Here is a 55,624-nt window from a genome sequence, read left to right as displayed (position 1 = left end):
ATGCCGAGGTCGGACAGGCTCCCGCTCAGCGCGTCGCCGATGCCGCTGAGCTCCAGCACCCCGCCGAACATGCCGCCCGCACCGGTGATCAGGATGATGGCGCACACCGGGCCGAGGGCCTGGTCGACGACCCGGCTGACGGTGGCCATCGGCGCGTTGGGCCGGCCGAGCAGCAGGATCGCGGCGATGACCGTGACCAGCAGGGCCACCGGGGTGATGCCGATCAGGCTCAGGTAGCCGACCCAGGCCTGCCCCTCGGCGAGCACGCCGGTGTCGACGAGCGTCGTGAGCACCGTGTTGAACGAGATCAGCACCAGCGGGATGAGCAGCAGGAGCAGGACCGTGCCGAAGGACGGCGCCCGCCAGTCGGCGTCCTCCGCCTTCTTCCCGTCCCGCACCTCGCCGAAGACGACGTCCGACACCGACACGTTCACCCTCGCCGCGAGGAAGCGGGAGACCAGCATCACGCCGACGTACCAGGCCACCACCGCGATCGGGAGGCCGATGAGCAGCGTGAGCCCGACGTTGGCGCCGATCAGGTTCGACGCCGCGACGGGGCCGGGGTGGGGCGGGACGGTCGCGTGCATCACGGCGAACGCGCCCGCCGCGGGCAGCGCGTAGTAGAGCACGGACCCGCCGAAGCGCCGCGCCACCGTGAGGATGATCGGGACGAAGACGACGAGCCCCGCGTCGAAGAAGATCGGGAACCCGAACAGCAGCGACGCGACGCCCAGCGCCATCGGCGCCCGTTTCTCGCCGAACCGGCCGATGAGCGTGTCCGCGAGCGTCTGCGCGCCGCCGGTCACCTCCAGCAGCCGGCCGAGCATGACGCCGAACGCCACCAGCAGCGCCACGCCGCCGATCGTGTCGGCGAACCCGAACATCAGGACGTCCGGGATGTCGCCCGGCTCGAACCCGACGGCGATGGCCGTCAGCACGCTCACCAGGACGAGGGACACGAAGGCGTGCAGCTTCACCTTCATGATCAGGAACAGCAGCACCGCCACGGCGGCGGCCGCTATCAGCAACAGCGTGACGGTCCCGTACTGGGGCTCGATCGCTTCCACGGCGCCTCCGCTAGGTTTCGCCCGGCCGGTCGCGGGCGCGTACGCACACCTTGCCGCAAAGGTACTACCTTTACAAGGCCGTCAGGTACGTCCGTTTTCGACCAGATCAAGCAGCAGTTTCGCGGCCGTCTCGGCCCCGTCGGCACGCACCGTCCCGGCCACGGCCTCCGCCCTCGCCCGGGTGCCGGGGTCCAGCGCCTTGCCGAGCGCCGCCGACAGGGACGCCGAGTCCGGCACCGGACCGTCGTGGGCCGCGCCGATGCCCAGCGCGTCCACCCGGCGCGCCCAGTACGGCTGGTCGCCGATCTGGGGCACCACCACCTGCGGCGCGCCCGCCCGCGCGGCCGCGGTCGTGGTGCCCGCACCGCCGTGGTGCACGACCGCCGCCACCCGGCCGAACAGCGCCTGCTGGTTGACCTCCCCGACGGTGAGGCAGTCGTCGCGGTCGTCGATCGCCGCGAGGCCGGCCCATCCGCGCCCGACGACGACGCGGCGGCCGTGCGCCCGGATCGCCCCGATGGCGGTGCGGGCCGCGTCCGCCGGGGCGGGCAGGCTGCCGAACCCCACGAACACCGGCGGCGCACCGGCCCCCAGGAACGCCTCGAGGTCGTCCGGCAGCGGGCGTTCGTCCGGCAGGATCCACGCGCCGGTCTGCACGACGTCCAGGCCCGCGTGCTCCCGCCACGGTGCCAGGACCGGGTCCGCCGCCAGGAACGGCCGGTCGCCGAACATGTAGTCGCGGACATTGCCCACCGGCGGCAGCCCGGCGGCCGCGCGGTTGACGTTGAGCGCCTCGCCGAACACCGCGTTGTGGTTCCGCACGGACAGCTCGTCCAGCTCCCGCGCGCCGGTCACCTCCGGCGGGATCGGACGGCCCGGCAGCGGCGCCGGCCGCTGGTGCGGCGACGGAAGGAACATCGGGCAGTGACTCACGTGCACGGCGGCGGCCCCCAGCTTCTCGGCCACCGAGCGCGCACCGACCGCCGCGGGCACCAGGCCGGACACCACCATCGCGTCGCACCCCGCGTCCGCCGCGGCGGCCAGCCCGTCCAGTTGCGCCGCGACCAGGTCGCGCGCGAACCGGGGCACGTCCGCCGCCGACGGCCGTTCCCCCTGCGCCAGCCGGCGGGCGGGCGGCCCCACCGGCACCAGCGGCACCCCGGCCTCGGCCAGCCGGTCCGCGCAGTCGGGCGGCGCGCACACCACCGCCTCGGCGCCGAGACCGCGCAGCCGCACCGCCAGCGCCGCCAGCGGCTCGACGCCCCCGCGCGAGTCGTACGTCGACAACAGCACCCGCATGCCGCATCCCCCGTTTTCGCAGGTTCCGGTTTCGGGCGACGATTCTGCGGCACCACCGGGGCCTTGCCGCAAGCCCCCAGGTGCGCTATAGATTGAAAATGGCGGGAGGTCATCTCCCCGCCCCGGACGGCCGCCGAGCAGCGCGAACATCATGTTCGCCCAGGCGGCGATGACCGCCCATATGGCTCCGGAATTTCCCGACGAGCGGGTTCCGTGACGGCGCGAAGAACGCTTTCCCCGAACACGAGCCGTCCCCGGACAAGGCCCGGCAGGATGGGAACGTGGGCGAGGTCGCGGTGCTGATCGGATTGCAGGCGTCCGGGAAGACGACGTTCTACCGGGCGCGGCTCGCCGCGACGCACGTCCACGTGAGCAAGGACCACTTCCCCAAGGCGCGCCGGAAGCAGGCCCGGCAGATGCGGCTCGTCGCGGAGGCGCTGGCGGACGGCCGGGACGTCGCCGTCGACAACACGAACCCGTCACCGGACGAGTGGGCGCCGCTGATCGAGGCCGGGCACCGGTGCGGGGCGCGCGTCGTCGGCTACTGGTTCCCGCCGGACGTCGCCCTGTCGATGCGGCGCAACGCGCTGCGGCCGCCGGAGATCCGGGTGCCGGACGTCGGCGTCTATGCGACGCTCAAGCGGCTGCGCCGCCCCGAACCCGGGGACGGGTTCGACGAGCTGTGGTCGGTGCGGCCGGACGGGCGCGGCGGGTTCGCCGTCGCGCCGCTGGAGGACGGTGCCGACGAGACTCGACGACCTTGAGACGCGGATGCGGGCGCGGCGCGGTGCGCGGTACGGACGGGCCCGGCCGTGCGGCGTCACGCGGGGGACGCGGACTCGGCGCGCTCGGCCGGACGGGGGCCCGCCGGCGTCACCGGCCCGGGGCACGGCGGACGGGACGCCTGCGTCGGGCGTCCCGTCCTGGGCGGCGTGCGGTCAGCGGCGTGCGGTCAGCGGCGTGCGCCGGGCTTGTCGACGACGCGCATCTCGAGCTGGGCGGTCAGCTCCAGGACCGCGCCCTTCCGGACCGTCCCGCCGCCGTCCACCGCGTGGTCGCGGACGGCCTGCGAGCGGGTGCCGAGGTAACGGTAGGTGTCCGGATCGAGGATGATCACCTGGCGGGCCCAGCCGTCGAAGGTGTGCGCGAACGCCACGCCGTGCCGTCCGGCGGCGTCCGTCTCGTCGGCACGCATCGACACGCCGGGGATGCGCGGCAGCGTCCGGTACAGCGCGGCCCGCAGTTCCGGCGGCAGGGGCCGCCGGAGCAGTTCGGCGATGGCGTCGAAGACCCCTCTGCCGTTCAGCGGCGGGCCCGGCGTGCCATCGGGGTCGGGGTATCCCAGGGTCGCCGGGTCGCGGAGGGCCCGCAGCAGGGCGTCCGGCTCGGTCGGCAGCCCGTCGACCACGCGCTGCATGTCGGGCCCGGGGTCCTTGTAGGTGGTGCGCTTGCCCGTCTCGTCCGTGCGCCAGCCGGCAGTGTGGACTTCCAGCTCGTCGCCCACGTACATGGCCGACGCCTGTCCGTCGACGCGTTCCCAGCTCTCGGCCATGTTCGTCTTCCCGGTGTCCATGCCGTGCCACCAGGTGTTCATGTCGCCCTTGAAATCCGCGGCCCGCTCCTTGACGTAGATCCACTGGTCCGGGCGCGGCGCCGTGTACGGGGCCTCCTCCGCGGCGCGGGCCGCCCGCTCCCCGAGCACGGCCGCCGCCGCGACGGACGTGCCGGGGCCGTCCCCCGGGTCGCCGACGTTCTGCGCGATGCCGATCCCGGCGGTGAGCGCGATTCCCAGCGCCCCGGCGACGGCCGCGCGGGAAACGAGCCGCCGCGTCGCCCGTCCGCGCCGTCCGGGACGGGCGCGGTGTTCGGGACGGGCGCGGTGTTCGGGCGCGGGAGGGGGCGTCCATTCGGCGCGCAGCCGGTCGCGTGCCGCGTCGGCGGCGGCGGCGGTGATCTTGGGGGTGTCGCGGCGCAGGTCCTTGAGCAGGTCGAGGTCGTTCATCGGTGGCCTCTCTTCCGTCGTGCTCATTCGTCGTGCTCGTCCGTCGCGGGGGCGTCGAGGGCGCGGCGGACCGTGCGCCGCGCCCGGTGGAGGCGGGACCGCACGGTGCCGACGGGCACCTCCAGGGCCCGGGCGACCTCCTCGTAGGTGAGGTCGCCCCAGGCGACCAGCAGCAGCACGTCGCGGTCGCCGCTCGACAGCCCGGCCAGCGCCCCCGCCAGCCGGCGCTGCTCGCTCTCGGCCGCGACCCGGGCGGTGACGGCGTCCGCCAGCGGCTCGGGCAGCGGGTCGGTCCCGGTGCGCCGCAGCGCCCGGTAATGCCGCTCCTCGGCCCGCCGGTGCCGGGCCACCAGGGTGGTCGCGATCCCGTACAGCCAGGGACGCGCCAGCGGCTGCGACAGGTCGTAGGTCGCGCGGCGGCGGAACGCCACCAGGAACGTCTCGCCCACGATGTCGTCGGCGGCGTGCACGCCCAGGCGCCGCGCGGCGTAGTGGTGGATCCGGCGGTGATGCCGGTCGAACAGCTCGGCGAACCGTTCGGGATCGTCCAGGGACAGCCGGATCACGTCGGCGTCCGCGAGCGCGCCCGCCCCGGGCGGTGTCGCGGGCGGTGTCGCGGACGGGGCGGCCGGGCCGGCCTTCACGAGGCGCCCGATCGTCGGTGCACCATGCGCTCCTCCAGCTCGAATCGGGATGAACACCCCTTGTCTCCCGGAACGCCGCAGGAGGTTCTCACCGCGCACGCCCGCCGCTCCGGCGCCCGGCGGCGGCGCCGGCCAGGGCGCGGGTCTGGCGGGGCGGGCGCGCGTCCTTCAGGATGATCCACCATGGTGCGTCTTCGGCATGATGTCCGGCTCGCCGCGTTGCCCGGGTCGCTGCCGGACGAGGTCGTGCGGCCGATCCTGGACGCCGTCGAAGGCCTCGCGATCGGGGGCGACGGCCTCCATGCCGGCGGCGGCGTGATCGCGGCGGCGCGGCTCGTCCAGGGGCGGCACCTCGCGGCCGGGTCCCGGTACGCGATCGAGCTTCCCGGCGGCGGCACCGCGGAGATCGTCGTCGGCTCGTGGGACCGGGCGCGGCGGATCCGGCTGGACGGGACGTTCGAGCGGGACGGCCACGCCGTGACGGCGACGCTCGACGTCGACACGACCGGCCGCCGGATCCGGGCGGTGCGGGTCACGGGCGGATACCGGGCGACGCGGGGGCGGCTGCGTTCCCTGCGGCGCGCGACCTGGGAGGGCGAGGCCCGGCTCGGGGACCGGACGGCGGTACCGGAGGCCGAGATCCGGGTCGCGCACCGGCTCGGCGTCGCGAACGCGCGGGTCGGGCCGGGCGGGCGGCGGGCCCGGATCACCGTGGGCGGGCGCGGGCGGGGCGTCCTGCGCCCGCTCGCCGCGCTGGGCCTGCTCGTCGCCCGGCGGCGGATCCGGGCCGGGTTCGCCGAGGCCGCGGACGGGTTCGCGGCCCGGTGGAACGAGGTCGTGCCGGGCCTCGCGAAACGCGACCTGCACGCGCCGGTCGTCCTCCGCCACACGGTGACCGCGCGGGCGCTGCCCCGGGACCGGGCGGAGGCGTTCGTCGCGGGCCTGCGCGAGGCGGCCGAGGGGCTGGAGTTCCAACGCGGACGGCTGGTGCGCGACGGCGGCACGACGGCGGACGTCCGGCTCGCGCACGGGAGGCACCTCGCGCGCGGCGCCCGCTACCGCCTGGCGGCCGTCCGCCCGGGCCCGGCCGAGGCGACCGTCGCCGCGTGGGACGCCGGCCGGGTCCGCGTCGAGTTCCGGACGGAGGACGGCGAGACGACCGGCGCGTTCGAGTTCCGGGCCGCCGGCCGCCTGGGCGCCTTCCGGGCCGAGTGGCGCAGCGCGCGGCCGGGTCCCTGGGCGGAGCTCGCCGCGGTCGCGTGCGAGGTCGACGCGGACCTGCACGGCTGGTGGACGTCCGGGGCGCCGATCGTCCGCGCGAACGTCCATGCGCTCGGCAGGGAGACGCTGTCGGTGAGCTGCGCCCCGGCGGGGGACGAGTGGGCGGTCACCTTCACCGAGACGCACGCGCTGCAGGACTGGGCCCGCCCGCTGTACTCCGTCGCCGCCGCGTTCAACCCCCTGCAGGACACCCTCCGCGTCCTGGCCGCGGGCGCCGCCGCCCACTGGGACGGCGCCGTCGCCGGAGCGGCCGACGACCCGCGCGCGGCCGCGGCCGCGCTCCTGGACGCCGTCCTGACCGGCGGGCTACTTGAGGACCTCCAGCTTCTCCGACTCGCCGGGGTAGACGACCAGGAGGTGCCGCTGGGCGGGACGTCCCCATGACGGGTCGGGCCTGCCGCGGCCGGTCACGTGCAGGCGGAGCCGGTACCGTCCGGGGCCGGCGACGGTGACGGCGGGGAACCCGGCCGAAGTTCCCATCTGGGTGATCTCGGTCTTCCCGTCCGGGCTGTCGAAGCCGACCTCGACGACCCGCTCCCAGCCGTCCAGGTCAGGCGGGGGCTCGTGGCGGTAGGCGCGTACGGTCAGGCAGAAACGGTCCTCGGTGCCGGTCGTGACCGTCGCCATTCCGCCTTCCGAGACGACCAGGTCGTCGGGCATCTCGCCGTCGTGGGTCCCTTCGGCGGCTTCGCCGACGTGGTACGCGCGCATCAGGTCGCCCATGAGCACGTCGGTGTACTGACGGACCGGCCGGACCACCGCTTCAGGCACTTGACGTTCGCAGAACGCCCGGACCTTCGCCCTTTCCCGCTTGTACTCTTCGGCGGCCCTCGCCCGCGTGCGCTTCTGTTCCTGTAGCCGAACTGCGGCGACGTCCGGGCATAGGTACACGTAATGCTGCAATGTCGGTTGCCGGGCACTCCGGGGCGCGGTTCGCCGCTCGTCGTCGCAGGCGCGGCGGCCCTCGTGGAGGAGGATCGTGTCCGATCGTTCCTCGGCGGAGCCCGGCAGGGGCTCCGACCCGGGGAACCGTGTGTTGTAGTCGCGCATGGCGCACAGGTACGCGAGCCTCCGTTCGTGCTCCGGCATGCCCGCGACCGCCTGCACCTGGACGTCTTCGGACCTCAGGGCGGGACGGGCGGCGTTCCTGCACGCTTCGGGGCTCGAAAGGGGCACGGGGCGGTCGCGGTCCCCCGCGGTGGCCAGGAGCGGCCCGAGGAGGGCGAGCGCGGCGGCCGTCCGGACGACGTTCCGCCCGGGCCGGTACGTCGCCGCCAGGACGAGCGCGAGCGGCAGCAGATCGTAGATCTGCCAGAAAGCCTGGCGGGTGCCGAACGGGTACCACAGTTCCACGCACGTCCGCCCCCATCGGGCGACGTCGTACCCGAACAGAGCGGGCTCGGCGAGGAGCAGCGGCGTGAGCAGCGCGATGGTCGTCCAGCCGACCGCACGCCGCCGGACGATCGACCACAGGACGAACGCGGGCAGGACGATCGCCCACGGGCGGTAGTGGAGCAAGTTGTACCCGGGCACCGACCACAGGTCGTGATGGTGCATCCACCCCTGGCACTGGCCGGTGCCGAGAATGTGCAGCCCCACTGCCAGCTTGGACGACCCGCCGAACAGTGCAGAGGCCAGACCCCAAGTCAGGGGCGCCGCGCTCACCGCGGCCGCGGCGATCCACAAATTCCTTTGTGCACGAGGGCTCCACTGCGACATGTTCGCAGGAGCGTAGAGGAGGTGTACGACATGCCGCACATGGGGCTCTAGTCCTCGCGAGGCCCGTAGAGGGCGGCGATCGAGCGTTCGACGCGGTCGCGGGCGGTGTCCGGGGCGGTGATGCCGATCAGCACGTAGTAGGCGAGGCCCTCGGCGTGCGCGATCAGGTCGACGGCGGCGGCGTCGGGGTCGGTCCCGGCGGGGAGGGCGCGGTCGCGGCGCAGGAGGGCGGCGACCTCCCCGTGGAACCGGGCGTACTCGTCGCGCATGCGGGCGGCGATGGCCTCGTCGGCGAGGGCGAGCGCGGTGAACGACTGGCGGACGCGCATGTGCGCGCGCGTCTCGGCGTCGCGGGCGATCAGTTCGGTGAGGACGGCCGTGAGGACGTCCCGGGGTGCGGCGTCGGCGAGGTCGCGGCCGACCTTCGCGCGGATGCGGGCGGTGCTCAGCGCGTTGCCCCGGTCGAACGCCGCCTCGATCAGCCGCTGCTTGGCGGGGAAGTAGTGCTGGACGCGTCCGGGCGAGACGCCCGCGCGCGCCGCGACCTCGGTCAGCGAGACCGCCGAGAGGCCGCGCTCGGCGACGATCGCGAGCACCGCGTCCGCGATCTCGTTCCGCCGCTCCTCGTGCCGGGCCCCGGGCCCGCGCGTCCGCCGTTCCATGTCCCTGCGCTTTCCAATGTGGTCGCATCGGATTGACCTGTCCAGTCTAGCCGCATACCCTGCCGGGCAAAACAATGTGGCCACATCGATATGGGGGTGCCGGTGGTACGGGTCGTCCTCGCGCTCGCGTGCGCGGCGCAGTTCATGGTGGTCCTGGACGTCTCGGTGGTGAACGTCGCGCTGCCCGCCGTGCAGGACGACCTCGGCTTCACCGACGCCGGGCTGCCGTGGGTCGCGGGCGCCTACACCCTCGCGTTCGCCGGGTTCCTGCTGCTCGGCGGGCGGCTCGCCGACCTCGCCGGTGCCCGGCGGACCTTCCTCGCGGGCCTCCTGCTGTTCTGCCTGCCCAGCCTCGTCGGCGGTCTCGCCGCGGCGCCCGGCGTGCTCGTCGCCGCCCGCGCCGCGCAGGGGATCGGCGCGGCCGTCCTCGCCCCCGCCACCCTCACGATCATCACCACGACGATCCCGGAGGGGCCCCGCCGGACCCGTGCCCTCGCCGTCTGGACGGCCGTCGGGCTGGTGGGCGGGGCGTCGGGCAACCTCGTCGGCGGGCTGCTCACCGAGACGCTGTCGTGGCGGTGGATCCTGCTGGTCAACGTGCCGGTCGGCCTCGCCGCCGCCGTCCTCGCCCGGCGCGTCCCGGCCGGGCGCCGCGCCCGCGCCCGCCGCCTGGACGTCCCCGGCGCGGTCGCCGCGACCGCCGGGCTGACGCTCCTCGCGTTCGGCGTCCTGCAGGCCGAGTCCCGGGGGTGGGCGGACGTCCGCACGGCCGGGGCGCTCGGCGGCGCGGTCGCCCTGCTGGGCGCGCTCGCCCGCATCGAGACGCGCGCCGCGGACCCGCTCCTCCCGCCGCGCCTGCTCCGGTCCCGCGGGGTCGGGCTCGGCAACGTCCTGATGCTGCTCGCCGGGGGCTGCTTCCAGGTGCCGATGTGGTACTTCCTCACCCTCTACATGCAGGACGTCCTGGGCCTCTCGGCGCTCGAGACCGGGCTCGGCTTCCTCCCGCACACCCTGGTGACGATGCTCGTGGGCCTCCAGGTGACGCCCCGGCTGATGCGGCGCGTGGACGATCGGGCGCTCGTCGCCGCCGGGGCCGCCGTCGCCGCGGCGGGTTTCCTGTGGCAGGGCGCCGCGGCGGGCCTTCTCACGCAGGGCGGCGGCTCGTACGTGCGCGACGTCCTCGGCCCGGCCGTCCTCGTCTCGGTCGGCGGCGGGCTGCTGAACACGCCGCTGACCGCCACGGTCACGGCGGGCGTCGCCGGGGCCGACGCGGGCGCCGCGTCCGGCCTGATGAACACCGCGAAGCAGGTCGGCGGGGCGGTCGGCCTCGCCGCGCTCGCCGCCGCGACCGGCACGTACGGCGCGGCCTTCCTGGCCATGTCGGTCATGCTGGGCGTCATGGCGGTCGCGTCCCTCGCCCTCCCCGCCCGCCGCGACGCACCGGACGTCCCGCGCCGCTCCGGGCAACCGAACGAGGGGTCTCGGCGGTAGTAGTCGGCAGGAGACCACCGGGAGGACGGATGCGGGACCGGCCGGACTATTCGGCATATGTGACAGAGCGGTCGCCGCGGCTGCTCAGGACCGCCTACCTGCTGTGCCGCGACTGGGGCCAGGCGGAGGATCTGCTCCAGACCGCGCTGGTCAAGGCGTGGCGGGCCTGGCGCCGCATCGGCGGCGACCCCGACCCGTACGTGTACCGGATCCTCGTCAACACGCACGCGTCGTGGGCGCGCCGCCGCTGGCGCGGGGAGCGCCCGACGGAGACGCCGCCGGACGGGCCCGACCCGGCCGACGCGTTCGACGCGGCCGACGACAAGGCCGTCCTGTGGGCGGCGCTCGGCCGGCTTCCGCGCGGGCAACGCGCCGTGCTCGTCCTGCGGTACTTCGAGGACCTGCCCGAGCAGCAGGTGGCGGAGATCCTCGGCTGCTCGGTGGGGACCGTCAAGAGCCAGGCCGGCAAGGCGCTCGCCAAGCTCCGCATCGACCCGGAGATCGTCGCGGCGGCGCCGCGGGGAGGGACTGACCGATGAGCCACGACCTGAAGGACCTGCGCGAGGTCATGGAAAGCCACAGTGCGGCCGGGAGCGTCGCCCCGGACCTGCACGAACGGCTCCGGCGCCGGATCAGGCGCGGGCGCCGCGCCCGGCTCGCCGCCGGGGCGGCGGGCGCCGCCGTGGCGGCCGGGGCCGTCGTCCCGGTCGTCTGGAGCCCCGGCGCGGAACCGGCGGAGGAGCGCGCCCCGGTCCTCGCGGGCGCGCCGAACGACGCGTTCACGTCCTCGCCGCCCAAGTACGGGATGAAGCCGCTCAAGGAGGTGCAGTTCTCCGCGATCGGCCGGAAGGCGCAGGTCTCGTACACGCCGACCGGGACGCACACGATGATCGAGTACCGGTGCTCGACGCCGTCCAAGGTGTACGCGGTGTCGTCGGACGGGGCGCTGTCGGGCGGCGGCTGCGACGAGAACGGCAGCGTGGAGAGCTACCGCCGGAACGACAAGGGCGCGGCCACGGTGCGGTACCAGGCCGTCGTGGTCCCTCCGGACGTCGAACTGCGGTCGGCGGCCGAACTCGACCGCTACGTCGAGTCGCACTCGTCGGCGCCCGGACGGTGGAGCGTCCGGGTCTACGGCGGGACGTGCGAGCTCGACTCCTGCTACGGCCCGCCCAAGGCAGGCAAGCGCCTGCCCGTGAAGGGCATGGATCGGCTGGCGCAGGGGACGGGCCCGGCGGACGGGCGCCCCCGCATGGTCAGGTTCCGCCCGACGGGCGAGTCGGTGCGGGTGCGCGTGACGTGCGTGGACGGCGCGGCGGTCGCGGTCGTGTCGTCGGGCGGGCGGCCCACGATGGCCCGGTGCGAGGCGGACGAGAACCTCGGCCTCGTCTGGGACCACCCGGTCACGCCCGGCGAATCGGCCAAGCTGAAGATCGCCGTGCTCCCCGCCGGAGCGGGCGTCCCGGCGTCCACCGACGAGGCGGACATCGAGAAGGCGATGGCGGAGGCCGACCCGGCCGGCACGTGGAAGGTGGAGATCTTCTCCGGCTGACCGCTCGCCGCACCCGCCGGCGGCGCGGACGGCGGGTGCGGTCCGCCCTCCGAGAGAACGCGAACGGGCCCCGGGCGGTATGCCCGGGGCCCGTCACGAGGACGTGCGTCAGCCGATGGTGATGTTCTCGGCCTGCAGGCCCTTCTGGCCCTGGGTGACGTCGAAGGTCACCTTCTGGCCCTCCTGCAGCTCGCGGAAGCCCTGCGCCGCGATGTTGCTGTAGTGCGCGAACACGTCGGCGCCGCCGTCGTCCTGCGCGATGAAGCCGAAGCCCTTTTCGGCGTTGAACCACTTCACGGTACCGGTAGCCATGAACGTCTCCTTCTCGGTTCTCTCCCGGTCCGCACCTTGCAGACTCGGGGTCGCTGCGTCGAACCCATCCGGAGAATCCAGATCAACAAAAAATGCGCCCGAGGTGGAAACCCTCAGGCGCATGCAAGAGTCTATGGGAACCGCAACTTTGACCCAGCCTACCACACCTTCGCGGGCGCGTCACCCTCGCCTCGCGTGACCCTGGCCGGGCGCCCCGCCGGGAGGCGCCCGGTTCCCGGTCACGCGTGGACGGCGAGTGCCGCGGCGTCCTCGGAGTCGTCCTCGCGCGGGGGGCGCGGCGCGTTCATCAGCAGTCCGACGATCAGCGCGCCGGCCAGGATGATCCCCGCGGCCCAAGCACCGGCCGCCTGGAACCCCTCGACCACGGCCTGCTGGGCGGCGGCGGGACCGTGCGCCGCCAGGTAGTCCGCGGTCGCGCCGGTGGCGATCGTGTTGAGCACCGCCGTCCCGATCGACGCGCCGATCTGCTGCGCGGTGTTGACACCGGCCGACGCCACGCCGGAGTCGTCCGGGTGCACCCCGCGGGTGGCGTAGTTGAGGGCCGTCGGCAGGATCATCCCCGCCCCGAAGCCGAACAGAAGCTGCGCCACCAGCACCCCGCTCGCGTACCCGCCGTCGACCTCCAGGGTGAGCATCCACAGCATTCCGCAGGCGCCGATGAGCATGCCCGGCACGATCAGCGCCCGCGGCGGGACCCTCGGCAGCAGCCGGGTGGTCAGCCCGCCGGCCGACACCAGCACCGCCGTGACCATCGGAAGGAACGCCACGCCCGTCCTGACCGGCGAGTACCCCATGACGACCTGCATGTAGTAGGTCAGGAACAGGAACGCCGCGAACATCCCGATGACGCTCAGGCCCACGGCCAGGTAGGCGGCGCCGCGCGTGCGGTCGGCGACGACCCGCAACGGCAGCAACGGATGCGGCACCCGCCGCTCCACCAGCGCGAACACGGCCAGCATCACCGCCCCGCCCGCCAGCAGGCCGACGACCGTCGCCGAACCCCAGCCGCTGGACTCGGCGCGTCCCGCCGCGTACACGATCGCGACCAGGCCCCCGGTGACCAGCACCACGCCCGGGACGTCGAACCGGGCCCCGCCCTCGCGCCGGGACTCCGCCAGCACGACGTACCCGCCGACCGCCGCGACCACCGCGAGCGGGACGTTGACGTACAGGCACCAGCGCCAGTCCAGGTACTCGGTCAGCGCCCCGCCCGCCAGAAGCCCCACCGCGCCGCCCGCGGCGGAGATCGCCCCCCAGATCCCGAACGCCTTGGCGCGCTCGTCCGGCCGGGTGAACGTCACCGTCAGCAGCGACAGCGCGGACGGTCCGAGCAGCGCGCCGAACACCCCCTGCAGGGCGCGCGTGGCCAGCAGCGTCTCGAATCCGGACGCCGCCCCTCCCAGCATCGACGCCCCGGCGAACCCGACGAGCGCGACCAGGAACGTCCGCCTGCGTCCGAAGTGATCGGCGATCCGCCCGCCGAGCAGCAGCAGCCCGCCGAACGCCAGCGTGTACGCGGTGACGATCCACTGCCGGTCCCCGTCGGAGACCTCCAGGTCCCGCTGGATGGACGGCAGCGCGATGTTCACGACCGTGGCGTCCAGAACGATCATGAGTTGGGCCAGTCCGATACAGAACAGCGCGGCTCGGCGGCGGGTGTCGCCCGCCGCCGCCTGCGCCTTCGTGGTTGCCATGACCTCGTCCTCGTCCGTGCTCCCGTGCGCCGGCCCCCGCCCGGCGCCATGACGAACACGAGACGCCGCCGCCCCGGCTCCTGTGACGCCTCCTCGATGTGACCTGCACCACCCCGCAGGAGGGCCGCGCGGGGTCAGCGGCGGCGGGCGCGGGTCAGCGCCAGCCCGCCGAGGGCCGTGCCGATCAGGCCCATCAGGAGCGCCACGTAGGCGCCGCCGAGGCCGTTGCCGGTGCCGAGGCCGCCGTCGGCGGTCGCGGCGACCACCGCCCCGAGGGCCGTGCCGGCCCCGCCCGCGACCAGGGCCGCGCCGGCGCCGGGCCGGGCGTTCCAGGTGCCGAGCAGGCGGGTGGAGCGGGCGAGGGCGCGCCTGCCGACGAGCGCGGCGACGAGGCCGGCCAGCGCGGCGACGACGGCCCCGAGCCGTCCGGCGCTCACGGCGTAGACGTCGGCGGCGGCGGGCCCGGCCAGGACGTGCGCGGCGGGCGGTGCGGCGGGCGGTGCGGCGAGGACGGTTCGGATCAGCATGGGGTTCCCTTCCCGGTGACGGATGTGGGCCGATCATGTCCGCCGGGCCCGGCGCCGGTCGTCCGGCGAACGCGGACAATCCCGGCTACCGCGGGGGCTGTGGAAGCGGTCCGGGTACCGCGTGCGCGGTAGCCGGGCGATCGTCCCGGCGCAGGAGTCGCCCGCGCGGGGCGTCCGGCTAGGGTTCGGCGCATGAGCGGGCCGCGGATCGGGGTCACCGACTGGGCGATCGCCCTGGGAACGGCCGCGATCCTGCTGGTCACCGGGCTGGCGGAGCCGCGCTCCGGCGCGGGTCCCGACCTGCTCGGCGGCGCGCTCCTGGTGGCCGGCGGCGTGTCGCTCGCCGCGTGACGGCTCGCGCCGCTGCCCGTCCTGGCCGGCACGGGGGCGTGCGCGGTGGGGTACCAGGCGGCCGGGTTCGACGTGCCCGCCGTCGCGTTCCTCGTCGCGGTGTACGCGGCCGTGCGGGCCGGGCACCGCACCGCCACGGTGGCGGCGAGCCTGGCCATGATGGCGGCCCTGCCCCTCGCCGCCCTGGCCTTCGGACCGGGCGACACGGGCGAGGCGTTCGCGCGGGCGCGCGGCGCGCTCGAACTGGCCTGGCTGATCGCCGCGGCCGCCGCGGGGGAGGCGCTGCGGCAGGCCGAGCGGCGGGCCGACGAGGCGGAACGCACCCGGGAGGAGACCGCGCGGCACCGCGCCGCCGAGGAGCGGCTGTACATCGCCCGCGAGCTGCACGATTCGCTCACCCACCAGATCTCGATCATCAAGGTGCAGGCCGAGGTCGCCGTCCATGTGGCGCGCCGGCGCGGCGAGCCGGTGCCGGAGGCCCTGCTGGCGATCCGGGAGGCCGGACGGGAGGCCACCCGGGAGCTGCGCGCGACGCTGGAGGCGCTGCGCGACGACGACACCGCCCCGCCGCGCGGCATCGACGACGTCCCCGACCTGGTCGAACGAGCCCGCGCCGGCGGGCTCGACGCGACCCTGACGATCGAGGGGCGGCGGGACGCCCTGCCCGCCGCGGTGGAACGCACCGTCTACCGGATCGTCCAGGAATCGCTCACGAACATCGTCCGCCACGCGGGCGGCGCCGCGGCGTCCGTCCGGATCGACTGCCGCGCGGACGGGGTCGCGGTGCGCGTCGACGACGACGGCGGGGCGTCGCCCGGGACCGCCGCGGCCCCCGGCATCGGGCTGCTCGGCATGCGCGAGCGGGTCGGCGCCCTCGGCGGCCGGCTGCACGCCGGACCGCGCGGCGAGGGCGGCTTCGCCGTCCGGGCGGAACTGCCGGTGGAGCCGTCGTGATCCGTGTCCTGCTGGTCGACGACCAGCCCCTGATCCGCAGCGGGTTCCGCGCGCTCCTCGACCTCGAGGACGACATCACCGTGGTGGCCGAGGGCGCCGACGGCGCGGAGGGCCTGGCCCTGGCCCGGGAGCACCGGCCGGACGTCGCCCTGATCGACGTCCGGATGCCGGTCGCCGACGGCATCGAGGCGACCCGGCGCATCGTCGCCGACCCGTCCCTCACCGGGGTGCACGTCGTCATACTGACCAACTACGGGATGGACGAGTACGTCTTCGACGCGCTGCGCGCCGGGGCCGCCGGTTTCCTCGTCAAGGACATCGTGCCGGAAGACCTCCTGCACGCCGTGCGCGTCGCCGCGCGCGGCGACGCCCTGCTCGCCCCCTCGATCACCCGCAAGCTCATCGACCGGTACGTCGCCCACCCGCCCGACGGCGGGACCGGGGCGGGACTGGAGGAGCTGACGGCCCGCGAGCGCGAAGCCGTCGTGCTGGTCGCGCGCGGCCTGTCCAACGACCAGATCGCCGAACGCATGGTCATCACCCCGATGACGGCGAAGACGCACGTCAACCGGGCCATGAGCAAGCTCCGCGCCCGCGACCGCGCCCAGCTCGTCATCCTCGCCTACGAATCCGGCCTGGTGACTCCCCGCAACAACTCCTGACCCCGCCGGGGAACGGGACGTACTGTGTGGCGGCAACCGATTTACGGCTCGGCGACGCGCAAGCGAATAAACGGTTAAGCCTGTGAGTAATTCGAGCGACGCGGGCGCGAAACGCGGGCGAATTTCGGGTGACGTTCGGGCGGCTCGCGGGAGAAAGCCGCGCGGACGCTCGTTGCCGGGGCCTGCGTGCCGGGACGGCCGGCGCCGGATGTGCGTCGAACATGCAGGTCACAGGACGTTCCGGAGTGCGACCCGCGATCGCCGCGTTCGGGCCCGTAGGTGATGGAATAGGTCCAGGGTCGCGAATTCCTCATGTGTCCGTACACACTGGGTTCGAGTACGGCAACGACGTTTTGAAGAACGTGCTGCACGCTCGCGGCTTTAGCTACAATCCGACCGATAAGCGAGACTTTCGCGGTCCGCGACGCCGCCGTCGCGCGCCCTTTTGAGAGGGCCCCCGGCGCGGCCACCGCAATTAGGAGATTGCCCATGCCCGTGGAATCCGGGGACCCCGTCCCCGCGGCGAGACCGGTGATCGGCGACGCGGAGATCGACGCCGCGGTGCGGGTGCTGCGCAGCGGGCGGGTCGTGCAGGGGCCGGAGGTCGCCGCGTTCGAGGAGGAGTTCTCCGCGCTCGTGGCCGGACGGCACTGCGTCGCGGTCAACTCGGGGACGTCGGCGCTGCACCTGGCGTTGCTGGCGCTGGGGATCGGGCCCGGCGACGAGGTGATCGTGCCGTCGTTCACGTTCGCGGCGACGGCGAACGCGGTGCGGCTGACCGGGGCGGAACCGGTGTTCGCCGACATCGAGCCGGGCTCCTTCTGCCTCGACCCGGACGCGGCGGCGGCGGCGATCACACCGCGCACCGCGGCGATCATGCCCGTGCACCTGTACGGGCATCCGGCGGCGATGGACCGGTTCGCGGCGCTCGCCGAACGGCACGGCCTGGCGCTCGTCGAGGACGCGGCGCAGGCGCACGCGGCGAGCCTGCACGGGGTCCCGGCGGGCGCTCTCGGCACGGTGGGCTGCTTCAGCTTCTACCCGACGAAGAACATGCACGCGCTCGAGGGCGGCATGGTCACGACGGCGGACGCCGAGGCGGCCCGGACGCTGCGGCTGCTGCGGAACCAGGGCATGGAGGAGCGGTACGCGAACGAGATCGTCGGGGCGAACCTGCGGCTGACGGACGTCGCGGCGGCCGTCGGACGGGTGCAGCTCGGGCGGCTCGGGGAGTGGACGGAGCGGCGGCGCGCCAACGCCGCCTTCCTCGACGCGAAGATCACCGGGGCGGTGCCGCCGCCGGTCGCCGCGGGGGCGCGGCACGTCTACCACCAGTACACGGTCCGGGTCCCCGGGAGGCGCGAGGCGATGCGGCGGCATCTGGACGAGCGCCGCATCGGCAACGCCGTCTACTACCCGACGCCCGTCCACCGGCTGCGGCCGTTCCTCCGGGACGGCGGGCCCGATCCCCGCTGGGACCTGCCGGAGACCGAGCGCGCGGCGGCCGAGGCGGTGTCGCTGCCGGTGCATCCGACCCTCACCGAGGCGGAGCTGGCGCGCGTCGCCGACGCCGTGAACGAGGGAGGTGCGGCATGAGCGACCTGCGGGCTGGCCTCGTGGGGCTCGGCGTGATGGGGCGCAACCACGCGCGGGTGCTGGCGTCGATGGGCGGCGTCGAGCTCGTGGGGGTCGTCGACCCGCGCGGCGGGGCCGTCCCGAACGGGGTGCCGCTGCTGGAGTCGCTGGACGAGCTGCAGGCGCTCGGCGTCGACTACGCGGTGGTGGCGTGCCCGACGGCGCTGCACGAGGAGATCGGGCTGCGGCTCGCGGACGCGGGCGTCGCCGCGCTGATCGAGAAGCCGCTCGCGGACTCGGTGGAGGCGGCCGGACGGCTGGTCGCGGCGTTCGAGTCGCGGGGGCTCGTCGCGGGCGTCGGGCACATCGAGCGGTACAACCCGGCGCTGCAGAGCATGCGGGCGCGGCTGGAGGCGGGCGAGCTGGGCGAGGTGTTCCAGGTGGTGACGCGCCGGCAGGGGCCGTTCCCGCACCGGATCTCCGACGTCGGCGTGGTGAAGGACCTCGCGACCCACGACATCGACCTGACCGCGTGGGTGACCGGCCAGGACTACGTGTCGATCTCCGCGCACACGGTGGCGCGCAGCGGCCGCCCGCACGAGGACATGGTGGCCGCGGTGGGGCGGCTCGCGGACGGCTCGATGGTGAACCACCTCGTGAACTGGCTGAGCCCGCTGAAGGAGCGGACGACGGTGGTGACGGGCGAGCGCGGCTGCTTCGTCGCCGACACGCTCACCGCCGACCTGACGTTCCACGCGAACGGCGAGGTCAGCAACGAATGGGAGGCGCTGCGGAACTTCCGCGGCGTCTCGCAGGGCGACACGATCCGCTACGCGATCCCGAAGCCGGAGCCGCTGCGGGTCGAGCACGAGCGGTTCCGGGACGCCGTCCGCGCGGGGGACGGGACGGGCGGGATCGTCACGCTGCGGCAGGCGCTCCGGACGGTCGAGGTGTCGGCGGCGGTGCTGGAGTCGGCCGAGACGGGCGAGACGGTGTCGCTGAAGGCGGCGTCGGAGGTGCTGGGTGTCGGCTGAGACGGGGAGGCGGAGCATGCGGATCTGCGTGGTCGCGCTCGGGAAGATCGGGCTGCCGCTGGCGGTGCAGTTCGCCCGCAAGGGGCACCGGGTGGTCGGCGCCGACGTGAACGAGCGGGTGGTGGCCGACGTGAACGCCGGCCGGGAGCCGTTCCCCGGCGAGGCCGGCCTGGGCCGGTACCTCGCCGAGACGGTCGCGGACGGGCGGCTGACCGCGACGACGGACACGGCGGCGGCCGTCGCCGGGTCCGAGGCGGTCGTGGTGGTGGTGCCGCTGTTCGTCGACGAGGACGGCACGCCCGACTTCGGCTGGATGGACGACGCGACGCGGGCCGTCGCGGCGGGACTGCGGCCGGGGACGCTCGTCAGCTACGAGACGACGCTCCCGGTCGGGACGACGCGGACCCGGTGGGCGCCGATGCTCGCCGAGGGGTCCGGCCTGCGGGCGGGCGCGGACTTCCACCTGGTGTTCAGCCCCGAGCGGGTGCTGACCGGCCGGGTGTTCGCGGACCTGCGGCGCTACCCGAAGCTCGTCGGCGGCATCGACGACGCGTCCGCGCGGCACGGGGCGGAGTTCTACGAGCGGGTGCTGGACTTCGACGAGCGGCCCGACCTCGACCGTCCGAACGGGGTGTGGGACCTCGGGTCGGCGGAGGCGGCCGAGCTGGCGAAGCTGGCGGAGACGACGTACCGGGACGTCAACATCGGGCTCGCGAACCAGTTCGCCCGGTACGCGGGCGCGATCGGCGTGGACGTCATGAAGGTGATCGACGCCTGCAACACCCAGCCGTACAGCCACATCCACCGGCCGGGCATCGCGGTCGGCGGGCACTGCATCCCGGTCTATCCGCGCATGTACCTGTGGAACGACCCCGGCGCGACGGTCGTCCGGGCGGCCCGGGACGCCAACGTCGCGATGCCCGAGTACGCGACGGGCCTGCTCGCGGACGCCTACGGGGACCTGACGGGCGCGCCGGTGCTCGTCCTCGGCGCCGCGTACCGGGGCGGCGTCAAGGAGACGGCGTTCTCCGGCGTCTTCCCGACGGTCGAGGCGCTGCGCGCGCGCGGAGCCGTCCCGTACGTGTCCGACCCGATGTACACGGCGGAGGAACTGGACGGCCTCGGCCTGCCGCCGCACCGGGGCGAACCGGTGACGGCCGCGATCGTCCAGGCCGACCACGCCGAGTACCGCACGCTCGGGTCGTCCGACATCCCCGGGGTGAAGGTGCTGGTGGACGGCCGCCGCGTCACCGACCCGGCCCGCTGGGCGGGCGTGGCCCGCGTCGTCATCGGCGCCCCGGCCGAAGGGGCCGGTCCCGGGACGCCGCACTAGGCGTTCAGAACGTACGGCGGCCCGCCCATCCCGGACATCGACGGACCACTGGAGAACCGAATGCCACCCGAAGACGAGACGGCTCCCGCCGCGCCCCCCAGCGCGTCCCCCACAGCGTCCCCCACAGCGTCCCCCGCAGCGACTTCCGCAGCGCCTTCCACAGCGCCTTCCAGCGGGACGCGCGGCCGCATCGTCATGCTCGTCGACAACGACGTCGTGCGCGACTCGCGGGTGCAGAAGGCGGCGACGTCCGCCGCCGCCGCGGGCTGGGAGGTGCACCTCCTCGGCTGCACGGGCGGGCGGAAGCGGAGCTGGGAGCTGGGCGGCGCGCACGTGCGCCTCGTGCGGCTCAACCACACGCTGGTGCCGGGCAAGAAGCACACCGTGCTGCGGGCGACGCTGCGCCGCCCGCTCGCCTACGGGCACCCGAACGTGGCCGACTACCGGCGCCGGCTCGTCCGGTCCCGGCGGGCCGACCTGGCCGCGAGCCGGCTCGAGCCCGGGACGGGCCCGGCGCGCAAGGGCTGGCTGCTGGCGCGGGGGGCCGCGGCGAAGGCCCAGGCCCGGTGGGTCGCGGTGCGGGCCCGGCAGACGGACGCGCTCGCGGCGGCCCGCCAGAACCGCGACTCGCCGCTGGAGCGGCTGGCGATCCGGTTCTGGCAGGCGCTCCTCGGCGACCGGGCCTGGCGCGTCCTCGACCGGAACCTGTGGGACTGGGACAGCGCGTACAAGAACGTCATCGACGAGCTCGAACCGGACATCATCCACGCGAACGACTTCCGGATGCTCGGGGTCGGCGCGCGGGCCGCGCGGCGGGCGCGCGCGAAGGGGCGGACGGTGAAGCTCGTCTGGGACGCGCACGAATTCCTGCCGGGCATCCGGCCGTGGGGGACCGGGCCGCGCTGGATCCCCGCGATGTGCGCGCACGAGCGCGAGTACGCGGGCGACGCCGACGCGGTGCTGACGGTGTCGGAGGCCCTCGCCGACCGGCTCGTCCAGGGGCACGGCCTGCGGGAGAAGCCCACCGTCGTGCTGAACGCCCCGGTCACCGAGGGGGAGCCGGGAGGGGACGAGCCGGTCCCGGACATGCGGGAGCTGTGCGGCGTCGGCCCGGACGTCCCGATCGCCGTCTACAGCGGCAGCGCGTCCCGGCAGCGCGGCCTCGACATCATGATCGACGCGCTGCCGCGGCTGCCGGAGCTGCACGTCGCGCTGGTCGTCGCGACGGCCCGCTCGGAGTACGTCCGGAGCCTGGTCGCGCGCGCCGCCGAACTCGGCGTGGACGACCGGGTCCACCTGCTGCCGTACGTCCCGTTCGACCAGGTCGTCCCGTTCCTGGCGGCGGCCGACCTCGGCGTCATCCCGATCCACCACTGGCCCAACCACGAGATCGCGCTGATCACGAAGTTCTTCGAGTACTCGCACGCGCGGCTGCCGATCGTCGTGAGCGACGTCCAGGCGATGGGCGACATGGTGAAGAACACCGGGCAGGGCGAGGTGTTCCGCGCCGAGGACCTGGACGACTACGTGCGGGCGGTCGAGGCGGTGCTCGGCGACCCGGGCCGGTACCGGACCGTGTACGACGACCGTCCCGACCTGCTCCGCGAGTGGACGTGGGAGGCGCAGGCCGAGGTGCTCGACGGCGTCTACACCCGCCTGCTGCCCGCCGCCGCCCGGACGCCCGCGCCGGTCGCCGACGCGTCCGCCGCGCCCCTCGTCGGCGCCCGGGACCGGGCGTGACGGTACCCGGAGACCGCGACACGGCCGCCCGGGACGCGGCCGCCCGGGACGCGGCCGCCCGGGACGCGGCCGCCCGGGACGCGACCGCCCGGGGCGCGACCGCCCGGGGCGCGACCGGCCGGGACGTGGCGGTCGTCACCCCCTGGTACCCCAACCCCCAGCAGGAGTGGGCCGGGGCGTTCGTCGAGGCGATGGTCGACGCGACCGCGCCGGGCTGCGGCGACGTCACCGTCTACCACACCGAGGCGTGGCTGATGCGGCAGCCGCCGGAGGAGGTCGAGGCGGCGCGCGCGGCGCACCGCCGCCTGCTGCCCGTCGCGCTGCACCCCCAGCCGGCCGTCGCGGGCGCCCGGCTGCTGCGCGTCCCCGTCCCGACCGTGCCCGAGTACACGTTCGCGGACCTCGCCCGCGAGCACGCGTCGTGGCTGCGGGAGGCGCTCGGCGGCGAGCCGATCCCGGCGCCGGTCGTGCACGCCCACGTGGGGCTGCGCGGCGGCTGGACCGCGCTGCAGAACGCCCGCCCGGACGCGCGCGTGTTCGTCACCGAGCACGCGTCCTTCCTCGACAAGGTGCTGGCGCAGCCCGACTCGCGGGAGCTGTACGAGCAGGTCCTCGACCGCTGCGACGGGTTCTTCGTCGTGACGGACGTCCTGCGGGACAGGCTCGCCGAGACGTTCCCCGGGCTCGCGGACAAGATCCGGCCGATCGCGAACCCGATCTCGTTCGCGACGCCGCGGCCCCGTCCCGTCACCGAGCTGCGCCGCTGGCTGTACGTCGGCTCGCTCGTCGAGCGCAAGGGCGTCGGCCCGCTGCTGGAGGCATTCGCCGAATGCCGCGCCGACGACCCCGGGCTGACCCTGACCATGGCGGGGGCGGGCCCGCTGGCCGGGGCGCTCGCGGACCGCGCCGCCGAACTCGGCGTCGGCGGCGCGGTGACGTTCCCCGGCGCCGTCCCCCCGGACCGGGCGGCGCGGCTCATGCGGGAACACGACCTCCTCGTGCACGCGGCCCGGTACGAGACGTTCGGCGTGACGGTCGTCGAGGCGGTCGCGGCGGGGACGCCGGTGCTCGTCACCCGCTGCGGCGGCCCCGAACGCACCCTCGCGGGTGTGGCGGACGCGGCCGGGGAAATGATCGACGTCGCGGACACCCCGGCGCCGATCGTCGCGGGCTACCGCCGGCTCCGCGACCGCTTCCCGGACGGGCTCGACCTGCCGAGGGCCCGGGCCGTCCTGGACGAGCGCTTCGGCTACCGCACGGTCGCGGAGGCGCACCACCGCCACTGGTTTCCCGGCGCCGCGGAGGCGGACGCGCCGGACGAGAGGGAGGTAGCGTGAACGTCCTGTTCGTCGCCCTCGGCGGCACCCGCAGGCCCGCCGTCGTACGGGAGTCCGCGCGGGTCGTCGCGGACGGCGGCGAGGCCGCGGTGCTCGTCGGCGCGTCGTCGGCGTGGGCGCGGGAACCGCTGCCGGACGGCGTCGACACCGTCGAGCTGCCCGCGCTCGAACGCCGCTACCGTCCCGCCGCCGTCCGGATCCCGCTGTACCGGATCCCGCGGCTGCTGGTCCGCGCCTGCCTGCCCGGACCGCTCCGCGGGCTCGGCGACCGGATCGACGGCGCGTACCGGCGGCGCGTCGCCCGTCCCGTCGACCGGATGCTGGCCCGCCTCTACCGGCGCGACCCGGCCGCCGTCCGGCGCCGGGTGGTCGACCGGGAGGTGCTGCGCCGCCGGTCCGTCGACCTCGTCGTCGTCGGCGACCCGCAGTCGCTGGCGACCGCGTCCGAACTCGCGGGCGTCATCGCGGGGGCGGGCGCGCGGCTCGCCTACTCCATCGCCCACGAGCGGCCCCGGGCCGGTTACGCCGGAGGATGACCCCCACATGACCGAACGCCGTCCCCGGCTGCTCTACCTCGCGTTCTACTTCCCGCCGTCCCGCGCCAGCGGCGTCTACCGGCCCCGCGCGACCGCGAACCGGCTGGCCGAGCTGGGCTGGGACGTCACGGTCTTCGCGGCGCCGCTGCCGTTCCTGTACGACACGATCGGCTCGGTCGACGACGGGCTGCTCGCCACGATCGACCCGCGCGTCACGATCGTCCGCCCCGACCTGAACCGGTTCCTGTGGCAGACGAACGTGCGCGACTACAGCCGGTTCCGCGCGACGTTCCCGCACCTCGCGCAGTCGATGTACACGTGGGGGCAGGACCACGTGTTCCCCGAGCGCTACGCGTCCTGGGCGCGCGACGCCGTCCGGAAGGCGCTGCGGATCCACGTGCGCCGCAGGTTCGACGTCGTCCTCGCGACCGGGAACCCGTTCGCGTCGTTCGGTGCCGCGTGGGCGTTCCACAAGCTGACCCGGACGCCGTACGTCGTCGACTACCGCGACTCCTGGACGCTCGACCAGTTCACCGAGACGCCGAGGTACGGCGACGGCCATCCCGCGTGGCGCTGGGAGCGCCGGGTGCTGAGGTCGGCGGCGAACTCGCTGTACGTCAACGACGCGCAGCGCGAATGGCACGCCGGGCGCTACCCGGAGGCCGCCGGCAGGATGATGACCGTCCTGAACGGCTGGGACGCCGACACGCTCCCGGCGGCCGCCGAGCCGCCGCCCGCCGCGCGGACGGCGCCGGGCGGGCACGCGCCCCGGTTCACGTTCGTCGGCACCGTCACCGGCGAGCAGCCGATCGAGGCGCTGGCCGAGGGGTTCGCGCGGGCCCGCGAGCACGCCGACATGGGCCGCGCCGTCCTCGACCTGTACGGGTACTTCGGGTTCTTCAAGGACTCCGACAACGCGCTGCGCCGCCGGTTCGGCGGCGAACCCGGCGGCGACGCCCTCGCCCCCGGCGTCCGCCACCGGGGACCCGTGTCGAAGACGGCGCTCGCCGGCGTCTACCGGGACTCCGACGTCCTCGTGTTCCTGAACGGCGGCGGACGATACGTGACCTCGGGGAAGATCTTCGAGTACATGGCGGCCGGACGGCCCATCGTGTCGGTCCACACGCCGGGCTCGGCGGCCGAGGAGCTCCTGCGGGGCTATCCGCTGTGGTTCAACCCCGGCGGGCTCGACCCGGCGGCCGTCGCCGCGTCGATGGTGGAGGCCGCGAAGGCGGCGGCCGGGCTGGACGAGCGGCAGGTCGCCGACGCCCGCGCCTACGCGGACCGCTTCGAACGGACCGTGGCCCTCGAACCGCTCGTGCGGCGGCTCGGCGAACTGGCCCGGTGAGAGGAGACGCCGACGTGACCGAGACGCCCCGGGTGATCGTCCTCGCGATGGATCCCGCGCTGAGGACGGACGCGGCGCCGAGCGTGGAGCCCCGGCGCCAGTACCGGCGGATCATCGGGCTCGCGGCCCACTTCGCCGAGGAGGGCGCCGAGGTCGACGTGGTGACGGCCGAACCCGGCGGCTGGGACGCCCTGGACGGCCGGGTGCGCCTGCACCGGCTCGACGAGGCCGAGGCCCGGCACCCCCTCCCGTGGCTGGAGCACACGCTCGTCGTGCGGGTGCCGCGGCTCCTCGCGCGGCCGGTGAAGCGGCTCGGCCGTCCGGGCGCCCGGCTGGACCGCGCGCGGAGCACCGCGTCCACGACCGTCCACCGGCGCGTCTTCCTGCCGTTCTACCGGCACGCCCGCCCGCTCGTCCTGGCCCGCGTCGCCCGCCGCCTCCCCCGCGACGTCCGGACGGCCCCGCTCGCCCGCGTCATCGTGATGGACCGGACGTCCGTGCCGCTCGCCCGCCGGCTGGCCCGCCTGCACCCGGACGCCGTCGTGACGACCCGGCAGGACCGGAGCCTGCGGGCCGCGCCGTGACCGTTCAGCGCTTCTCGGCCAGCTCGCCGGACGCCTCCGCGTAGACCTCGCCCGTGCGGGGGCACTCCCACGTGCCCGGCTCGCCCGGCCGCTCGGCCAGCCGGACCCCGGCGCGCCCGACCCACCCGATCCGGCGCGCCGGGACGCCCGCGACGAGCGCGAAGGCGGGGACGTCGCGGGTCACGACCGCGCCGGCCGCGACCATCGCCCACCGCCCCACCCGCACCGGCGCGACGCACACGCTCCGCGCGCCCAGCGAGGCGCCCTCGGCCACGTGGACTCCGACGGCCTCCCAGTCCGCGGCCCGCTTCAGCCTGCCGTCCGGGTCCACCGCGCGCGGGGCCCGGTCGTTGGTGAGGACGACCGCGGGCCCGACGAACACGCCGTCCTCGAGCACGGCCGGTTCGTAGACGAGCGCGTGGTTCTGCAGTTTCACGTTGTCGCCGATCCGCACGCCCGACCCGACGTACGCGCCCCGCCCCACGATGCACCCCGCGCCGAGCCGGGCGCCCTCGCGGACCTGGGCGAGTTCCCACACGGTCGTCCCGTCCCCGATCTCCGCGGACGGATCGACCTGCGCGCTCGGCAGGATCCGGTGGTTCATGCGGTGCCCTCCATGTTCTCCGTGCCATGTTCTGCGTGCCGGACGTCGGTCGGTTCACAGCACGCTCTCCAGTTCGTCGTCCGTGCCGTCGATCAGGCGGTCGGCGATGGCGCGGTGCGAGGGGGCCAGCAGCGCCAGCAGGCCGGGGGTGGCCCAGGCGTCCAGCAGCTCGCGGCACCCGGCGAGCATGACCTTGCGGTCGTCGGCGGAGGCGCCCGGGTAGCTTCGCTGGAGCCGCCCGCAGACCTCCAGCCGCAGGTAGCGGTGGTGCAGCGCCTCCCGGACGGCGCCCGGCGCGGTGTGGTCGGCGACCAGCCGCATCGCGGCGGCGACGATCGCGTAGACGTCGGCGTGGGCGGCGCCGCCCGACTGGGTCGCGCTCGTCCCGTCCGCACGGGCCGCCCAGTAGTAGCAGTCGTGGTCGGCGAGGACGGACACGCCCCGCGCCCGCAGGTACGCGCCCGCGGTGAACAGCTGGTCCTCGTGCGACGGGACGCCCTCGACGAAGCGCAGCCCGGCGTCCTCGAGGAGCGAGCGGCGGAGCAGTTGCAGCGCCGCCATCGACATCCGGCCGAACAGGTCGCAGCCGGGGTCGAGCACGTGCGTGCGCTCGATCGTCGCGTCGAACAGCCCCCGCGCGATCCTCCGCCCCCCGACCCCGACCTGCTTGCCGAGGACGACGTCGGTCCCGTTGCGTTCGGCCATCGCGACCGTCCGCTCGAGGGCTTCGGGGGCGAGCCGGTCGTCGGCGTCCAGGAAGAACACGAACCGCCCGGTCGCCAGCTCCAGTCCCCGGTTGCGCGGCGCACCGGGCCCGCCGGAGTTCGCCTGGTGCACGACCGTCACCCGGTCGCCCGCGAGCACGTCGCCCGCGAGGGCGTCGAGCAGTTCGCCCCCGCCGTCGGTGGAGCCGTCGTCGACGGCGATGACCTCGATCCGGTCGGCGGGGAGAGACTGCGCGGCAACGGACGCCAACGCGCCGCGCAGGGTGCTCCGGCAGTTGTAAACCGGAACGACGACACTGACCAGAGGGCTCGCCATGCGGCTAATTTAGCGGCCCTCGATCACCGTCGTATCCGCAGGCCACGGCGTCGCCCCGCATTTCTCGCCCGTCATCGACGGGCAAGGGAACAAAGCATGTCCACGTCGTTAACCGCGCATTTCCACAAGGATTCTCCTTGTTGGGCGGTCGCATTTCCCGGGCGTGCCCCCGTCCGCGCGCGGGCCCGTCGCCGGGGGGCCGAGCGGGTCAGGCGGCGGCTTCGCTGCGGGCGGGGGCGGTGACCGCGGTGATGAAGCGGGCCGTGTCGCGCATGGCGGCGCTCGCCTCCGGGAGGACGCGGTTCAGGATCTGGAAGACGTGCATCTGGCCGTTCCACACCTGGAGCTCGCAGTCGGCGCCCGCGGCGGTGAGGGCGTCCGCGAGGGCCTCGGCCTCCGGGCGCAGGACCTCGGCGCCGCCGACCTGGATCAGGACGGGCGGGGTGTCCGTCCACGCGCAGGTGAGGAGCGCGACGCGGGGGTCGTCGAAGCCGTCCGGGCCGACGACGAGGCGGGCGACGCGGCGCGCGGAGCGCGCGCTGATGTAGGGGTCGCGGGCGTCGGCCTTCGTGGAGAGCTCGCAGGTCAGGTCGACCCACGGGGAGAAGAGGACGAGCCCCGCGGGGGACGGCAGGCCGGTGCGGCAGATCTCGCCGGTGAGCGCCGCCGCGAGGTGCCCGCCGGCCGAGTCGCCGGCGAGGACGATGCCGGACGGCGGGACGCCGCGGGCCAGCAGCCATCGGTACGCGGCGACGGCGTCTTCGAGGGGGGCCGGGAAGGGGTGCTCGGGCGCGAGGCGGTAGCGGGGGACGAGCACCGGCAGGTTCGTCTCGAGGGTGAGCCGCGCGGTGATCGGCCGGTGCGTGCGGGGCGAGCAGAGCACGTAGCCGCCGCCGTGCAGGTACAGGATCGCGCCGGGCGCGGCCTCGGCGTCGCGGCCGACGACCCATTCGCCGGTGACGGGCGGTTCGCCGGATTCGACGCCCGGGTCCCGGAGGGGGCGGACCTGGACGCGCTGGGTGTGCCGGATCAGCCAGGACGCGGCGTCCACGGTGGAGCGGGCGGTGCGGATGCTCCCGGCGTGGCCGGGGATGCGGTCCATGAAGGGGTGGACGCCGAGGCGGAGCGCGTTGCTGATCATGCGGCTGCGTACGCTCGGGTCCATCGTTCCTCCACGGTTCCTTTGTGGTCAGGTAGATATATGCCCAAATCTGGCCAGTTGTGCACGTCACACATCGGACACGGAACCCGCGGCCGGTGTGAGCCGCGCCATAGGCGGGGCGCGATAGCGTGAGGTCATGAGCAGTCCCGCCCCTCAGTCGCCCGACGCGCCCGGTCCGTGCGGGCTCGAGATCCTCTGGGACGAGCGGCTCACTTCCTACGATTTCGGCCCCGGGCACCCCCTGAATCCCGTGCGCGTCGAGTTGACGATGCGGCTCGCGCGTGAGCTGGGCGTCCTCGACCGTCCGAACGTGCGGGTCGCCGCGCCGGAGCCCGCGGACGACGCGCTGCTCCGGCTGGTGCACGAGGAGTCGTACATCGCGTCCGTCCGGCATTCGGGCGCGACCGGGCTGCCGGAGCCGCGGCACGGGCTCGGCACCGACGACAACCCGGTCTTCCTCGGGATGCACGACGCGTCCGCGCTGGTGACGGGCGCGTCGGTGGCGGCGGCCGAGGCGGTGTGGAACGGGACGGCCGAGCACGCGGCGAACATCGCGGGCGGGCTGCACCACGCGCTGGCGGGCGCCGCGAGCGGGTTCTGCGTCTACAACGACCCGGCGGTCGCCATCGCGTGGCTGCTGGAACAGGGCGCCGAGCGCGTCGCGTACGTCGATGTGGACGTACACCACGGCGACGGGGTGCAGATCGCGTTCGCCGACGACCCGCGCGTCCTGACGATCAGCCTGCACGAGACGCCGCGCACCCTGTTCCCCGGCACCGGGTTCCCGAACGAGACGGGCGCGGCGGGCACGTCGGTGAACGTGGCGCTGCCGCCGGGCACCGGGGACGCGCAGTGGCTGCGGGCGTTCGACGCGATCGTCCCGCCGCTGCTGCGCCGGTTCCGGCCGCAGGTCCTGGTCACCCAGCACGGCGCCGACGCGCACACGCTCGACCCGCTGGCGCATCTGACGCTGAGCGTGGACGGGCAGCGCGCCGCGGCCGCCGCGCTGCACCGGCTCGCGCACGAGACGGCGGGCGGCCGCTGGGTGGCGACCGGCGGCGGGGGCTACGAGCTGGTGCAGGTGGTGCCGCGCACGTGGACGCATCTGCTCGCGGAGGCCGCCGGCGGGCCGATCCCGCCGGAGACGCAGACGCCGGACGACTGGCGCGCGTTCGTCCGGCTGCGGACCGAGGAGATCGCCCCGCGCCGGATGACGGACGGGACCGACGTGGTGGAGGTGCACAGGTGGGGGAACGGCTACGACCCGGCGAATCCGGTGGATCAGGCGATCCTGGCGACGCGGCGGGCGGTCTTCCCGGAGCACGGCCTCGACCCGATGACGGACGAGTGATGGACGCGCCCACGCGCGCCGACCTGCGGGCGCACATGGTCCGGACGATGATCGCCGGTGACGTCGCGACGCCGCGCCAGAACAATCTGCTGCACTACCGCCGGATGGCGGCGGGGCACCCGTACTACCAGTTCGGCTTGGAGCTCGACCCGTCGTGGACCGAGCAGTCCGTGCTGGAGATGATGGTCGAGCGCTGCGGCGTCGACCCGGACCCCCGGCACATGTACGGGGACGACACCATCGACCCCGACATCACGCTCGACGCCCTCGAGGCGATGGGGAAGCGCATCGGGCTCGCCGCGGAGAGGAAGGAGAACGTGGTCGTCGCCACCGGGCACCCGGCCACGCTCACACCCCTTTACCAGGCCGTCGCGCGCGCTCTGCTGGGCGCCGGGTGCACGGTGCTGACGCCCGCGCGCGGTTGGACGTACGAGATCGGGACGGACTACGGCGGTTCGGACCTGCGGCGCCTGGTGTACGCCGAGCCGGGCGTCGCGATGCTGGAGAGCGAGGACGGCCGCACGCAGCACACGCACGACCCGCACCCGATGGAGGCGATGCTGCGCGAACTCGCCGCCGATAGCGGGTCCGAGGGCGGTGCGGGCGGTAAACCGGAATTCTGGCCGGATCTGGCCATCGCCGATCACGGGTGGGCCGGAGCGGCCGGGCAGGCGGGCATCGACACCGTCGGGTTCGCGGACTGTAACGATCCGGCGCTGTTCGCCGGCGCCGCCGAGGGCAAGGTCGACGTGGTCGTCCCGCTCGACGACGGCGTGAACCCGCACCATTACGCCCCTTTGACCGCCTTCATCCTCGGGCACGCGGGGCTGCACGCCACCGGCTGAGCCCGCCCGTCCCGTAAGTTCCCCCGCCCGTTCGTCACCCTGCGTCACCGTGAACGGGCGGGCGTGACGCATGCGCTCGTCCGGGACCCCTCGTGACGCATGGGACGCAGGTCGATCCGGGGTCGTGCTTCACATCGGACGGTCGTGTCGTGCGGCGCGTCCGGGACGGGCGCGGCACGCGTATCAGCACTGTGGCGCCCCGGCAAGGTCCGGAGACGGAAATGCGTGGAATCCCCTCTTGCGACGCGCGATACGCGATTTACGCTGGAGGAAGTACACGTGCGTGATCAAAGTCACCCCGAAGGACCGGTGCGCGGCACGTGTGGAAGAGGGCGTCCGATGAGTTCAGGCGAGCGACCTCTGAGCGAGGTCAGGTTCCTGACGGTGGCCGAAGTGGCGGCGGTGATGCGGGTGTCCAAGATGACCGTCTACCGCCTCGTCCACTCGGGCGAGCTGCCCGCGATCCGCGTGGGCCGTTCGTTCCGCGTCCCCGAGCAGGCCGTACACGACTACCTGCGCGAAGCGTACATCGAGGCCGGATGACGGGGCGGCGGCGGTCCGGGCCGCGGGCCCGCGGCGGCCGCCGGGCCGGCACCCGGCCGCGCGACGGGGACTGAGGACGGGACCCCGGCGGCGCGGCCGCCGGAGACGGGAGGACACCGCACGGGACGGGCGCGCCCGTCCCGGCGCGAACAGGCGGCGTCCGGTGCCGTGCCGAGCGCGGCGCCGGACACCCGCACCGGACGGCCGCACGCGTCGGCCGCGCCGGCGCGGCCGACGCGTCCGCGTCACCCCGCGGACGCCTCCCCGCCATGCCGGCGCATGATCCGCGCCGGTACGGCGGTACTCTTGACCACTGGACCGTGCGCGCATCATCGAGTGAGCCGTCGAGCGACCTCGCCCGCGGCACGTCCGGACCGCACATCACCCGATACGCCGGAGCGAGGTCTCGTGGGCTCTGTCATCAAGAAGCGTCGTAAGCGGATGGCGAAGAAGAAGCACCGCAAGCTGCTGAAGAAGACGCGCATCCAGCGCCGCAACAAGAAGTGAGCGCGCCGGCCGCCCGGCCGTAGAGGATGGGGCCCACAGTGTCGTCCACGCCCGCGGCCCGTGTCGTCCTCGTCACGGGCGTGTCCCGTCTCCTGGGGGCGCGGGTCGCGCACGCGCTGCAGGCCGACCCGGGCATCGAGCGGGTGATCGGGGCGGACACGGTCCCGCCCACGGCGCCGCTCGGCCGCACCGAGTTCGTCCGCGTGGACATCCGGACGCCCGGCATCGCGAAACTCATCGCGTCCGCCGGGGTCGACACGGTGGTGCACCTCAACCTGGTGACGTCCCCGTCCGTGCCGCGGGCGAAGGTGAAGGAACTCAACGTCATCGGCACGATGCAGCTGCTCGCGGCGTGCCAGCGTTCACCGGACGCGCGCAAGCTCGTCGTGCGGTCCTCGGCGGCCGTCTACGGCTCCTCCCCGAAGGACCCGGCGGTCTTCACCGAGCTGGACCAGCCCGTCGAGGCCCCCTCGTCGGGGTACGCCAAGGACGCGGTCGAGGTCGAGGGCTACGTGCGCGGCCTGATGCGCCGCCGCTCCGACCTGACCGTGTCCGTGCTGCGCTTCGCGAACTTCGTCGGCCCCGGCGTGGACTCCCCGTTCACCCGGTACCTGCGGCTTCCGGTCGTCCCGACGGTGCTCGGGTTCGATCCCCGGCTGCAGTTCGTCCACGAGGACGACGGCGTCGAGGTGCTGCGCCGCATGACCGTCGAGGACCACCCCGGCTGCTTCAACGTCGCCGGGGACGGCGTGCTGCTGCTCTCCCAGGCGCTGCGCCGCGCCGGGCGCCCGTCCGTGCCGGTCCCGGCCCCGTCGATCTCGGTGTTCGGCGACATGGGCCGCCGGTTCGCGGGCCTGTCCGGCTTCTCGCCCGAACTGCTGCGCTGGCTCACCTACGGGCGGGTCGTCGACACGTCCGCCCTGGCGGGCGCGCTGGCCTGGCGGCCCAAGTACGACACCGAGGCCGCCTTCGCCGACCTCGTCGCCGCCGGGGGCCCGGACCACGGCCCCCTCGGCCGCCTCGCGGCAGCCCTGGGCTCCGGCCGTTGAGCGCGCCCGGCCCCCGGGGGCATGCTCGGGCGGAGCGAGGGCATGAGCGTTGGTGTCACCGGGGGTGGGGGAACGCCGTCCGGAACGCAGCGAGCTCGGCCGAGTTCCGTCCCCGCCTGGTGGACGGCGGTTCGCCCGGCGGCGGATCGCCTTCCCCTGTCCTGCTCCGCAGGGGTCCGGTTCCTCCCCGCCCGAAGGCGGGGGTCTTCTCGGAGGTGTCCGATGAACGCCCACCATGAGGCAGACGAGGGCGCCCGGATCATCCCGCTCGCCGCGGCCCGGGAACGGGACGGCGGCGGGGACGAAAGGCGCGACGCGGGAAGCGACGCCCGGCGGGGCGGCGACGCCGCGAGCGGCGACCGGGACGCGGCGTCCGGCGGTCTCCGCTCCCTCGAACGCTCCCTCGGCCGCTCCCTGGAACGCCGCATCGCCGCCGGCCTGGAGTTCCTCAGCCGCCGCCTCACCGGCGACTACGAGGTCGACGAGTTCGGCTTCGACCCCGAGCTCAACGGGACGGTGCTGCTGCCGCCCGCCCGCGCCCTGTACGAGCACTGGTTCCGCGTCGAGCTGGCCGGCGTCGAGAACGTCCCGCGGGACGGCGGCGCGCTCGTCGTCGCGAACCACTCCGGCACGCTGCCGCTGGACGGCCTGATGCTGACGGTCGCGCTGCACGACCACGCGGGGCGCGACCTGCGGCTGCTCGGCGCCGACCTGATCTACCAGGTGCCCCTCCTCGGCCACCTGGCGCGCAAGGCGGGGCACACGCTCGCCTGCCAGGCGGACGCCGTCCGGCTGCTCGGCAAGGGCGAGATCGTCGGCGTGTTCCCCGAGGGGTACAAGGGCGTGGGGAAGCCGTTCGCCGACCGCTACAAGCTGCGGCGCTTCGGCCGCGGCGGGTTCGTCGGCACGGCGCTGCGCGCGGGCGTCCCGATCGTCCCGTGCGCGATCGTCGGCGCCGAGGAGATCTACCCGAAGATCGCCGACCTGCGCCCGCTGGCCCGCCTGCTCGGGCTCCCGTACTTCCCGGTGACGCCGACGTTCCCGCTGCTCGGGCCCGCGGGCCTCGTGCCGCTGCCGTCCAAGTGGATGATCGCCTTCGGGGAGCCGATGTACCTGGACGACTACGACGCCGAGGACGCCGACGACCCGATGACGGTCTTCGAGATCACCGACCACGTCCGGGAGAACGTCCAGCAGATGCTGCACGAGACGCGCCTGCGCCGCGGCCCCGCGTTCTTCTGACGGCTCAGCCGCCGCCGGGGGCGCACTCGTACGCGTCCACGGCCTTGAACGCGGCGATGCTCTCGTCGTTCCAGACGGGCTTCCAGACGTCGGCGACCCGCTTGCCGGGCTTCAGGTTCTCCGACGACGTCCTGATCGCCTCGACGGCGGTCCGGAAGTCGCCGGCGATGTCCGGCGGCGCGCTCGCCTCCATGGGCTCGGCGGTGCGGAGCGTCAGCACGGCCTTGCGCTTCAGCTCCTCCATGCCCGGCCCGTTCCCCTCGGCCTCCCGGGCGACGTCGGCCCGGTACGCCAGGGCGCCGACCTGGAAGGTGCTCAGATTGAGGCAGAACGCCGAGGTCGGCGAGGGGGACGGGCTGGGGGACGGGCTGGACGGCGCGGGTTCCGCGGCACGTGGCGGCTCGGCGGAGGAAGAGCAGCCCGCGAGCGCGAGCACTGCGGCGAGGGCGGCGGCCCCCGTACGGGCGATGGTCATGGCGGGAGCGTAGGGCGGCGGGCGCGGGAGGGGTCCCGCGATCCGGCTACCGGGACGTGAGGGCGGCGAGGTCGAGGGGCGGCCGCTCGACGGTCCGGGCGAGGATGCCGAGGGTGGCGCGCAGGCCCGCCTCCGGGATCACGGGGAAGATCCCCTTGTCGCGGTACTCCTCGTGGATCTCGCTCCAGTCGTAGTAGGACGTGACGAGGCTGCCCTCCGCGGCGGGTTCGACGCGGTAGCCGTACAGGTGCCGGACCGGCGGCTCGAGGTTCCCCTCGACCGTCCACTGGATGTGGGCGTCCGGCTCGAACTCGGTGATCACGACCGTGACGTCGTACTTGCCGAGCGGGTAGTCGTTGAGGGACTCGCGGTCCATGTGGACGACGAACGTGTCCCCGGCCTTCGTGACCCGATCGCCCTCGGCCGACTGGAGCATGCCGGAGCTGTCGATCGCCACGTGCCCGCGCGGGTCGGTGAGCACCGCGAACACGGTCGCGGGCGGCGCGGCGATCGTCCGCCGGACCTCGAATCGTTCTTCCATGTTCGCAATCCTTAACACATCGGACTACCCGCCGGAAGATCAGGAATCGACCGGCAGGTAGATCGTCTCCCGGCGTTCACGCGCGCGCCGCGCCGCGGGGACGCGGGGCGCCAGGGCGGGGGAGAGCCGGGCCTCGGCCTCCTCCCAGGTGAAGAACCCGAACGCGTCCAGCTCGTCCTCGGCCAGGCGGATCGCGGACGGGTCGGCGACGGTGCCGCCGTCGAACGTGAAGTGGAGCATCGGCCGGTCCATGTCGGGGTTGGGCGGGACGACGTCGACGACCAGCAGCCGCCCGGCGCCGATCCGCAGCCCGAGCTCCTCGGCGATCTCCCGGACGACGACCTGGTGCGGCGCCTCGCCGGGCTCCATGGTGCCGCCCGGGACATGCCAGTACGGGCGGTAGTTCGGCTTCACGAGCAGGACGCGGTCGCGGTCGTCCGTCAGGAGGGCGCCCGCGGAGACGTGCGCCGTGGGGAGCGTCGCGTACCACTCGCGGGGGGACAGGTACGGCATCTCACGACCGGTAGTGCTTGCGCAGCGCCATGCCCGCCGCGACGCCTCCCGCGATGGCGCCGGCCCCGGCGGCGGCGGGGAGCGCGACCATGGTGACCTTGCGTCCCGTCCGGAAGTCGTGGACGGGCCACTCGTTCGCCCTCGCGTGCTCGCGGAGCGCGCCGTCCGGGTTGACCGCGTGCGGGTGGCCGACGACGGTCAGCATCGGCAGGTCGTTGATCGAGTCGCTGTAGGCGGAGCACCGGGACAGGTCGAGGCCCTCGCGCTGCGCCAGCGCCCGCACGGCCTCGGCCTTCGCGGGCCCGTGCAGCAGGTTCCCGACGAGGCGTCCGGTGTAGACGCCGTCGCGGGTCTCGGCGACGGTGCCGAGCGCGCCGGTGAGGCCGAGCCGGTGCGCGATCGTCCGGGCGACCTCGACGGGCGTCGCGGTGACGAGCCACACCTGCTGCCCGGCGTCCAGGTGCTGGAGGGCGAGGGTGCGGGTGCCGTGCCAGATGCGGTCGGCCATCACCTCGTCGTAGATCTCCTCGGTGAGCCGCACGATGGACGCGACGCGCTGCCCGGCGACGAAGGACAGCGCGGCCTCCTTGGCGCTGCCGATGTGCTCGTGGTTCTCGGTGCCGCGCAGCCGGAACGCCGCCTGCCCCCAGGCGAACATCAGCAGGTCGCGCGTCGTGAACAGCTTGCGGCGGGCCAGTCCGCGCGCGAAGTAGTAGATCGACGCGCCCTGCATCATCGTGTTGTCGACGTCGAAGAACGCCGCCGCGGCGGGATCGGGCTCGGGGAGCGGCTCCGGTTCGGTGGCCGCCTCGGCGGCCACCTTCCCCGCGCTCACCGGGTCCTGGTTCTTGCCGCGCTGCCAGAATCGCCGCATGGCCCGAAGCCTAGTCAACGGTGCCTCCGCCGCCGTCGTCCCGGGCTCGATTGCGACCGTCCTCACTCCGCGCCGCGGCGGACACCAGCCGTGCCCGCAGGTCGGCCCGGAAGGCCGGGTCGGGGGCCGGGGCGCGCGCCCGCAGGCGGACCAGTGGGTTGGCTCGTCCGACGATCTTGGCTCGCCCGCTTCGCAATGACGCTCCCTTCCTGCCCGCACAACGAGCGGAGCCCGTCTCCGGTTACGGCCGCGGCGCCGGGCACGGGGACGCCCGGACGCCCGGGCGTGTCGCGGGACGGGCTCAGCGCAGGTCGTCGGGGAGCATGCGGGCCAGCGAGCGGACGGCCCGGTACTGGAGGGCCTTGATCGCGCCGGCCTTCTTGCCCATGATCAGCGCCGTCTCGGCGACCGACAGGCCGTGCAGGAACCGCAGCACCACGCATTCCTGCTGCTCGGACCCGAGCCGGCGGACGGCCGCGAGGAGCGTCCGGTTCGTCATCGAGTCCAGGACGGCCTGCTCCGGGTCCTCCTGCGGCCGGTCGGGCTCCAGCAGCTCGGCGGTGCAGATCTCCAGGCGGTACCGGCCGGACTTGAAGTGGTCGGCGACCAGGTTCCGCGCGATGGTGACGAGCCAGGCGCCGAAGTCCTTGCCCTGCCAGTGGAAGTCGCGGATGCGGCGGAGCGCGCGCAGGAACGTCTCGCTCGTCAGGTCCTCGGTCAGCGAGTGGCTGCCCACCCGGTAGTACACGTACCGGTAGACGAGTTCGACGTAGTGGTCGTAGAGGGACCCGAACGCCTCCGCGTCGCCGTCCCGGGCGCGCAGCACGAGCGCTTTGAGCGCCTCCGCGCCCCCCGCGGCCGGCTCGTCCGTCCGGATCGGGAGCGGGACGCTCGAACGCCGAGGAAGCGGGATGACCCCGGCGTCGAGGGTCAAGCTGCTCATGCAGTTCTCCTCGGGGCGTACGCGACCTCCGGCGGGATTTGTCACTCTAGATACCGAAAGGTGCACCAGGCAATGGCCGGGACGTGCCACGACGCCCGGCGGCGACCACGGCCGCGGGGCGCGGAACGCGCTGCGGCCGGGCCACTCAGGGACGCGCCCGGCACGGCGTCGGGCCGTCCGGACGGCCGGGCCGCGCCCGCGGGGGCCGGGGGCCGGGCCGCGCCGGTGGCGCGGACGCCCGCGGTACGGGCACGGGGTGGCGGGTTACCTGTCCGGGGTCGGGATCGGGCACCATAAAGCCACGATGGTCAGTGCTCTTCTCGCGCTTCTCGCGGCCTGTGGCGCCTTAGTCGCCACGTGGCTGCTGGTCTCGCGCGCATACAAGGACCGGCTGCTCTACCTGATCGCCTGGTCGTTCACCCAGGTCGGGCTTTCGCTCGCCCTGCTGTCGATGGCCGTGGGCTTCCTGGCGGGGTTCAACGGCCTGTTCTTCCGCGTCGTGGAGATCGGTGCGGCCCTGCTCGCCCCGCTGTGGCTGATGCTCGGGATGGTCGAGCTGATCGCCCGGTTCGTCCAGGTGCGGTTCGGCGCGTGGCTGTTCACCATCTCGTACACGGTCGTCGCGGTCGTCATCCTGCTGCTCGACCCGCTCAAGGGCGACCTCGGCGACGACCTGCCGAAGCCCGGCGACACCTACGACGCGCTCCCGCTGCTGCTGATCGACGGCGCGCACGTCGTGTCGACGGTGGCGCTGGTGGCGTGCACGGGGTTCACCGCCTGGATGGCGAGCAAGCGGGACCGGGAGGCGGCCGAGCTGCTGATCCCGGTCGCGCTGGTGGCCCTCGCGGGGGTGCTCGCGCTGCTCGGCAGCCGCGGGTTCCTGCCGGGGGCGCTGTCGGCGATCGCGCTCGGCGGCGCGGCCGGGCTCGTCTGGTACGGCGCGATGCGCACGATCCCCGTCTACGACGACGAGGACGACTTCTACGACGACGACTTCGACGGGGAGTTCGTGGACGAGCCCGCGACCGGATACGAGGAGCCCGCGTACGAGGGGCGGCGGCGCGCCGCCGCGGAGCCCGTCCCGGCCCCGACGCCGCCCGCCGACAACCGTCCCGGCGGGCGCCGGGGCGAGCTGCGGTTCCCCGAGCAGCAGGCGGAGGAGCTGCGGTTCCCGGAGCCGTCCGGGGGGCAGCCGCTGCCGGACGGCCCGGCGGGCGCGACCGCCGTCGACGGGCTGGACGACTCCACGCTCGCCGCCGCCGCGGCGCTCGCCGCGATCCCGGGCGGCGGGCCCGCCGTCGCGGGCCGCCCCGGCGGCGACCTGGCGGCCGGATGCGGCCAGATCACCGTCTACACGCTGCTGGACGGACGCGAGGCCGCGTTCGACCGGCTCGCCGCGGAGCTGGTGAATGCGGCCCGCGCCGCCGAGCCCGACACCGTGGTGTGCGCCGTCCACGAGGTGGTCGGCAGCGCCACGCAGCGCATCCTGTACCAGCTCTTCCGCGACGAGGCCGCCTTCAACGCGCACCGGCACCAGCCGCACCTGAAGCGGTTCCTGGCGGAGTCGCGGACGCACGTGCTGGCGACGAACGTGATCGAGCTGAGGCTCGGGGCGCACAAGGTGCCGCCGCCGCCCGCACCCGAGCGGCCCCGGAGGTGACGGTGGACGGCACCGCGGACGACGTGGTCGTCACGCTGCTCGGCAAGCCCGGCTGTCACCTCTGCGACGACGCCCGCGCGATCATCGAGCGGGTCGCGGCGGATCTGGACGTGCGCGTGGAGGAACGCGACATCACCGCGTCCGAAGAGGACACCCGGGAGTACTGGGAGCAGATCCCCGTCACGCTGATCAACGGTGTTCAGCACGACTTCTGGCGCGTCGACGAGAACCGGCTGCGGGCCGCGATCGCGGAACTCCGCGGACGCCGCTGAGCGTCCGGCCGGGCGCCGAACCGGCGCGCGCGGCCGGGCCCGGCGCCCGGCCGGGAATGTCGTCGGTCACACCCCCTCGCCATGTAAGTGGCCACTGACGTACCCTGAAAGCTCGGAAATGCCGCAGATGACAGGCTTTTGGAGCGAGTGCCGGTAAAACGGTCACGACCGTGAACCGGGGGGTGACTTTGTGCGCGTATTCACAAAGGCTTAACCTGGTTGACAGCCCTGGGGCGGCCGGTCCCGATGCGCGCATCGGGCCGGGAGGCCCGGCCGCGAGCCGGGGTCAGGGGGTCCCGCCCCGTCCCCAGCGTCGAGCCCCGAAGAGCAGGCCGTGACATCTCGACAGAACCGCGACCGCGCCGAGCGCGGCATCCCCGAAGCGACCGTGGCGCGCCTGCCGGTCTACCTCCGCGCGCTGACCGGACTCCAGGAGCGCGGCGTGGCGACCGTGTCGTCCGAGGAACTCGCCGCCGCCGCCGGAGTGAACTCGGCGAAGCTGCGCAAGGACCTGTCGCACCTCGGCTCCTACGGGACGCGCGGGGTCGGGTACGAGGTCGAGTACCTGGTCTACCAGATCTCCCGTGAGCTAGGACTCACCCAGGACTGGGTGGTCGCCATCATCGGTGTCGGTAACCTGGGCCGTGCACTGGCCGGCTACGGCGGATTCGCGTCCCGCGGCTTCCGCGTGGCGGGCCTGCTCGACGCGGACGACTCCATCGTCGGCCAGGAGATCTACGGCATGACCGTGGAGCACATCGACCGGCTGGAGGACGTCATCGCCGGGCACGGCGTGTCCATCGCCGTGATCGCCACCCCCGCGGCCGCCGCGCAGGGGGTGTGCGACCGCGTCGTGGCGGCGGGCGTGACGAGCGTCCTGAACTTCGCGCCGGTCGTGCTGACCGTCCCCGACGAGGTCGACGTGCGCAAGGTCGACCTGTCCATAGAACTGCAGATTCTCGCGTTCCACGAGCAGCGCAAGGCGGGCGGCCCGGACGGCCTCGGCCCGCTCGACGCCGACGAGACGCCCCCCGGTACGACGCAGTACGTGGAGGCGGTGGACGCTTGAACCGAGTGATCGAGGTAACGGGACGAGCGGGCGGCCGCCCGTTGTTGAACGTTGGACGGCACGTGCGGCGCGGCGTGCCGCGAGGGGGGCGCGGCTCCGGTGGGAGCGGTGCGGAGCGAGTAGGGCGAACAGCGGAGTTCACATGAGTGTGTTGGTGGTGGGGCTGAGTCACCGGAGCGCCCCCGTGGCGATGCTCGAACGGGCGGCGGTGACCGGGGACGACCTGGCCAAGCTGCTGCACGCGGTGCACGATTCCGCGAACGTCGCGGAGACGGCGATCGTGTCGACCTGCAACCGGGTCGAGGTGTACGCGGTCGTGGACAAGTTCCACGGCGGCGTCTCCGCGATCTCCGAGCTGCTGTCCCTGCACTCCGGCGTCCCGCTGGAGGACCTGTCCCGGCACCTGTACGTCCACTACGAGGAGCGGGCCGTCCAGCACGCGTTCGCGGTGGCGTGCGGGCTGGAGTCCATGGTCGTCGGCGAGGGGCAGATCCTCGGGCAGTTGCGGCAGGCGTTCCGGCTCGCGCAGGACGAGGGGACGATCGGCCGCGACCTGCACGACGTCCTGCAGCAGGCGCTGCGGGTCGGCAAGCGCGCCCACCACGAGACCGGCATCGACCAGGCGGGCGCGTCGCTGGTCAGCGTCGGCCTGGACGTCGCCGTCCGGCACCTCGGCCCGCTCGACGGGGTCCGCGCGCTCGTCGTCGGCGCCGGATCGATGAGCTCGCTGGCCGCCGCGACGCTGAGCCGCGCCGGGGCCCGCGAAGTCGTGATCGCCAACCGGACGCGCGCGAACGCCGTCCGGCTCGCCGCGTCGCTGGACGTCCCCGCGCGCGCCGTCGACCTCGCCGACCTCGACGCCGAGCTGGCGGGCGCCGACCTGATCGTGTCCTGCACCGGCGCGACCGGCCTCGTCCTGTCCGCCGGGCGGCTCGCCGCGGCCGGCGCGGGCACCGACGGCCGCGACCGCTTCCTGCTCGACCTCGCGCTCCCGCACGACATCGACCGCGCCGCCCGCGACCTGCCGGGCGTCGCGCTCGCCGGGCTGGACGACCTGCGCACCGCCGAGGAGGCCGCGCGCGCCGTCGGCCCCCGCGCCGTCGAGGCCGTCCGCCGCATCGTGCACGACGAGGTCGCCGCGTACGTCTCGGCGGCCCGCGCCGCCGCCGTCGCGCCGACCGTCGTCGCGCTGCGCGCCAAGGCCGCGGGCGTCGTCGACACCGAACTGGCCCGGCTCGCCGGACGCCTCCCCGACCTGGACGAACGCGACCGCAAGGAGATCGCGCAGACCGTCCGGCGCGTCGTCGACAAGCTGCTGCACTCGCCGACCGTCCGGGTGAAGGAGCTGGCGGCCGCGCCCGGCGGCGACTCCTACGCCGACGCGCTCCGCGAGCTGTTCGACCTCGACCCGAAGGCCCCCGAGGCCGTCGCGCGCGCCGACATCGGGGAGGACGGCGCCGGGGACGGCGGGGCGCGTCCCGTCCCGCCCGCCGGGAGCGGCGCCGCCCCCTGGGGCGCGTCCGCGCGTACGGTGGAAGGAGGCGGGGCCGCGACGCCGGCGTCCGCACCGTCGGCGACGGCGGCGGACTGCGCCGAGGCCGACTGCGTCAGCACCACCACCGTGGAGGACGTCGCCGCGCGGGCGGCGAGCGTCCGCGCGGTGAGCGCCCGTGACGCGGCGCCCGGAAACGGAGACGAATCGTGAGCGGAGCGAGGCATTGACTACGGCAGGCACCGGGACGGGGGCGGGCGCGGCGCGCCCGCTGCGGCTCGGCACCCGCAAGAGCCTGATGGCCATGACGCAGTCCCAGGGCGTCGCCGACGCATTGACGCAGCGTACGGGGCATGCCGTGGAGCTCGTCGGGGTAACCACGCATGGTGATGTCTCCAAGGCGCTGCTCGCCCAGATCGGGGGCACCGGGGTCTTCGTCAACGAGCTGCGCGACAAGCTGCTGGCCGGCGAGGTGGACTTCGCGGTGCACTCGCTGAAGGACCTGCCGACGTACCCGGCGCCCGGGATCGTGCTCGCCGCGACGCCCGCCCGCGACGACCCCCGCGACGCGCTGTGCGGCCCCGCGAAGCTCGCCGACCTGCCGCACGGCGCCCGCGTCGGCACCGGCTCGCCGCGCCGCGTCGCGCAGCTCCGCGCGCTGCGCCCCGACCTCGAGGTCGTCCCGATCCGCGGCAACGCGCCCACCCGGCTCGGCAAGGTCACCGACGGCGAACTGGACGCGGTCGTCCTCGCGCACGCCGGGCTGCGCCGCATCGGGCGGCTCGACGCGGTCGCCGAGGTGTTCGACCCGGACCAGATGCTGCCCGCCCCCGGGCAGGGGTCCCTCGCCCTGGAGTGCCGCGCCGACCGGCCCGACCTCGTCGAGCTGCTCGGCGTGCTCGACGACCCGATGACCCGGGCGTCCGTCACCGCCGAACGGACGGTGCTGAACGTGCTCGAGGGCGGTTGTTCGGCACCCGTGGGAACATACGCTGCCGAAGTTGATGAAACGCTGCATCTGACCGCGACCGTCGCCGCCTACGACGGAAGCCGTCAGATTCGGATGTCCGCAAGCGGCCACCCGGACATGGCCGAGCAGATCGGACGCGAGCTCGCGGACCGGCTGCTCGCCCAGGGGGCCGACCAGTTGATGGGGGAGCGAGATTGAGCCCCGCTAGCCAGATCCCCGCCCGCACGAGCCCCGCGCGGACGGGCGCCGGCGTCCCGGCCTCCCGCCGGACCGCCGACCCGGGCACCGTCGCCATCGTCGGCATGGGCCCGGGCGACCCGGGGCTGCTGACCCTGCGCGCCGCCGCCGAGCTGGAGAACGCCGACACCGTCATCGTCAGCCGGGAGCACTGTCCCGCCGAGGTGCTCGCGCACTGCCGACCGGACGCGGAGATCGTCGACACCGCCGAGGGCGACCCGGTCAAGCTCGCGGCCCGCGCCGCGAAGGCCGGCCGCCGCGTCGTCCGGCTGTTCCAGGGCGACCCGGGCCTCGGCTGCGGGCTCGCCGCGGAGGGCGGCGCGCTCGCCAAGGCCGGCGTGCCGTTCGAGGTCGTCCCGGGCGTGTCCGCCGTGACGGGCGTCCCGGGCTACGCCGGGATCCCGCTGACCGACCCCGACCACCGCGAGGTCCGCGTCGTCGACGCGTCCCGCGGCGGCGTCGACTGGTCGGCCTACGCCGACCCGGCCGCGACGCTGGTGATCCTCGGCGCCGAGACCGCGGTCGCCGAGACCTGCAAGGGCCTGGTCGCCGCGGGCCGCCCCGACCGCACCCCCGCGGCGATGACGAGCCTCGGCACCACCACCGAGCAGGAGACCGTCGTGTCGACCCTGCACAAGCTCGCGTCCGACACCAAGGGCATGGAGCACCCCGCGATGATCATCGTGGGGGACGTGGTGAAGCACCGCGACAAGCTGTCCTGGTTCGAGACGAAGCCGCTGTTCGGCTGGCGCGTCCTGGTGCCGCGCACCAAGGAGCAGGCCGCGTCCCTGTCGGACCAGCTCCGCGGGTACGGGGCCGTCCCCGACGAGGTCCCGACGATCTCGGTCGAGCCGCCGCGCACCCCCCAGCAGATGGACCGCGCCGTCAAGGGCCTCGTCACCGGACGGTACGAGTGGGTCGTGTTCACCTCGACCAACGCGGTCAGGGCGGTCCGGGAGAAGTTCACCGACTACGGGCTGGACGCCCGCGCGTTCGCCGGCCTGAAGGTCGCGGCCGTCGGCGAGCAGACCGCCGCCGCGCTCGTCGAGTTCGGCGTCGTCCCCGACCTGACCCCGGACGGGCAGCAGTCCGGCGAGGGCCTGGCCGAGGTGTGGCCGCCCTACGACGAGGACCTCGACCCGATCAACCGGGTCCTGCTGCCGCGCGCCGACATCGCCACCGACACCCTCATCGCGCGGCTCACCGAGCTCGGCTGGGAGTGCGAGGACGTCACCGCCTACCGGACGGTCCGGGCCGCGCCGCCGCCCGCGCCGATCCGCGAGGCGATCAAGGGCGGCGGGTTCGACGCGGTGCTGTTCACGTCGTCGTCCACGGTGAAGAACCTCATCGGGATCGCCGGGAAGCCGCACAACGTCACCGTCATCGCCGTGATCGGCCCGCAGACCGCGAAGACCGCCGAGGAGTACGGGCTGCGCGTCGACGTGATGGCGCCCAAGCCGTCCGTGTCCGCCCTCGCCGAGGCGCTCGCCGAGTACGGTGCGAAGCGGCGGGCGACGCAGATCGAGAACGGCGACCCGCTGCGCAAGCCGTCCCAGATGCGCCGGGGCGCCCGCCGCCGCAAGTAGCGCCCAGGAGAGAAGACCAGATGACCGCACAGTTCCCCGCCGCGCGCCCTCGCCGGCTGCGCCGCACCCCGGCGCTGCGCCGGCTGGTGGCCGAGACGCGGCTGAGCCCCGCCGAGCTCGTCCTGCCGATGTTCGTCAAGGAGGGCATCGACGCGCCGCAGCCCGTCGCGTCGATGCCGGGCGTGTACCAGCACACCCGCGACAGCCTCCGCAAGGCGGCGCACGACGCCGTCGAGGCGGGCGTCGGCGGGATCATCCTGTTCGGCGTCCCCGCCGTCAAGGACGGCGAGGGCTCGGCCGCCGACGACCCGGCGGGCATCGTGCAGCTCGCGCTGCGCGACCTGGTCTCCGACCTCGGCGACTCGACCGTCGTCATGACGGACCTGTGCCTCGACGAGTACACCGACCACGGGCACTGCGGCGTCCTCACCCAGACGGGCGAGATCGACAACGACGCGACGCTGCGGCGGTACGCGTCCATCGCGGTCGCGCAGGCCGCCGCCGGGGCGGCCGTCGTCGGCCCGAGCGGCATGATGGACGGCCAGGTCGGCGCGATCCGGGAGGCGCTCGACGGCGCGGGCTACCCGGACGTCGCGGTCATGGCGTACTCGGCGAAGTACTCGTCGGCGTACTACGGCCCGTTCCGGGACGCCGCCGAGTGCGCCCCGCGGTTCGGCGACCGCTCCACCCACCAGCAGGACCCGGCGAACGCCGACGAGTCGCTCCGCGAGGTGTTCCTCGACCTCGACGAGGGCGCCGACATGGTCATGGTGAAGCCCGCGGGCGCGTACCTGGACGTCATCCGCCGCGTCCGCGACGCCGTGGACGTGCCCGTCGTCGCCTACCAGGTCAGCGGCGAGTACGCGATGATCGAGGCCGCCGCCGAGAAGGGCTGGCTGGACCGGGAGCGGACGATCATGGAGTCGCTGCTGTCGATCCGCCGCGCGGGCGCCGACATCGTGCTCACCTACTGGGCGACCGAGGTGGCGCGCGGCCTCACCGCATAACGGGTTCGGTCTTTTCCGGGGGTTGCCGTGCCGGACCCGTGCCCCCCGAGGCATCATCGATACAGGAACTCGCATTGGGGGGCGCACATGCTGGCGGTGTCGGGGTACAGGCGGAACAAGGCGGCGCGCGAGCGGATGCTCACGGCGGCCCTCGGCTACGCCGACCTCGGCTGGCCCTGCGTACCCGGGGCGCACGCCCCCGTGGGGGGCGACCGCGCCTGCTCCTGCGACCGCGTCGGCTGCCCGGACCCCGCCGCCCATCCCGTCTCCGCCACCTGGGGCCTGCAGGCCAGCGTCGACTCGGACGTGCTGAAACGCTGGTGGGGCGAGCGCCCGCAGGCCGGGATCATCCTGCCGACGGGCCGCGTCTTCGACGTCCTCGACATCCCCGCCGACGCCGGGTACCGCGCCCTCGCGCGCATCGAGCGCGACGACCTGCCCGTCGGTCCCGTCGCCGCGGTCGGCGCCGAGCGCCTGCTGTTCTTCGTCACCACCCGGGGCGCCCCCATGGACGAGGACGAATGGTGGTCGTGCCACCTCGACTGCTCCCCGGAGGACGTCGCCGAGACCCCCGGGATGCGCTGGCACTGCCGCGACAGCTACGTCGTCGCACCGCCGACCGTCCTGCCCTACGGCCGCGAGACCATGTGGGTGCGGCCGCCCCAGACGCCGCTCCCCGACCCGCTGCGCCTCCTCGAGGTGCTGTCGGACGCCGTGGGCTGACCCCGCCCCGGGACGGTTCCGGCCTGCGGGGCGCGCGGTTCAGCCGTCCAGCATCGGCACCAGGAAACGGCGGGCCACCATGGCGAGCTGCTCGTCGTCGTCCAGGTCGATGACCAGGCTGGGGATCGCCAGGAACGACGCGGAGACGCGGACCATCATCTCGGCCACGAGGTCGACGTCGAGGCCGTCCGGGACGTTCCCGGCGCGCTGCTCGCGGCGGAGCTGGCCGGCGACGAACCGCCGGACGACCGCGAGCGTCCGCCCGCCGTCGCTGACCATGGACGGGACGAGCCAGTCGGGTTCGGCGACGATCAGGCCGCCGATCAGCGGGTTGCGCTGGATGGCGCGCAGCGAGCTGACGAACCCCAGCACCACCCGGTCGGCGGCGGTCTCGGCGCGCTGTATGTCGATGAGGAACCGGTCGAAGTAGCGGCGCAGCTCCCGCCGCACCACCTGTTCGACCAGTGCGTCCTTCGTGGCGAACCGCCGGTAGACGGTGATCCGCGAGACGCCGGCGCGCCGGGCCACGTCCTCCATGGTGGAGCGCTGGACGCCCATCCGGGAGAACTGCTCGTACGCCGCGTCGAGGACGCGCGCACGGGTCTCGTCGGGGTCGTCGACCCGTTCGACGGCGTCGGTGTAGGCGCGTTCGAGCAGCGACTCGGGACCTGAGGCCGCCGCGAGGGCGGACACCTGCTCAGAGTCCACGTTTCCTCCCAAGAGGGCTGATAGTTCTCTTATCGCCGGTAATTACATCAAATCGGGTCTTGTTTCGTATTGAACCGTGTGCTGTTATTGGTCTGCCACCGATGATACACAGATGCAAACCATGTATCAGCGTATCAGCGGATCTCACCCCGAGGAGGACGACGGCATGGACGAACTCAGCAGGCGGAAGATGCTGGCCGCGGGCGGGACGCTGGGCGCGCTCGGCGCGCTGGGCGTCGCGACGCCCGCGCACGCGGGCGCACTGTGGACCTGGTCCCCCAAGGGGTCGGTGGCGGGCGCGGGGAAGGGCGCCGACCCCCGGGGCGTGTGGGACGAGGAGGCCGACCGCATCGTCGCCGACATCATCGAGAGCGGCCACACGGCGGCCGTCAACCGGGAACTGCGCAAGTGGACCAAGAACGGCCAGCCGCTCTCCGGCGCGCTCCCGGCGGAACTGCGCCGCTTCATGGAGCGGGCCAGGCGGATGCCGTCGTGGGCCGACGAGGGCAAGCTCGACACCGCGACGGACTTCAACGAGAAGCGCGGGCTCTACCTCGGCGTCACCTACGGCTTCGCCAGCGGGATGATGAGCACGGTCATCCCCCGCGAGGCGCGCGCCGTCTACTACTCCAAGGGCGGCGCGGACATGCGGGACCGCATCACCAAGACCGCCAAGCTCGGGTACGACATCGGCACGTCGAACGCCTACCGGGACGAGGGCGAGATGATCGTCACCTGCGTCAAGACCCGGCTCGCGCACGCGGGCGTGCGCCACCTGCTGCCGCAGTCCCCCCACTGGTCGAAGGTCGCCGACGAGGAGATCCCGATCAGCCAGGCCGACATGATGGTCACCTGGCACAGCCTCCCGACGACGGTCATGCAGAACCTGAAGAAGTGGAAGGTGCCGATCCCGGACGACGAGTCCGCGGCGTTCCTGCACTCCTGGCAGCTCTGCGCCTACATGCTCGGGATCAAGGAGGAGTACATCCCGAACTCGTGGGCGGAGGCCGACTCCCAGGCGGCGCAGGTGCTGACGCCGATCCTGGCCCCGACGCCCGAGGGCGTGAAGCTGGCCGACATGCTGCTCAACCTCGGCACGATCGTCCCGGGCGGCCCCCTCCGGTACGTCACCAAGCCGATCCTCGGCGCGCTCACCCGCTACGTGCTCGGTGACGAGATCGCCGGCTGGCTGAAGATCCCCCGCGAGCCGTTCTGGGACGCGGTGTTCGACACGGCCTGGGAGCCGTTCATCGCCGTCCGCGAGGGCCTGCTCTCGCTCGAGGACGCCCCCGGCGTCCTGCAGAAGGTCTACTGGGCCTTCGACGAGATCCTCCGCCTCGGCGCCCTGCTCGTCCTGTCGGGCGGGGACCTGCCGATCAGCATCCAGATCCCCGACGCCAACAACCCGGACTACCCCGACGGCGGCCGCTGAGCACCGCGGCCCCGCCCGGACCGCGGGCCCCTGGGATCGCGCCGGATCCCGGGGGCCCGCGGCGCGTCAGCGGGGCGCCTTCACGTCCTTGCGGCCCCAGTCGGCGTACGTGGTCTGCAGGACGGCGTGCCGCGCCTGCGGCGCCCCGGCGCGCAGCCACAGCGCCGCGGGCCGGTCCAGCCGGTCGAGCCGGATCGCGAAGTCGACCGTCGCGGCACCGGTCGTCCGGGTGAGGGACGCGTACAGGGGCCCGACGACCGGGACCTTCGCGAGATCCGCCGCGGGCGCCGCGCCCTTGTAGACGTCCCCCTCCTTGCGGAGCTCCGTCGCGGTCCGCAGCAGCGCCGTCACGGTCGCGACCGAGCTGCCGCGGCGGACCTGCTCGGTCAGCGCGGCGTAGGGGTGGTCCGCCGGCAGCGGGCGCCACTTGCGGGACACCTCGCCGTGGAACCGGTCGCCGACCACGATGGTGTTGCCCGCGCTCTTCGTCTCGCCCGTGCCCCGCACCGTCATCGCGTACGACGGGAGGGCGCCCGGCACGACCGCGAACGTCCCCTTGGCCCGGACGGCGCCCTCGCCGTCGCGCGCGAAGTCGAACTTCGCGCCCGGGGCCTGCGCGGTCGCCTGCTCGATCCGCACGACCAGCGGCGCCGGGTCGACCCCGCCCTTCGGCAGGACGGGCTGCGGGCTGGTGCTCTGCTGCGCCGGGGTGGGCGGCGCGGCGACCGGCGCGGGGTCCTCCCCGCCGGTCAGCATCGGCACCGCCACGGCGGCCCCCGCGATCACCGCCAGGGTCGCGACGCCCGCCGCGATCCAGCGCGTCCGGGACCCCCGGACGGGCTGGGCCGCCGCCACGATCGCGTTGCGGCCCGTCCCGCGGGACGGCTTCTTCGGCTCGGGACGCCGCGCCGCCTCCGCCGCCAGCTCGGTGAGCCGCCCGCGGCCCTGCGCCTCCCACGACGGCCCGTACGCGGAGATCGCGGCCTCTTCGAGCGCGGTGATGAAGTCCGCGACGGACGCCGGCCGGTCCGCCGGGTCCTTCGCGAGGCCGCGCCGCAGCAGGTCGCGGAGCGGCCCCGGGACCTCCTCGACGGGCACCGGCGCCTCCCGGTGCAGCCGCGCCATGTTCCGGCCGGCGAACGGCGGCCGCCCGGTGAGGCACTCGAAGAACACGGCGGTCGCGGCGTACACGTCGGACGCGACGGTCGCGGGCGCGCCCTCCCACAGCTCGGGCGCCGCGTACGGCGCGGCCGCCTGCGCCTCCGTGCCGGGCGGTGCGAGCGCGAAGTCGCCCACCACCGCGTTGCCCTGCCCGTCCACCAGCACGTCGGACGGACGCACCCCGCCGTGCACGACGTCGCGCTCGTGCGCCGCCGCGAGCCCGAGCAGCGTCCCGCCGAGCGTGGACAGCGCCGCGAGCGGGCCGACTGGCCCCTGCACGGCCAGGACCCGGCGCAGGCTGACGCCGTCGACGTGCTGCATCACCAGCGCCGCGCCCTCGGCGCCCGTCACGAAGTCATAGACGTCGACGACGTTGGGGTCCTCGATCTGCGTGAGCGTGCGCGCCCGTTCGCCGAACCGCGCCATGAACGACTGGTCGTCGACGAGCCGCCGGTCCAGGTACCTGATCGCGACCCGGGTCCCGGTGGTGTCGTCGACCGCCAGCGCCACCCTGCCGGAGGCGCCGCCGCCCAGTTCCCGTTCGTGCGTGAAGCCCGGGACCGTCCAGCCGTCGACCACGTTGAAAGCCACTCCTCGATACGGCTGATCGCCGGTGAAAGGGGAAAGGCGCCGGAACGGGCGCCGATGTCGTCACTTGGTGGAATATAGGCCCGTGCCGGGCGAGGTCAAGGCAAGTCGCCGAACTGCAACTGAGAGGATGGAACCGTGACTGGAACCGATCGCTCCCAGCAGTTGTTCGAGCGTGCCGGCAGGGTCGTCCCGGGCGGCGTGAACTCGCCGGTCCGGGCGTTCGGCGCCGTCGGCGGCACGCCCCGCTTCATGGCGTCCGCGCACGGCCCGTACCTCACCGACGCGGACGGCAACGAGTACGTCGACCTCGTCTGCTCGTGGGGCCCGATGATCCTCGGGCACGCCCACCCCGCGGTCGTCGAGGCGGTCCGCGAGGCCGCCGCGCACGGGACGTCCTACGGCGCCCCCACGCCGGGCGAGGTGGAGCTCGCCGAGGAGATCACCGCCCGCGCCCCGGTGGAGAAGGTGCGGCTGGTGAACTCCGGCACCGAGGCGACGATGTCGGCGATCCGGCTGGCGCGCGGGTTCACGTCCCGCCCGAAGGTGGTGAAGTTCGCGGGCTGCTACCACGGGCACGTCGACTCGCTGCTCGCCGCCGCGGGCTCCGGCGTCGCCACGTTCGGCCTCCCCGACACGCCGGGCGTGACGGGCGCGACGACCGCCGACACCATCGTCCTGCCGTACAACGACGTCGCCGCCGTGGAGCTCGCGTTCGACGAGCACGGCCACGACATCGCGTGCGTGATCACCGAGGCCGTGCCCTGCAACATGGGCGTCGTCCCGCCGCTGCCCGACTTCAACGCCCTCCTCAAGCGGCTCTGCGAACGCTACGGCGCGCTCCTGGTCGTCGACGAGGTGCTCACCGGCTTCCGCGCGTCCCGGTCCGGCTGGTACGGGCTGGAGGGCGTCGCGGGCGACCTCGTGACGTTCGGGAAGGTGATGGGCGGCGGGCTGCCCGCGGCCGCCTTCGGGGGCCGCGCCGACATCATGGACCGCCTCGCCCCCGCCGGGCCCGTCTACCAGGCCGGCACCCTCTCGGGGAACCCGCTCGCCACCGCCGCGGGGCTCGCCACCCTCCGCAACGCGACCGACGACGTCTACGCCGCGATCGACGCGAACGCCGCGACCGTCCTGAAGGCCGCGTCCGAGGCCCTCGCGAGGGAAGGCGTCCCGCACCGCCCGCAGAACGCCGGGAACCTCTTCTCGATCTTCTTCACCGACGAGGCGGTCGGCGACTTCGCCGCCGCCCGGCGCCAAGACTCCAGGGCCTACGCGGCGTTCTTCCACGCGATGCTGGAACGCGGCGTGTACCTGCCGCCGTCCGCGTTCGAGGTCTGGTTCCTGTCCGCCGCGCACGACGACACGGCGATCGCCCGCGTCCTCGACGCCCTTCCGCACGCCGCCCGCGCCGCCGCCCGCCCCTAGGGCAGCGCCTTCAGGGCCCGTTCGACGTTCTCCGGCCGGGGCGCGCGCAGCGGCGCGCGCACCGCCGGGTCGTCGATCACGCCCAGTTCGGCCAGGCACGCCTTCAGCACGCTCGGCGACGGCTCCGCGAACAGCGCGTCCACCAGCGGCAGCAGCGCGCCGTGCAGTTCCCGGCCCCGCTCGTCCCACGACCGCGCCAGCTCCGCGAAGGCGCCCGGCGCCAGGCACGCGGAGGCGGTGACGCCGCCGGACGCGCCCAGCCGCATCATCGGGTACAGGTAGGCGTCGTCGCCCGCCAGAACCGGCTTCCCCGTATCGGCCGCGAGCAGCGCGAGCGTGTCGTCGTCGATCGCTCCCGGGCAGTGCTTGATCCCCGCGACGACGTCCAGCACCCGCAGGAGCGTCTCCGCCGCGAGCCGCTTCCCCGTCCGGTACGGGACGTTGTAGGCGATGACCGGCATCTTCACGGAGGACGCCACCGCCGCGAAATGCTCGACGACCCCGTCGTCCGACGGCCGCAGGTAGTACGGGACGACGACGAGCAGCGCGTCCGCGAGGAAGGACTCCCGCGCCTCGGCGATCGCCGCCGCGGTCCCCATCGCCCCCGCGCCCGCGATGAGCGGCACCCCGTACTCGTCGCACACCGTCCGGCACACCGACAGCACCCGGATCCGCTCGTCCGGGGTCAGCAGCGCCGCCTCCCCGGTGGTGCCGAGCGCCACGAGCCCCGCCGCGCCGCCGTCCAGGCACCGCGCCGCGAGCCGCTCCAGCGACCCCTCGTCCACCTCGCCGCCCGCGAACGGCGTCACCAGCGACGCGAACACGCCACGGAACACGATCATCACCTCGTCCCCAACCGGGGCTGCGGCATGCCCCGCAGCCGTACCGAACCCGCCGCCACGCCCGCCACCACCAGGGCCGCGCCCGCCAACTGGACCCCCGTGACGCGCTCCCCGAGCAGCGCCGCCGCCGACACGAGCCCGAACGGCGGGACGAGCAGCGAGTACATCGCGACCGTCCCGGCCTCGTACCGGCGCATCAGCCAGCCCCACGCGCCGAAGCAGAACAGCGTCGACACGTAGGCGATGAACAGCAGCGACCCGACACCGCCCCACGAAGCGTCCCGGACGGCCCGGGGTAGGGCGTCCGTCCCCTCGAACACCAGCGAGAGCCCCAGCAGCGGCATGACCGGGACGAGCGACATCCAGACCATGAAGCCGAACGGGTCGACGGTCCCGGCCTTCCGCATCCTCCGCATCGCCACGTTGCCGAGCCCCCACCCGGCCGCGCCGCCCAGACAAACGACGAACGCCGCGGCGGGCGCCGTGCCCTGCGCCGTTCCCAGCACCAGCACACCGCCGAACGCCACCGCCATGCCGGTGACCTGCGCGGGCCCCACCCGCTCGCGCAGCAGCACCACCGCGAACAGCGCCGTGAAGATCGCCTGCACCTGGAGCACGACCGACGCGAGCCCCGCGGGCATCCCCAGTTCCATGCCGAGGAACAGCAGCCCGAACTGCCCCACCCCCAGCGGCAGCCCGACCAGCGGCAGCCACCGGACGGGCACGCCCGGCCGCCGCACGAAGAACACCGCGGGCACGGCGGCCGCCGCGAACCGCAGCGCGGCCATCAGGAACGGCGGGAAGTCGTCCAGGGCTATGCTGATCGGGACGAAGTTGAAGCCCCAGATCGCGGCCACCAACGTCGCCAGCAGGACATGACGCGGACTCATACGCCGATCCTGGACACCCCTCACTTTAAGTACAAGCTAGAAGTTCTCGACCCGTCGCTTTAGAGTTGCTTCATGCTCGATCTGGAACGGCTGCGGGCCCTGCACTCCGTGGCCACCTACGGCTCCGTCAGCGCCGCCGCCGACGTCCTGCACGTCACCACCTCCGCCGTCTCCCAGCAGCTCGCCAAGCTCGAACGCGAGACCGGCCAGAAACTCCTCGAGCGCAACGGCCGCGGCGTCCGCCTCACCGACGCCGCCGAACTCCTCGTCGCGCACGCCGAACGCATCCTCTCCCTCGTCGAGCAGGCCCAGGCCGACCTCGAGGCCCACCGCGGCTCCGTCGTCGGCCAGCTCACCCTCGCCGCCTTCCCCACGGCCGCCCGCGGACTCGTCCCCGGCGCCCTCCGCCGCCTCCGCGCCGACCACCCCGACCTGCACGTCCTCCTCCGCGAGGAGGACCCGCTGCAGAGCATGCCGCGCGTCCTGCGCGGCGACCTCGACATGGCCGTCGTCCAGGACTGGAACAACGAGCCGCTCCCGCTGCCCGACGGCCTCCAGAAGACCCCGATCTGCGAGGACGTCGCCGACGTCGCCCTGTCCGCCGACCACCCCCTCGCCGGCCGCGACGCCGTCGACCTCAAGGAACTCGCGGGCGACCCCTGGATCAGCTCCTCGCCCGACAGCATCTGCTGCGACTGGCTCCTGCGCACCCTCCGCGCCATCGACAGCGAACCCCGCATCGTCCACATGGCCTACGAGTTCGCCACCCAGCTCGCCCTCGTCGGCGCCGGCCTCGGCAACGCGATCCTCCCCCGGATGGGCCGCTGCGACGTCCCGCCCGGCGTCGTGGTCGTCCCGCTGTCCGCCCCGCTCTACCGCCGCATCTACGCCGTCTGGCGCGAGAAGGCGGCCCGCCGGCCCGCGATCCGCGCGGTGCTCACGGCGCTGCCCGCATCGCCCTCGACGCCGGGCCGCCAGGCGTAGCGCGGTGATGGCGTCGACGGCGGCGGAGTGATCGCGGGCGGGGCGAACCTCCCGGCGGGTTCGGTCGTCCCACTCCAGCGAAGATCACGTAGGTGGGAGGCGGGCACGTGTCCGAGTGGACGGTCGGCGGTTACACGGAGGTTCGGGAACTCGGCGCGGGCGCGCAGGGACGGGTCGTCCTGGCGCGGCACGACGCGTCGGGCACCCCGGTCGCCATCAAGTACCTGATCGGCGGCCCCGGCGAAGCGGAGCGCGAACGGCTGCGGCACGAGGCCCGGATGCTCGGCCGGGCGGACAGCCCGCACATCGCCCGCCTCTACGAACTCGTCGAGGGACCGGACGGCGCCGCGATCGTCATGGAGGCGATCGACGGCGTCTCCCTCAAGGAGATCCTCTCCCGCGAGGGCGCACTCGGCCCCGAGGCGTCCCTCGCCGTCCTCAAGGGCTCCCTCCTCGGCCTCGCCGCCGCGCACTCCCTGGGCGTCGTCCACCGCGACTACAAACCCGCGAACGTCGTCGTCCCCGCGGACGGGCTGAGCCGCCTCGTCGACTTCGGCATCGCCGCCCCCGCCGGGGAGGAGGCGGGCGGCGCGGGCACGCCGTACTACATGGCGCCCGAGCAGTGGGACCGCCACACGGCCACCCCCGCCACCGACGTGTACGCCGCGACCTGCGTGTTCGTCGAGTGCGTCACCGGAAGCCGTCCCTACACGGGCAACCGCGCCGCGCTCATGCTCGCCCACCGCACGGGCGAGATCCCGGTCGGCGACGTCCCCGACCCCCTGCGCCCGCTCGTCGCGCGCGGCATGGCGAAGTCCCCGGCGGACCGCCCCGCCGCCGCGTCCGCGTTCGTCGAGGAACTCGAGGCCGTCGCCGTCGCCGCCTACGGCCCCGGCTGGGAGCACACCGGCGTCCGCGCCCTCGCGGCCTCCGCCGCCGCCCTGGCGTCCCTCTTCCCGGTGGCGGCCGCCCTCCTCCCCGGCGCCGCCCAGGGCACGGGCGGCGCCCTGGCCCAGGGCGCCGGCGAGGCGGCCGCCCAGGGGGCGGGCGAGGCGGCGGTGGACGGCGCGGGCGAGGCCGCCGTCGTTGCGGTCGCGCACGGAGCGGGCGAGGCGGCCGTGCAGGGAGCCGGCCACGTGGCCGGGGAGGCGGCCGCGCAG

At 74.4% G+C, this 55,624-nt stretch carries 55 protein-coding genes (1 of these 55 cut by a window edge); 34 read left to right on the top strand and 21 right to left on the bottom strand.

Annotated elements, in window-relative coordinates; genetic code table 11:
• Together ACFQ11_RS14300 and ACFQ11_RS14295 are read right to left on the bottom strand one after the other, a co-directional pair.
• Window positions 1-1,067: the 5' portion of a GntP family permease gene (locus ACFQ11_RS14300; RefSeq protein WP_378298782.1), read on the bottom strand. 325 nt of this gene lie to the left of the window's left edge; 1,067 of the gene's 1,392 nt are visible here — the first part of the coding sequence; it begins with the start codon at window positions 1,065-1,067; the stop codon falls past the left edge of the window.
• Between the two features lie 81 nt (window positions 1,068-1,148).
• Window positions 1,149-2,366 (bottom strand): glycosyltransferase, encoded by a 1,218-nt coding sequence (locus ACFQ11_RS14295; protein WP_378298781.1) that lies wholly within the window; start codon window positions 2,364-2,366, stop codon window positions 1,149-1,151.
• 281 nt (window positions 2,367-2,647) lie between these two features.
• Here ACFQ11_RS14295 and ACFQ11_RS14290 point away from each other — a divergent pair, with 281 nt between their 5' ends.
• Window positions 2,648-3,130, top strand: coding sequence for an AAA family ATPase (locus ACFQ11_RS14290; RefSeq protein WP_378298780.1), 483 nt, complete (start codon window positions 2,648-2,650; stop codon window positions 3,128-3,130).
• 188 nt (window positions 3,131-3,318) lie between these two features.
• Here ACFQ11_RS14290 and ACFQ11_RS14285 read toward each other — a convergent pair whose 3' ends face one another.
• Together ACFQ11_RS14285 and ACFQ11_RS14280 are read right to left on the bottom strand one after the other, a co-directional pair.
• Entirely contained in the window at window positions 3,319-4,395 is a 1,077-nt protein-coding gene (locus ACFQ11_RS14285) for a CU044_5270 family protein (RefSeq protein ID WP_378298779.1), read from the bottom strand.
• Window positions 4,392-5,012 (bottom strand): RNA polymerase sigma factor, encoded by a 621-nt coding sequence (locus ACFQ11_RS14280; protein ID WP_378298778.1) that lies wholly within the window; start codon window positions 5,010-5,012, stop codon window positions 4,392-4,394. Before ACFQ11_RS14280 ends, ACFQ11_RS14285 begins: the two co-directional genes overlap by 4 nt.
• A gap of 183 nt (window positions 5,013-5,195) precedes the next feature.
• Between ACFQ11_RS14280 and ACFQ11_RS14275 the strand changes: the two genes are divergently transcribed.
• Window positions 5,196-6,677: a hypothetical protein gene (locus tag ACFQ11_RS14275; protein WP_378298777.1), complete on the top strand. Its 1,482-nt coding sequence runs from the start codon at window positions 5,196-5,198 to the stop codon at window positions 6,675-6,677.
• Here ACFQ11_RS14275 and ACFQ11_RS14270 read toward each other — a convergent pair.
• Together ACFQ11_RS14270 and ACFQ11_RS14265 are read right to left on the bottom strand one after the other, a co-directional pair.
• Window positions 6,600-7,892 (bottom strand): hypothetical protein, encoded by a 1,293-nt coding sequence (locus ACFQ11_RS14270; RefSeq protein WP_378298776.1) that lies wholly within the window; start codon window positions 7,890-7,892, stop codon window positions 6,600-6,602. The two genes, ACFQ11_RS14275 and ACFQ11_RS14270, sit on opposite strands and share 78 nt — an antisense overlap.
• A 167-nt stretch (window positions 7,893-8,059) precedes the next feature.
• Entirely contained in the window at window positions 8,060-8,674 is a 615-nt protein-coding gene (locus ACFQ11_RS14265; RefSeq protein ID WP_378298775.1) for a TetR/AcrR family transcriptional regulator, read from the bottom strand.
• Window positions 8,675-8,764: 90 nt separating this feature from the next.
• On the opposite strand from ACFQ11_RS14265, the gene ACFQ11_RS14260 reads away from it, so the two are divergent.
• From ACFQ11_RS14260 to ACFQ11_RS14250, 3 genes are read left to right on the top strand one after another with little or no spacing between them, the layout of a single operon-like run.
• Window positions 8,765-10,165 (top strand): MFS transporter, encoded by a 1,401-nt coding sequence (locus ACFQ11_RS14260; protein WP_378298774.1) that lies wholly within the window; start codon window positions 8,765-8,767, stop codon window positions 10,163-10,165.
• Window positions 10,166-10,194: 29 nt separating this feature from the next.
• Window positions 10,195-10,704, top strand: coding sequence for a SigE family RNA polymerase sigma factor (locus ACFQ11_RS14255; protein ID WP_378298773.1), 510 nt, complete (start codon window positions 10,195-10,197; stop codon window positions 10,702-10,704).
• A complete protein-coding gene (locus ACFQ11_RS14250; RefSeq protein WP_378298772.1) occupies window positions 10,701-11,717 on the top strand; it encodes a hypothetical protein in 1,017 nt (338 codons plus the stop codon). The genes ACFQ11_RS14255 and ACFQ11_RS14250 overlap by 4 nt, the downstream gene beginning before the upstream one ends.
• Window positions 11,718-11,825: 108 nt before the next feature.
• Here the strand turns inward: ACFQ11_RS14250 and ACFQ11_RS14245 are convergent, their stop codons facing one another.
• The 3 genes from ACFQ11_RS14245 to ACFQ11_RS14235 form a co-directional block, all read right to left on the bottom strand.
• Window positions 11,826-12,029 (bottom strand): cold-shock protein, encoded by a 204-nt coding sequence (locus ACFQ11_RS14245; protein WP_026403702.1) that lies wholly within the window; start codon window positions 12,027-12,029, stop codon window positions 11,826-11,828.
• Between the two features lie 239 nt (window positions 12,030-12,268).
• Entirely contained in the window at window positions 12,269-13,744 is a 1,476-nt protein-coding gene (locus ACFQ11_RS14240; protein WP_378298771.1) for an MFS transporter, read from the bottom strand.
• Between the two features lie 134 nt (window positions 13,745-13,878).
• On the bottom strand, window positions 13,879-14,271 hold the full coding sequence (locus ACFQ11_RS14235) for a DUF6223 family protein (protein ID WP_378298770.1): 393 nt from the start codon (window positions 14,269-14,271) through the stop codon (window positions 13,879-13,881).
• 192 nt (window positions 14,272-14,463) lie between these two features.
• On the opposite strand from ACFQ11_RS14235, the gene ACFQ11_RS14230 reads away from it, so the two are divergent.
• The 11 genes from ACFQ11_RS14230 to ACFQ11_RS14180 all read left to right on the top strand — a co-directional run bounded on the left by ACFQ11_RS14230 (window position 14,464) and on the right by ACFQ11_RS14180 (window position 25,725).
• Window positions 14,464-14,622, top strand: a complete 159-nt coding sequence (locus ACFQ11_RS14230) for a hypothetical protein (RefSeq protein WP_378298769.1) — start codon at window positions 14,464-14,466, stop codon at window positions 14,620-14,622.
• A gap of 45 nt (window positions 14,623-14,667) precedes the next feature.
• The gene (locus ACFQ11_RS14225) at window positions 14,668-15,576 is read left to right on the top strand and encodes a sensor histidine kinase (protein ID WP_378298768.1); all 909 of its coding nucleotides are present in this window, start codon (window positions 14,668-14,670) and stop codon (window positions 15,574-15,576) included.
• Window positions 15,573-16,238 (top strand): response regulator, encoded by a 666-nt coding sequence (locus ACFQ11_RS14220; protein WP_378298767.1) that lies wholly within the window; start codon window positions 15,573-15,575, stop codon window positions 16,236-16,238. The genes ACFQ11_RS14225 and ACFQ11_RS14220 overlap by 4 nt, the downstream gene beginning before the upstream one ends.
• A 489-nt stretch (window positions 16,239-16,727) precedes the next feature.
• Window positions 16,728-17,834 (top strand): DegT/DnrJ/EryC1/StrS family aminotransferase, encoded by a 1,107-nt coding sequence (locus ACFQ11_RS14215; RefSeq protein WP_378298766.1) that lies wholly within the window; start codon window positions 16,728-16,730, stop codon window positions 17,832-17,834.
• Complete coding sequence (locus tag ACFQ11_RS14210) at window positions 17,831-18,847, top strand: Gfo/Idh/MocA family protein (protein WP_378298765.1); 1,017 nt, start codon at window positions 17,831-17,833, stop codon at window positions 18,845-18,847. The genes ACFQ11_RS14215 and ACFQ11_RS14210 overlap by 4 nt, the downstream gene beginning before the upstream one ends.
• A 16-nt stretch (window positions 18,848-18,863) precedes the next feature.
• Window positions 18,864-20,180, top strand: a complete 1,317-nt coding sequence (locus tag ACFQ11_RS14205) for a nucleotide sugar dehydrogenase (RefSeq protein WP_378298764.1) — start codon at window positions 18,864-18,866, stop codon at window positions 20,178-20,180.
• 195 nt (window positions 20,181-20,375) lie between these two features.
• Window positions 20,376-21,920, top strand: a complete 1,545-nt coding sequence (locus tag ACFQ11_RS14200; protein ID WP_378298763.1) for a glycosyltransferase family 4 protein — start codon at window positions 20,376-20,378, stop codon at window positions 21,918-21,920.
• Window positions 21,917-23,257, top strand: coding sequence for a glycosyltransferase (locus ACFQ11_RS14195; RefSeq protein ID WP_378298762.1), 1,341 nt, complete (start codon window positions 21,917-21,919; stop codon window positions 23,255-23,257). The genes ACFQ11_RS14200 and ACFQ11_RS14195 overlap by 4 nt, the downstream gene beginning before the upstream one ends.
• Window positions 23,254-23,793 carry a hypothetical protein gene (locus ACFQ11_RS14190; RefSeq protein WP_378298761.1) on the top strand — a complete coding sequence of 180 codons (540 nt, stop codon included), beginning with the start codon at window positions 23,254-23,256 and terminating at the stop codon, window positions 23,791-23,793. Before ACFQ11_RS14195 ends, ACFQ11_RS14190 begins: the two co-directional genes overlap by 4 nt.
• Before the next feature lie 7 nt (window positions 23,794-23,800).
• Complete coding sequence (locus tag ACFQ11_RS14185) at window positions 23,801-25,141, top strand: glycosyltransferase (RefSeq protein WP_378298760.1); 1,341 nt, start codon at window positions 23,801-23,803, stop codon at window positions 25,139-25,141.
• 14 nt (window positions 25,142-25,155) lie between these two features.
• The gene (locus ACFQ11_RS14180) at window positions 25,156-25,725 is read left to right on the top strand and encodes a hypothetical protein (RefSeq protein WP_378298759.1); all 570 of its coding nucleotides are present in this window, start codon (window positions 25,156-25,158) and stop codon (window positions 25,723-25,725) included.
• A 4-nt stretch (window positions 25,726-25,729) separates the two neighbouring features.
• Here the strand turns inward: ACFQ11_RS14180 and ACFQ11_RS14175 are convergent, their stop codons facing one another.
• The 3 genes from ACFQ11_RS14175 to ACFQ11_RS14165 form a co-directional block, all read right to left on the bottom strand.
• On the bottom strand, window positions 25,730-26,329 hold the full coding sequence (locus ACFQ11_RS14175; RefSeq protein ID WP_378298758.1) for an acyltransferase: 600 nt from the start codon (window positions 26,327-26,329) through the stop codon (window positions 25,730-25,732).
• Between the two features lie 54 nt (window positions 26,330-26,383).
• Window positions 26,384-27,370, bottom strand: a complete 987-nt coding sequence (locus ACFQ11_RS14170) for a glycosyltransferase family 2 protein (RefSeq protein ID WP_378298757.1) — start codon at window positions 27,368-27,370, stop codon at window positions 26,384-26,386.
• A gap of 208 nt (window positions 27,371-27,578) precedes the next feature.
• Window positions 27,579-28,535, bottom strand: a complete 957-nt coding sequence (locus tag ACFQ11_RS14165) for an alpha/beta hydrolase (RefSeq protein ID WP_378298756.1) — start codon at window positions 28,533-28,535, stop codon at window positions 27,579-27,581.
• A 133-nt stretch (window positions 28,536-28,668) separates the two neighbouring features.
• On the opposite strand from ACFQ11_RS14165, the gene ACFQ11_RS14160 reads away from it, so the two are divergent.
• The 6 genes from ACFQ11_RS14160 (at window position 28,669) to ACFQ11_RS14135 (ending at window position 34,069) form a co-directional block, all read left to right on the top strand.
• Window positions 28,669-29,883 (top strand): acetoin utilization protein AcuC, encoded by a 1,215-nt coding sequence (locus ACFQ11_RS14160; protein ID WP_378298755.1) that lies wholly within the window; start codon window positions 28,669-28,671, stop codon window positions 29,881-29,883.
• A complete protein-coding gene (locus ACFQ11_RS14155) occupies window positions 29,883-30,728 on the top strand; it encodes a phosphatase (RefSeq protein ID WP_378298754.1) in 846 nt (281 codons plus the stop codon). Before ACFQ11_RS14160 ends, ACFQ11_RS14155 begins: the two co-directional genes overlap by 1 nt.
• Window positions 30,729-31,067: 339 nt before the next feature.
• Complete coding sequence (locus ACFQ11_RS14150) at window positions 31,068-31,271, top strand: helix-turn-helix domain-containing protein (RefSeq protein ID WP_026403281.1); 204 nt, start codon at window positions 31,068-31,070, stop codon at window positions 31,269-31,271.
• Between the two features lie 408 nt (window positions 31,272-31,679).
• Window positions 31,680-31,778, top strand: a complete 99-nt coding sequence (locus ACFQ11_RS14145; protein ID WP_018654693.1) for a 30S ribosomal protein bS22 — start codon at window positions 31,680-31,682, stop codon at window positions 31,776-31,778.
• 26 nt (window positions 31,779-31,804) lie between these two features.
• On the top strand, window positions 31,805-32,827 hold the full coding sequence (locus ACFQ11_RS14140) for an NAD-dependent epimerase/dehydratase family protein (RefSeq protein WP_378298753.1): 1,023 nt from the start codon (window positions 31,805-31,807) through the stop codon (window positions 32,825-32,827).
• A gap of 222 nt (window positions 32,828-33,049) precedes the next feature.
• Window positions 33,050-34,069: a lysophospholipid acyltransferase family protein gene (locus ACFQ11_RS14135; protein WP_378298752.1), complete on the top strand. Its 1,020-nt coding sequence runs from the start codon at window positions 33,050-33,052 to the stop codon at window positions 34,067-34,069.
• A gap of 4 nt (window positions 34,070-34,073) precedes the next feature.
• Here the strand turns inward: ACFQ11_RS14135 and ACFQ11_RS14130 are convergent, their stop codons facing one another.
• From ACFQ11_RS14130 to ACFQ11_RS14110, 5 genes are all read right to left on the bottom strand, one after another.
• Window positions 34,074-34,544 (bottom strand): hypothetical protein, encoded by a 471-nt coding sequence (locus tag ACFQ11_RS14130; RefSeq protein ID WP_378298751.1) that lies wholly within the window; start codon window positions 34,542-34,544, stop codon window positions 34,074-34,076.
• 46 nt (window positions 34,545-34,590) lie between these two features.
• Entirely contained in the window at window positions 34,591-35,085 is a 495-nt protein-coding gene (locus tag ACFQ11_RS14125; protein WP_378298750.1) for an SRPBCC family protein, read from the bottom strand.
• A gap of 39 nt (window positions 35,086-35,124) precedes the next feature.
• Window positions 35,125-35,598 carry an NUDIX domain-containing protein gene (locus ACFQ11_RS14120; protein WP_378298749.1) on the bottom strand — a complete coding sequence of 158 codons (474 nt, stop codon included), beginning with the start codon at window positions 35,596-35,598 and terminating at the stop codon, window positions 35,125-35,127.
• Window position 35,599: 1 nt separating this feature from the next.
• Complete coding sequence (locus ACFQ11_RS14115; protein ID WP_378298748.1) at window positions 35,600-36,472, bottom strand: HAD family hydrolase; 873 nt, start codon at window positions 36,470-36,472, stop codon at window positions 35,600-35,602.
• Window positions 36,473-36,773: 301 nt separating this feature from the next.
• A complete protein-coding gene (locus ACFQ11_RS14110) occupies window positions 36,774-37,415 on the bottom strand; it encodes a sigma-70 family RNA polymerase sigma factor (RefSeq protein ID WP_378298747.1) in 642 nt (213 codons plus the stop codon).
• A gap of 304 nt (window positions 37,416-37,719) precedes the next feature.
• Between ACFQ11_RS14110 and ACFQ11_RS14105 the strand changes: the two genes are divergently transcribed.
• The 8 genes from ACFQ11_RS14105 to ACFQ11_RS14070 all read left to right on the top strand — a co-directional run bounded on the left by ACFQ11_RS14105 (window position 37,720) and on the right by ACFQ11_RS14070 (window position 46,431).
• Window positions 37,720-39,075 carry a putative quinol monooxygenase gene (locus ACFQ11_RS14105; protein WP_378298746.1) on the top strand — a complete coding sequence of 452 codons (1,356 nt, stop codon included), beginning with the start codon at window positions 37,720-37,722 and terminating at the stop codon, window positions 39,073-39,075.
• 2 nt (window positions 39,076-39,077) lie between these two features.
• Complete coding sequence (locus ACFQ11_RS14100; RefSeq protein WP_378298745.1) at window positions 39,078-39,347, top strand: glutaredoxin family protein; 270 nt, start codon at window positions 39,078-39,080, stop codon at window positions 39,345-39,347.
• Window positions 39,348-39,681: 334 nt separating this feature from the next.
• Window positions 39,682-40,416 (top strand): redox-sensing transcriptional repressor Rex, encoded by a 735-nt coding sequence (locus ACFQ11_RS14095; protein WP_378298744.1) that lies wholly within the window; start codon window positions 39,682-39,684, stop codon window positions 40,414-40,416.
• Between the two features lie 142 nt (window positions 40,417-40,558).
• Window positions 40,559-42,121 (top strand): glutamyl-tRNA reductase, encoded by a 1,563-nt coding sequence (locus tag ACFQ11_RS14090; protein ID WP_378298743.1) that lies wholly within the window; start codon window positions 40,559-40,561, stop codon window positions 42,119-42,121.
• Window positions 42,122-42,206: 85 nt separating this feature from the next.
• Window positions 42,207-43,076, top strand: coding sequence for a hydroxymethylbilane synthase (hemC, locus tag ACFQ11_RS14085; protein ID WP_378298807.1), 870 nt, complete (start codon window positions 42,207-42,209; stop codon window positions 43,074-43,076).
• A 95-nt stretch (window positions 43,077-43,171) separates the two neighbouring features.
• The gene (locus tag ACFQ11_RS14080) at window positions 43,172-44,701 is read left to right on the top strand and encodes a bifunctional uroporphyrinogen-III C-methyltransferase/uroporphyrinogen-III synthase (RefSeq protein WP_378298806.1); all 1,530 of its coding nucleotides are present in this window, start codon (window positions 43,172-43,174) and stop codon (window positions 44,699-44,701) included.
• Window positions 44,702-44,721: 20 nt separating this feature from the next.
• Window positions 44,722-45,708 (top strand): porphobilinogen synthase, encoded by a 987-nt coding sequence (gene hemB, locus ACFQ11_RS14075; RefSeq protein ID WP_378298742.1) that lies wholly within the window; start codon window positions 44,722-44,724, stop codon window positions 45,706-45,708.
• A gap of 87 nt (window positions 45,709-45,795) precedes the next feature.
• A complete protein-coding gene (locus ACFQ11_RS14070) occupies window positions 45,796-46,431 on the top strand; it encodes a bifunctional DNA primase/polymerase (protein WP_378298741.1) in 636 nt (211 codons plus the stop codon).
• Window positions 46,432-46,470: 39 nt separating this feature from the next.
• Here ACFQ11_RS14070 and ACFQ11_RS14065 read toward each other — a convergent pair whose 3' ends face one another.
• On the bottom strand, window positions 46,471-47,139 hold the full coding sequence (locus ACFQ11_RS14065) for a TetR/AcrR family transcriptional regulator (RefSeq protein WP_378298740.1): 669 nt from the start codon (window positions 47,137-47,139) through the stop codon (window positions 46,471-46,473).
• Between the two features lie 112 nt (window positions 47,140-47,251).
• Here ACFQ11_RS14065 and ACFQ11_RS14060 point away from each other — a divergent pair, with 112 nt between their 5' ends.
• Window positions 47,252-48,571: an oxygenase MpaB family protein gene (locus ACFQ11_RS14060; RefSeq protein ID WP_378298739.1), complete on the top strand. Its 1,320-nt coding sequence runs from the start codon at window positions 47,252-47,254 to the stop codon at window positions 48,569-48,571.
• Between the two features lie 66 nt (window positions 48,572-48,637).
• Here the strand turns inward: ACFQ11_RS14060 and ACFQ11_RS14055 are convergent, their stop codons facing one another.
• Complete coding sequence (locus tag ACFQ11_RS14055; protein ID WP_378298738.1) at window positions 48,638-50,323, bottom strand: serine/threonine-protein kinase; 1,686 nt, start codon at window positions 50,321-50,323, stop codon at window positions 48,638-48,640.
• Between the two features lie 135 nt (window positions 50,324-50,458).
• Here ACFQ11_RS14055 and hemL point away from each other — a divergent pair, with 135 nt between their 5' ends.
• Window positions 50,459-51,748 (top strand): glutamate-1-semialdehyde 2,1-aminomutase, encoded by a 1,290-nt coding sequence (gene hemL / locus ACFQ11_RS14050; RefSeq protein ID WP_378298737.1) that lies wholly within the window; start codon window positions 50,459-50,461, stop codon window positions 51,746-51,748.
• Here hemL and ACFQ11_RS14045 read toward each other — a convergent pair.
• Window positions 51,745-52,590 (bottom strand): dihydrodipicolinate synthase family protein, encoded by an 846-nt coding sequence (locus tag ACFQ11_RS14045; protein ID WP_378298736.1) that lies wholly within the window; start codon window positions 52,588-52,590, stop codon window positions 51,745-51,747. The two genes, hemL and ACFQ11_RS14045, sit on opposite strands and share 4 nt — an antisense overlap.
• The gene (locus ACFQ11_RS14040; RefSeq protein ID WP_378298735.1) at window positions 52,590-53,480 is read right to left on the bottom strand and encodes an EamA family transporter; all 891 of its coding nucleotides are present in this window, start codon (window positions 53,478-53,480) and stop codon (window positions 52,590-52,592) included. Before ACFQ11_RS14040 ends, ACFQ11_RS14045 begins: the two co-directional genes overlap by 1 nt.
• 72 nt (window positions 53,481-53,552) lie before the next feature.
• Here ACFQ11_RS14040 and ACFQ11_RS14035 point away from each other — a divergent pair, with 72 nt between their 5' ends.
• Together ACFQ11_RS14035 and ACFQ11_RS14030 are read left to right on the top strand one after the other, a co-directional pair.
• Window positions 53,553-54,464: a LysR family transcriptional regulator gene (locus ACFQ11_RS14035; RefSeq protein ID WP_378298734.1), complete on the top strand. Its 912-nt coding sequence runs from the start codon at window positions 53,553-53,555 to the stop codon at window positions 54,462-54,464.
• Between the two features lie 107 nt (window positions 54,465-54,571).
• Window positions 54,572-55,624 (top strand): serine/threonine-protein kinase (locus ACFQ11_RS14030; protein WP_378298733.1); only part of this gene is annotated, 1,053 nt, incomplete at its 3' end.

Origin of the sequence: Actinomadura sediminis (genome assembly GCF_042675525.1) — a bacterium.
In the GTDB taxonomy this organism is placed as follows: Bacteria; Actinomycetota; Actinomycetes; order Streptosporangiales; family Streptosporangiaceae; genus Spirillospora; species Spirillospora sediminis.
The sequence above is the reverse complement of the archived record's forward strand: the minus strand, read 5'-3'. Positions and strand labels throughout refer to the sequence as shown.

Bases quoted from the DNA above. Each gene is read 5' to 3' on its own strand.
- ACFQ11_RS14115 (WP_378298748.1), bottom strand. From the start codon at position 36,472: ATGCGGCGATTCTGGCAGCGCGGCAAGAACCAGGACCCGGTGAGCGCG.
- ACFQ11_RS14155 (WP_378298754.1), top strand. From the start codon at position 29,883: ATGGACGCGCCCACGCGCGCCGACCTGCGGGCGCACATGGTCCGGACG.
- ACFQ11_RS14125 (WP_378298750.1), bottom strand. From the start codon at position 35,085: ATGGAAGAACGATTCGAGGTCCGGCGGACGATCGCCGCGCCGCCCGCG.
- ACFQ11_RS14205 (WP_378298764.1), top strand. From the start codon at position 18,864: ATGCGGATCTGCGTGGTCGCGCTCGGGAAGATCGGGCTGCCGCTGGCG.
- ACFQ11_RS14070 (WP_378298741.1), top strand. From the start codon at position 45,796: ATGCTGGCGGTGTCGGGGTACAGGCGGAACAAGGCGGCGCGCGAGCGG.
- ACFQ11_RS14035 (WP_378298734.1), top strand. From the start codon at position 53,553: ATGCTCGATCTGGAACGGCTGCGGGCCCTGCACTCCGTGGCCACCTAC.
- ACFQ11_RS14175 (WP_378298758.1), bottom strand. From the start codon at position 26,329: ATGAACCACCGGATCCTGCCGAGCGCGCAGGTCGATCCGTCCGCGGAG.
- ACFQ11_RS14250 (WP_378298772.1), top strand. From the start codon at position 10,701: ATGAGCCACGACCTGAAGGACCTGCGCGAGGTCATGGAAAGCCACAGT.
- ACFQ11_RS14040 (WP_378298735.1), bottom strand. From the start codon at position 53,480: ATGAGTCCGCGTCATGTCCTGCTGGCGACGTTGGTGGCCGCGATCTGG.
- ACFQ11_RS14260 (WP_378298774.1), top strand. From the start codon at position 8,765: ATGGGGGTGCCGGTGGTACGGGTCGTCCTCGCGCTCGCGTGCGCGGCG.
- ACFQ11_RS14090 (WP_378298743.1), top strand. From the start codon at position 40,559: ATGAGTGTGTTGGTGGTGGGGCTGAGTCACCGGAGCGCCCCCGTGGCG.
- ACFQ11_RS14245 (WP_026403702.1), bottom strand. From the start codon at position 12,029: ATGGCTACCGGTACCGTGAAGTGGTTCAACGCCGAAAAGGGCTTCGGC.
- ACFQ11_RS14240 (WP_378298771.1), bottom strand. From the start codon at position 13,744: ATGGCAACCACGAAGGCGCAGGCGGCGGCGGGCGACACCCGCCGCCGA.
- ACFQ11_RS14230 (WP_378298769.1), top strand. From the start codon at position 14,464: ATGAGCGGGCCGCGGATCGGGGTCACCGACTGGGCGATCGCCCTGGGA.
- hemC (WP_378298807.1), top strand. From the start codon at position 42,207: ATGGCCATGACGCAGTCCCAGGGCGTCGCCGACGCATTGACGCAGCGT.
- ACFQ11_RS14285 (WP_378298779.1), bottom strand. From the start codon at position 4,395: ATGAGCACGACGGAAGAGAGGCCACCGATGAACGACCTCGACCTGCTC.
- ACFQ11_RS14200 (WP_378298763.1), top strand. From the start codon at position 20,376: ATGCTCGTCGACAACGACGTCGTGCGCGACTCGCGGGTGCAGAAGGCG.
- ACFQ11_RS14060 (WP_378298739.1), top strand. From the start codon at position 47,252: ATGCAAACCATGTATCAGCGTATCAGCGGATCTCACCCCGAGGAGGAC.
- ACFQ11_RS14235 (WP_378298770.1), bottom strand. From the start codon at position 14,271: ATGCTGATCCGAACCGTCCTCGCCGCACCGCCCGCCGCACCGCCCGCC.
- ACFQ11_RS14130 (WP_378298751.1), bottom strand. From the start codon at position 34,544: ATGACCATCGCCCGTACGGGGGCCGCCGCCCTCGCCGCAGTGCTCGCG.
- ACFQ11_RS14185 (WP_378298760.1), top strand. From the start codon at position 23,801: ATGACCGAACGCCGTCCCCGGCTGCTCTACCTCGCGTTCTACTTCCCG.
- ACFQ11_RS14160 (WP_378298755.1), top strand. From the start codon at position 28,669: ATGAGCAGTCCCGCCCCTCAGTCGCCCGACGCGCCCGGTCCGTGCGGG.
- ACFQ11_RS14140 (WP_378298753.1), top strand. From the start codon at position 31,805: ATGGGGCCCACAGTGTCGTCCACGCCCGCGGCCCGTGTCGTCCTCGTC.
- ACFQ11_RS14045 (WP_378298736.1), bottom strand. From the start codon at position 52,590: ATGATCGTGTTCCGTGGCGTGTTCGCGTCGCTGGTGACGCCGTTCGCG.
- ACFQ11_RS14150 (WP_026403281.1), top strand. From the start codon at position 31,068: ATGAGTTCAGGCGAGCGACCTCTGAGCGAGGTCAGGTTCCTGACGGTG.
- hemB (WP_378298742.1), top strand. From the start codon at position 44,722: ATGACCGCACAGTTCCCCGCCGCGCGCCCTCGCCGGCTGCGCCGCACC.
- ACFQ11_RS14120 (WP_378298749.1), bottom strand. From the start codon at position 35,598: ATGCCGTACCTGTCCCCCCGCGAGTGGTACGCGACGCTCCCCACGGCG.
- ACFQ11_RS14110 (WP_378298747.1), bottom strand. From the start codon at position 37,415: ATGAGCAGCTTGACCCTCGACGCCGGGGTCATCCCGCTTCCTCGGCGT.
- ACFQ11_RS14295 (WP_378298781.1), bottom strand. From the start codon at position 2,366: ATGCGGGTGCTGTTGTCGACGTACGACTCGCGCGGGGGCGTCGAGCCG.
- ACFQ11_RS14165 (WP_378298756.1), bottom strand. From the start codon at position 28,535: ATGGACCCGAGCGTACGCAGCCGCATGATCAGCAACGCGCTCCGCCTC.
- ACFQ11_RS14265 (WP_378298775.1), bottom strand. From the start codon at position 8,674: ATGGAACGGCGGACGCGCGGGCCCGGGGCCCGGCACGAGGAGCGGCGG.
- ACFQ11_RS14210 (WP_378298765.1), top strand. From the start codon at position 17,831: ATGAGCGACCTGCGGGCTGGCCTCGTGGGGCTCGGCGTGATGGGGCGC.
- ACFQ11_RS14105 (WP_378298746.1), top strand. From the start codon at position 37,720: ATGGTCAGTGCTCTTCTCGCGCTTCTCGCGGCCTGTGGCGCCTTAGTC.
- ACFQ11_RS14215 (WP_378298766.1), top strand. From the start codon at position 16,728: ATGCCCGTGGAATCCGGGGACCCCGTCCCCGCGGCGAGACCGGTGATC.
- ACFQ11_RS14135 (WP_378298752.1), top strand. From the start codon at position 33,050: ATGAACGCCCACCATGAGGCAGACGAGGGCGCCCGGATCATCCCGCTC.
- ACFQ11_RS14255 (WP_378298773.1), top strand. From the start codon at position 10,195: ATGCGGGACCGGCCGGACTATTCGGCATATGTGACAGAGCGGTCGCCG.
- ACFQ11_RS14275 (WP_378298777.1), top strand. From the start codon at position 5,196: ATGGTGCGTCTTCGGCATGATGTCCGGCTCGCCGCGTTGCCCGGGTCG.
- ACFQ11_RS14170 (WP_378298757.1), bottom strand. From the start codon at position 27,370: ATGGCGAGCCCTCTGGTCAGTGTCGTCGTTCCGGTTTACAACTGCCGG.